Source organism: Parasphingomonas puruogangriensis (assembly GCF_036663635.1).
GTDB lineage: Bacteria > Pseudomonadota > Alphaproteobacteria > Sphingomonadales > Sphingomonadaceae > Sphingomonas.
Window position 1 is genome coordinate 400,452 of record NZ_JAXOJI010000002.1, and the last position, 56,220, is coordinate 456,671.

Genomic DNA, 56,220 nt, shown 5'->3' on the forward strand with positions numbered 1-56,220 from the left:
CGCGCCCTATCGCGATCGCCAGGAAGTGTCCTATTTCACCGGCAAGCGCATCGTCGAGATGGTCGCCGAGGATCTCAAGCCGTCCGACATCCTCACGCTCGACGCGTTCCACAACGCCATCGTGGTCAATTCGGCGATCGGCGGCTCGACCAACGCGCCGATCCATCTCGCCGCGCTCGCCCGCCATATCGGCGTCGAGCTGCCGCTCAAGGATTGGGAGACCGAAGGCCATAAGGTGCCGCTGTTGGTCAACCTGCAGCCGGCCGGCGAATATCTCGGCGAGGATTATTACCGCGCCGGTGGCGTCCCCGCCGTGGTCGCGCAGTTGATGGGCCAGGGCCTGATCCGCGAGCATGCGCTGACCGTCAACGGCAAGACGATGGGCGACAATTGCCGCGGCGCGACGATCGAGGATCCCAAGGTCATCCGCAGCTTCGATGCCCCATTGGTCGAGGATGCCGGCTTCATCGTGCTGTCGGGAAATCTGTTCGACGAGGCGATCATGAAGACCAGCGTGATCGACGCCGCATTCCGCGATCGCTACCTGTCCAATCCGGAGGATCCCGAGGCGTTCGAAGGCCCGATCGTGGTGTTCGATGGCCCCGAAGATTATCATCACCGCATCGACGATCCCGCGCTTGGCATCACCTCGCGCACCTTGCTGTTCATGCGCGGCGCCGGCCCGATCGGCTATCCCGGCGCGGCCGAAGTCGTCAACATGCGCCCGCCTGCTTACCTGATCACCGAAGGCATCAACGCGCTGCCGTGCATCGGCGACGGCCGCCAGTCCGGCACCAGCGGCAGCCCCTCGATCCTCAACGCCAGCCCCGAGGCGGCGGCCATGGGCGGTCTTGCTTTGCTGCGCACCGGCGATCGCGTGCGCATCGATCTCAACCAGCGCACCGCCAACGTGCTGATCCCGGCCGAGGAACTCGAGGAACGCCGCCGCGACTTGGTGGCACAGGGTGGCTATGCCTATCCCGCCTCGCAGACGCCGTGGCAGGAAATCCAGCGCGACGTGGTTGGCCAGCTCAACACCGGCGCGATCCTGGAAGGCGCGGAGAAATATCAGCGTATCGCCCAGACCATGGGTCTGCCGCGCGACAACCATTGAGGAAATGACGATGGCGCACTGGTCGATCGTGCCGCGCGACACGCGTGACTCGCTGGGCGAAGGCCTGTGCTGGTCGGCCCGCGACCAGGCGCTCTATTGGGTCGACATCCTCGGCCCCGCGCTCAATCGCCTCTCGTTTGCGGACGACGCGATCGAGCGTTGGGCGATGCCCGAGCCGCTCGGCTGGGTCGCCGGCCGCGCCAGCGGCGGGCTGATCGGCGGATTCCAGAGCGGGTTCGCCGAAATCGATGTCGAGCCACTGGCCATCCGCCATCTTGCCGATCCCGAACCGCATCATCCCGGCAACCGGATGAACGACGGCAAGGCCGATGCGCAGGGCCGCATCTGGTGCGGCACGATGGACATGGCCGAGAACGAGGATAATGGCGCGCTCTACCGTTTCGACGCCGACGGTAGCTGGACCCGCATGGATCATGGCTACCGCGTGCCCAACGGCCCGGCCTTTTCCAAGGACGGCTGCTGGTTCTACCATAGCGACACCGCCCGCCAGACGATCTACCGCTTCGCGCGAAACGACGACGGCACGATCACCGACCGCACGCCGTTCGTCCAGTTCGGGGAAGCCGACGGCTATCCCGACGGCATGACCGTCGATGCCGAAGGCGGCCTGTGGGTGGCGCATTGGGGCGGCAGCCGCATCAGCCGTTTCGATCCCGAGGGCAAGGTCGAGCGCAGCATCGCCCTGCCCGCGCACCAGATCACCAACATCACCTTCGCCGGCCCCGATCTCACGCGCATGTTCGTCACCTCGGCCGCAACCGGTCTGCCGGACAGCGATTATGACGGCGCCTTGTTCGAGGTCGACAGCGGCGTCCAGGGCCTGCCGACGCACGAATTCGCCGGCTAGCCTGTCCGATGCGGCGCGCGGCGTGGCACCCGCCGCGCCCACTGCCGTTCGCAACGACAAACCCATGTCGCCGGCGATCTCACGCAGACCGATCGGGTGATGAACGACACCTTCTGGGGCTCCATCCGGCGCTCGCCGCGACGCGTTGCGAGGGTCGGCAACAAGCGCGATGAGCTTTCGGCCGCACCTGCCAACCGATCACCTGCTCGGCCCCTTGTGAGCCGAGCAGGTGATCGTCACTTGGCGATGATCACCGAGCCGGCAAAGTCCGGCAGCGGCACACAGGCGGCACCCGACGTCTTCAGGAACTGATCCACCGCGCTGCGCACGCCCATGTAGCGGCGGTTGTTATAGTCGTGCACGAAGATGTAGCCGCCACGGCTTAGCCGCTCGTAAAACATTCCAGCCCCGCCAGTGTCGGCTCGTACAGATCGACATCGAGGCTGACAAAGGCGAAGCGCTCCTCGATCCCGCTTGCCGTCTCGGGGAAATAGCCCTGGAAGATCTTGATCTGGTCGGGGTACGGCATCTTGCCCATCACCAAGGCGACGCTAGTATTGGCGAAATCGCCCACCGACGCCGTGGAAAAGCTCTGCCCGGCCTCGGACCCCAGATCCTTTTCCGAAAAGCCCGAAAAGGTATCGAACAGATAGAGCGGGCGATCGGGGAACAGCGTGTTGAGCAGCATCGCCTGATCGCCCTGATAGACGCCCAGTTCCGCGATCGCCCCGTCGACGCCCAGATTGGTGATCTGCCGCGCGGCCAAACGAAACGCCTGGTTGCGCACGAAATCGCGCTGCGGCGCGTCGATCACTTCGTCGCTCGCCATCGGATCGAGATACATCGTCGCCAGCCCCATTGGCGGCAGCGTCAGCCCCAACGTCTCGGTCAGGATGCGCAGGTCGCGGTTGGCCGCCTGGTGCAGCTTCTGGCTGTAACTCGGATAGAAGGCGACGATCTTGTCTTCGGGAACGCCGTTGCCGATCAATCCCGCGGCGATCGCATCGACCGCGCGCGCGGCAATGACGACATAGTCGAAATCGAGATCGCGCAGCACGCTCGGCGCAAGCACCTGATGCCCGGAAACGACGCTGCCGTGCTTGGACGCATCATTGTCCATCAGCCCGACGATCTCGACTGTGTCGGGCACCATGCTCAGGAAATCCAGCGCAGCGCTACCGGTACCGAAAAGTATAATACGGCTCAAAAACTCTCTCCACGATAGGTCGCTGAGGACGACGGCAAGGCGCCTGCAAACATCGTCGTCTGGCGTAGATCAAAGATCGATATGTATCCCGGCTGCTGGATCGTCGGCGGCCAGAAGACAGCGTAACGCTAGTGCCTTCCCCTGCCCCGTGTCGAGCAATAGCCTCAGCAAATGAAGTAATATTTGCGCGTTGCTGCAACAACGCTCCGGCCAGCTTCGCTAATCCACGGGCCGCCCCCGCCGCCAATCGCCAGACGCAAAAAAGCCCCGGCACTCGAGGAGTGGCCAGGGCCTTTAATGGTGGGCGTGGCAAGGATTGAACTTGCGACCCCTGCGATGTCAACACAGTGCTCTACCACTGAGCTACACGCCCACGTGCTGCGGCGAACCGTAGCGAGCGGCGGCTTTAGCGAAGGCTTTGCCCCTGCGCAAGCGCCGCCATGCGTTATTCAGACATTGCCGCTGACATGCTCCAGCTCGAACATCCGATCGACCTCCAGCACGAGATCGCGCAGGTGGAACGGCTTGGACAGGACCCGCGCCTGCGGCACCGTTTTGCCCGCCTTCAGCGTCACTGCGGCAAAGCCGGTGATGAACATCACGCGCAGCTGCGGCACCATCTCGCCGGCGCGCTGCGCCAGTTCGATGCCGTCCATTTCGGGCATCACGATATCGGTCAGCAGCAGGTCGAAATGTTCGGTTTCGAGCAACGGGATCGCCGCCGTGCCGCGGTCCACCGCGCTCACCGCATAGCCCGACCGTTCGAGCGCACGCGTGAGATATTCGCGCATCACCCGGTCGTCCTCGGCAAGCAATATTCTGATCATGCAATTGGTCATCCGTCCGTGCTGGGCGCCAGTCTATGCCCAAAGCACTTAAGAAATTCCAGCCGAGCCAGACGAATTGCCGCGGCGCACCGCGCGGCATAGGGTGGCCCCGATGCCCACCCCCCTGCCCTTCGATCTTTATGGCCCCGATCATCCGGTCAGCCCGGTCGTGCTGTCGGTGCCGCATGCCGGGCGCGACTATCCGCTGGCGCTGCGCGCCGCGCTGCGCGTGCCGGTCCAGGCGCTGGTGCCGCTGGAGGATCGCCATGTCGATACGCTGGCGATCGCCGCGCGCGCCAGCGAGACGATGCTGGTCCAGCGCATCGCCCGCGCCGCGATCGATCTCAACCGCGCCGAGAACGAACGCGATCCGCACATCGATAGCGGTGCCGACCGGCGCATGTTGGGCCTGCCCTCGGCCAAGCTGCGCGGCGGGCTGGGCCTGATCCCCAGGCGCATCGCCAGCGCCGGCGAACTGTGGCGCCGCAAGCTTGACGGCGAGGAAGTGATGGCGCGCATCGCCAGCGCGCACCGCCCCTATCATGCCGCGCTGCAGGCGGCGCTGGCGCGGGCGCAGGCGGTGTTCGGCGTGGCCGTGCTGCTCGATCTGCATTCCATGCCATCGCTGCCCGGCGGGGCGCAGATCGTGCTCGGCGATCGCTTCGGGCGGTCGTCGGCGGCATCGTTCGTCGCGCGGCTCGAGGCGGCGGTATGCGCCGCCGGTTTGTCCTGTGCGGTCAACACGCCGTATGCCGGCGGCCACATCCTCGATCGCCACGGCGCGCCGGCGCGCGGCGTCCATGCCGTCCAGGTGGAGTTCGATCGCGCGCTCTATCTCGATGCCACGCGCGACCTGCCCGGGCCAGGGCTGCCCGCGATGGCGCGCTTGCTGCGCCGTATGATCGACGCTTTGGCGGACGAGGCGCTGGCCGGATCGACCCCGCTCGCCGCCGAATAAAGCCTAAAAAAAACCACCCCGTGCTTTCGCACGAGGTGGCCAAGGTTCAGGGAGGAGCTCACCTGAAAGGTGAGCAGCAAGACCCGCGAAAGGGGGGGACACGAGCCCTGCCAAACGGATATAGGAAAGCCGCTTTCGGGCTTCAAGAGCTTTTTTGTGCGCTTGCGAGACGATCGCGATAATCTTTCCGACCGCCGCACAACCGGCCCAAACAGGGGCAAATGCCGCGTCGGACAGTGCCACTGCACGGCGCGGCCCGACCAGATATCGACGCCCCCCTTACCCGTCACCCCGGCCTTGAGCCGGGGCCCAGCTTCTCACTTCTGACGGATCACAAGAAGCGGGCCCCGGGTCAAGCCCGGGGTGACATGGTAAGCACCGTGCCTCGCTTTAAACGTGGATCGCCTTGCCGCGCACGGCCATTGCCGCTTCCTTGATCGCCTCGGAATGCGTCGGGTGCGCGTGGCAGGTATAGGCGATGTCTTCCGACGTTGCGCCGAACTCCATGCCCAAGCCCGCCTCGGCGATCATCGTGCCGGCGACGCTGGCGATCGCCCACACGCCGAGCACGCGGTCGCTCTTGGCGTCGGCGATGATCTTCACGAAGCCGTCGGGCTCGTGATTGGTCTTGGCGCGGCTGTTGCCGGCCATCGGGAACTTGCCGACCTTGATCTCGCCCTTCTCGCGCGCCGCTTCCTCGGTCAGGCCGACACCGGCGATTTCCGGCCAGGTATAGACCACGCTCGGGATCACGTCGTGATTGACGATGCCGGTCTGCCCGGCGATGTTCTCGGCCACGGCAATGCCCTCATCCTCGGCCTTATGCGCCAGCATCGGGCCGGGGACGACGTCGCCGATCGCCCACACGCCGGGGACCGCCGTCTGGAAGCGGTGATCGATCTCGATCTGCCCGCGCTGGTTGGCGGTAAGCCCGGCCTTATCCAGCGCCAAACCATCGGTGTTGGGGCGGCGGCCGATCGACACGAGCACGCAATCCGCCTCGATCGTGGTCGCTTCGCCACCCGCGGCGGGCTCCAGCGTCAGCGTCGCCGTCTCGCCCGACACGGCCACGTTGGTCACCTTGGTCGACAGCACGAACTCGATGCCCTGCTTCTTGAAGATCTTGTTCGATTCTTTGCGGATCTCGCCATCGAAGCCGGGCAGGATCTGGTCGAGGAACTCGACACAGGTCACCTTGGCGCCGAGCCGGCGCCACACGCTGCCCAGTTCCAGCCCGATCACGCCGCCGCCGATGACCACCATGTGCGTCGGCACCTTCTCCAGCTCCAGTGCGCCGGTCGAATCGACCACGATCTTCTGGTCGATCGTCACGCCGGGCAGCGGGGTGACCGACGAGCCGGTAGCGATGATGATGTCCTTGCCGGTCACCGAACGCTCGCCGACCTGCACCGTATGCGCATCGACGAACGCGCCGCGCCCCTTGATCCACTCGACCTTGTTCTTCTTGAACAGGAAGGCGATGCCGTTGGTCAGCTGCTTGACCGCATCGAGCCGCTGCGCATGCATCTGCGGCAGATCGAGCTCGGGCGTGACCTTGATGCCCATTTTGGCCATCGTGCCGTTGGCTGCGGCATCGAAATATTCGCTGGCATGCAGCAATGCCTTGGAGGGGATGCAGCCAACGTTGAGGCAGGTCCCGCCCAACGTCTCGCGGCTCTCGATGCACGCGGTGCGCAAGCCCAGCTGCGCTGCGCGGATCGCCGCGACATAGCCGCCGGGGCCGGAGCCGATTACCAGAACGTCGAAATCATAGTCAGCCATGTTCAATTCCCAAAGGCAAGCTGCGGACGTCGCCGCTCGGTTCGATGACGATGAAGCGGCCGCGTGGTTCGAGTGCCCCCTTCCCAAACATCGCAATGAATGTCTGGGAAACAAGAAGGGCTTGGTCGGGACGGCCGCGCATATAGACGACGCCGGGTGGCGGCGGCTGAAGTTCGTGAAAGATCATTCGACTGAAGTCCGCATCGAACGTTACGAGAATCCGATCTTCGTTGCGGGACCGGCCCATGATGTCATCGTCATGGGCCGCCGGGTCGGCTTCCGCGATGACGAGACAGTCATGGTCGAGCGCGCGAAGTGCCCTTGCCACTATCAACGGGACATTTTCGTCGATAGTGAATCGCACCCCTTACGCAGCCTTTGGCACGGTGGCGTAAAGCTGCTCCGCGATGATTTCGCGGGAAAAGGCAAACACCGCTTTCAGCGCATCGGGCGACAGACGGGGATAGTTTTCGAAGATTTCCGCTTCGCTCCACCCCGCCGCCAACCAATCCAGAATGATCTCGACCGATATCCGCGTGCCCTTCACCACCGGCTTGCCGCCGAGAATGCCTGGGTCCGAGTGGATATGGTCGCGCCAATTCATCGCTGCATCCCTTACAGGTCGATCAAGATACGGGTCGGATCCTCGATAGCATTTTTCAGCGCCACGAGGAACGTCACCGCTTCACGCCCGTCGATCAGCCGGTGATCATAGCTCAGCGCCAGATACATCATCGGCCGGATCACGATCTGCCCGTTCACCACCACCGCGCGGTCCTCGATGCGGTGCAGGCCGAGCACGGCCGACTGCGGCGGGTTGATGATCGGGGTCGACATCAGCGAGCCGAACACGCCGCCATTGGAGATGGTGAAGGTACCGCCCTTCATCTCGTCCATCTTCAGGCTGCCATCCTTGGCGCGGCGGCCGAAATCGCCGATCGTCTTCTCGACCTGCGCCACCGACATCTGATCGGCATCGCGCACCACCGGCACCACGAGCCCGCCCGGCGACGACACCGCGACCGAGATATCGGCATAATCGTGATAGACGATCTCATCGCCCTCGATCGAGGCGTTGACGCTCGGAATGTCCTTCAGCGCCATGCACGCGGCCTTCACGAAGAAGCCCATGAAGCCCAGCCGCACGCCATGCTTCTTCTCGAACAGATCCTTGTACTTGGCCCGCGCCTCGATGACGGCGGTCATGTCCACGTCGTTGAACGTGGTCAGCAAGGCGGCGGTGTTCTGCGCTTCCTTCAGGCGCTTGGCGATCGTCTGGCGCAGCCGCGTCATGCGCACGCGCTCTTCCTTGCGGCCGGTCGATGCAGCGATCGACGGCGCGACGGCGGCCTCGGCGGCAGGCGCCGGCACTGGCTTGCTGCTGGCGGCGGTGGCGACGTCGTCCTTGGTGATGCGGCCGTCCTTGCCGGTGCCCTTGACGGTCGAAGGATCGACGCCGTGTTCGAGCACCGCGCGGCGCACCGACGGGGACAAAGCAGCCGGGCCATCGCTCGGCGCGGCCGGCGCCTGCTGCCCGGCCGTGTCGGCCGGCGATGCTCGCGCGGCCGGCGACGACAGGACCGCCGGCTGCGGCGCGGCGGCCGTGGCGGGCGCCGCGTCCCCCGCATCGATCGTCGCGATCATCGCGCCGACCAGCACGGTCTCACCAACCTGCACGGCATGCTGGCCCATCACGCCGGCCACCGGGCTCGGCACTTCGACCGACACCTTGTCGGTTTCCAGGCTGGCGATCGGCTCATCGACGGCGACCTTGTCGCCGGGCTGCTTGAGCCATTCGCCGAGCGTCGCTTCGGTGATCGATTCGCCCAGGACGGGGACTGTTACTTCGGTTGCCATCTTGCTCACTTCCTATTGTGCTCCTGCGAACGCAGGAGCCTAGGGTTACTCTGTCGGACCCTGGGTTCCTGCGTTCGCAGGAACACAAGGATGCCGGCCCTTAATTCTTCTGCGTGCGGCGAATTTCACCGCGCACATTATGGCCCAGCGCATCGGCGACGAGCGCCGCCTGCTCCAGCTGGTGACGCCGCATCAAACCGGTGGCCGGCGATGCCGAAGCCGAGCGCCCGGCATAACGCGGCCGCTTCACCGCGCCATCCGCCTCGATCAGCGCCTGTTCGATGAACGGCTCGATAAAGCTCCACGCGCCGTTATTCTTGGGTTCTTCCTGCGCCCACACCACTTCTTCGAGGTTGGTCAGCGCCTTCAAGCGCTTGACCAGTGGCTCGCCTGGGAAGGGATAGAGCTGCTCGAGCCGCACGATCGCGGTGTTCTGGTCGCCCGCCGCGTCGCGCGCTTCCATCAGATCGTAGGCGACCTTGCCGGTGCACAAGACGAGCCGCTTGACGTTCTCCGCCGCCGGGGCCGAGGGGTCGCTGAGGATACGCCGGAAATGACTGTCGCCGGTGAAATCCGCCGCTTGTGACACGGCCAGCTTGTGGCGCAGCAGCGATTTGGGCGTGAACACGACCAAAGGCTTGCGGAACGAGCGATGCATCTGCCGGCGCAGCAGGTGGAAATAATTGGCCGGCGTGGTGCAATTGGCGACCTGCATATTGTCCTGCGCGCACAATTGCAGGAAACGTTCGACCCGCGCCGAGCTATGCTCCGGCCCCTGCCCTTCATAGCCGTGCGGCAGCAGCATCACCAGGCCGTTGGCGCGCAGCCACTTGGCCTCGCCGCTGGCGATGAACTGATCGATCATGATCTGAGCGCCGTTCATGAAGTCGCCGAACTGCGCTTCCCACAGCACCAGCGTCTTCGGATCGGCCAGCGCATAGCCATATTCGAAGCCGAGCACGCCATATTCGCTCAAGGGGCTGTCGAGCACTTCGAAGCTGCCATGCTCCATCGTCTGCAGTGGCACATATTTGTGCTCGTCGGTCTGATCGACCCACACCGCATGACGCTGGCTGAACGTGCCACGGCCCGAATCCTGGCCTGACAAACGCACGCCATAGCCTTCCGACAGCAACGCGCCGAAGGCCAAGGCCTCGCCCGTCGCCCAATCGAAATTGGTGCCCGACTTGAACATCTCGCGCTTGGCATCGAGCACGCGGTTGAGCGTCTTGTGGACGGTCAGCCCCTCGGGAACCGTGGTCAGCGTGCGGCCGAGCGAGTCGAACAATTTCTGCTCAATCCCCGTCTCGACGCTGCGCCGCGCGGTCTCGGCATCGGCCGGCGCGTGCAGCCCGGACCAGCGCCCGGCGAACCAGTCGGCCTTGTTCGGCTTATAGTTCGCCCCCGCCTCGAACTCGCCTTCCAGCAAGGTCGTGAACTGCTTGATATTGTCGTCGACCCAGGCGCGATCGATCACCTTCTGCTCGATCAGCTTGGCGGCATAGACTTCGCTGACCGGCGGATGCGCGCGGATGCGATCATACATCAGCGGCTGGGTGAAGCTCGGCTCGTCGCCCTCGTTATGACCGAAGCGGCGATAGCACCACATGTCGATCACCACGTCGCGGTGGAATTTCTGGCGGAATTCGATCGCCATCTTGGTGGCGAAGGTCACCGCCTCGGGATCGTCGCCATTGACGTGGAAGATCGGTGCCTGGACGCCCTTGGCGACGTCCGACGGGTAAGGCGACGAGCGCGCAAACTGTGGCGACGTCGTGAAGCCGATCTGGTTGTTGATCACGAAATGCACGCAACCGCCGGTATTGTAGCCGCGGATGCCGGAGAAGCCGAGGCACTCCCACACGATGCCCTGGCCGGCGAACGCCGCGTCGCCGTGGATCAGCACCGGCAATGCCGCGGTATGCTCGGTATCGCCGGCAATTGTCTGGATCGCGCGGACCTTGCCCAAAACGACCGGATCTTCGGCCTCGAGATGCGAGGGATTGGCAACCAGCGACATATGCACGCTGATGCCGTCGAACTCGCGGTCCGTGCTGGTGCCGAGGTGATATTTCACGTCGCCCGAACCGGCCACGTCGTCGGGGTTATCCGATCCGCCGCCAAATTCGTGGAAGATGATGCGGAACGGCTTGGCCATCACGTTGGTCAACACGTTCAGGCGGCCGCGATGCGCCATGCCGAAGACGATCTCGTTGACGCCCATCTGGCCGCCATATTTGATCAGGCTTTCGAGCGCCGGGATCATGCTCTCGCCGCCGTCGAGGCCGAAACGCTTGGTGCCAACATACTTCCGGCCGCAGAATTTCTCCCACTGCTCGGCTTCGATCACCTTGTTGAGGATCGCCTTCTGGCCAAGCGCCGAAAATTCGATCGCCTTGTCCTTGCCTTCCATCCGCTCCTGCAGGAAGCGGCGCTCCTCGACATCGGAGATGTGCATGAATTCGAGGCCGACATTGCCGCAATAATTGGCGCGCAGCGTGTCGACGAGTTCGCGCACCGTGGCCCATTGCAGCCCCATCGTGCCGCCGAGATAGACCGGGCGATCGATGTCCGCTTCGGAGAAGCCGTGATATTCGGTCTTGAGATCGGCCGGCAGCTCGCGCGTCGGCTTGAGCCCCAGCGGATCGAGATTGGCGGCCAGATGCCCGCGCACGCGGTAGGTGCGGATCAGCAGCATGGCACGGATCGAATCCGCGGCGGCCTTGGCGATCGCATCCTGGCTGGGGGCAGCGGCCGGTGCCGCCGCAGCGGCCGGCTTGGCGCCGCCGCGGGCGGGCTTTGGCGCCGGCTCCATCTGCGTCGGATCGAGCGCCGAGGTCAGGTCGTCGGTGCTGCTGAGCGGCCAATTGGCCTGCTCCCAGCTCGGCCCCTGTGCGGAGCCTTCCAGCCCCTCGAACCAGGTGCGCCACGATGGCTCGACGCTGTCGGGCGATTCCTTGAACCGCGCATACAGCGTCTCGATGAAGGCGGGGCTTACGCCACCGGCAAAATCCGCGAAATCCTGGCCTTCATAGCCCATAACACTTACCTCTACTTCCCCTCTCCCATGGGGAGAGGGAGGGGCCCGCCCGCGAAGCGGGTGGGAGGGTGAGGGCGACGACTAGGCATTGTGCCCATCACCCTCATCCGGCCCTAACGGGCCACCTTCTCCCACAGGGAGAAGGGTTTAGGTTTAACCGTTCAACACCGCCAGCAAGGTCGTGCCGAGTTCGCTGGGCGAATCCGCCACGCGAATACCGGCCGCTTCCATCGCCGCGATCTTGTCTTCAGCACCACCCTGGCCGCCCGACACGATTGCCCCGGCATGGCCCATGCGGCGGCCCGGAGGCGCCGTGCGGCCGGCGATGAACCCTGCCATCGGCTTGCTGCGGCCGCGCTTGGCTTCGTCGCGCAGGAACTGCGCGGCTTCTTCCTCGGCCGAGCCACCGATCTCGCCGATCATGATGATCGACTTGGTCGCATCGTCGGCCAGGAACAGCTCGAGCACGTCGATGAAGTTGGTGCCGTTGACCGGATCGCCACCGATGCCTACCGCAGTGGTCTGGCCGAGCCCGGCGTTCGAGGTCTGGAACACCGCCTCGTAGGTCAGCGTACCGGAGCGCGACACGACGCCGACCGAGCCTTCCTTGAAGATCGAGCCCGGCATGATGCCGATCTTGCACTGGTTGGGGGTCAGCACGCCCGGGCAGTTCGGGCCGATCAGGCGCGACTTGGAGCCCGACAGCGAGCGCTTGACATTGACCATGTCGAGCACCGGAACGCCCTCGGTGATGCACACGATTAGCGGGATCTCGGCATCGATCGCCTCGAGGATCGAATCCGCCGCGAAGGGCGGCGGCACGTAGATCACGCTGGCCGTCGCGCCGGTGGCATGAACCGCTTCGGCCACCGTGTTGAAGTTCGGCAGGCCGAGATGCGTCGTGCCGCCCTTGCCCGGCGTCACGCCGCCGACCATCTGCGTGCCATAGGCCAGCGCCGCCTCGGTATGGAAGCTGCCGGTCTTGCCGGTCATCCCCTGTGTGATGACCTTGGTATTCTTGTCGACGAGGATGCTCATGCCAGCTCCAAACTTTTGTTCCCCCGCGAAGGCGGGGGTCAGACCTAAAACAAAGACTCGAACAGATCGTCCCAGTCCGGATTCATCTTTTCAATTTCCGTCAGCTTCCAAAGCCGCTTCCATTTCTTCATCTGCAATTCGCGAAGCCGGGCGCCATCGATCGTGTCATGTGCCTCGTACCAAACCAGCGTCTTGCAGCCGTATTTCTTCGTAAACCCTTCAACCAGACCAGTACGATGCTGATAGGCTCGGGCGGGAAGGTTCGACGTTACTCCGATATAGATCGTGCCGTTTTTGGCACTCGCCATAATGTAAACGTACCCTGCCCGTTCCTCGCGCATCGCCCAGCCCCTTGTTCCCCCGCGAAGGCGGGGGCCCAGACTGGGCTCCCGCCTTCGCGGGAGCACAATGGCGCTCAGTTCAGCGAGCTATCAATCCCCTTGCAAGCGACCAGCAGCTCCTTGACCGCATCAACGCTCACGGCAAGGTTGCCCTTGGCTTCCTCGTCCAGCGCGATCTCGACGATCTGCTCGACACCGCCGGCGCCGATCACCACAGGCACGCCGACATACAGGTCATCGATACCGTACTGGCCGGTGAGGTGCGCCGCCGCCGGCAGCACGCGCTTCTGGTCGTACAGATAGGCTTCGGCCATCGCGATGCCGCTGGTCGCCGGCGCGTAATAAGCCGAGCCGGTCTTGAGCAACGCGACGATCTCGCCGCCGCCGGCGCGGGTGCGCGCGACGATCGCGTCGATCTTCTCCTGGGTCGAACGGCCCATGGCGATCAGATCGGGGATTGGGATACCCGAGACGGTCGAATATTGGATCACCGGCACCATCGTGTCGCCGTGGCCGCCGAGCACGAAGCTGGTGACGTCCTTGACCGACACCTGGAACTCTTCCGCCAGGAAATGGCTGAAGCGCGAGCTATCCAGCACGCCGGCCATGCCGACGACCTTGTGATGCGGCAGGCCGGAAAATTCGCGCAGCGCCCAAACCATTGCGTCCAATGGGTTGGTGATGCAGATCACGAATGCGTCCGGCGCGTTGGCGGCGATGCCCTCGCCGACCGCCTTCATCACCTTGAGGTTGATGCCGAGCAGATCGTCGCGGCTCATGCCCGGCTTGCGCGCCACGCCGGCGGTGACGATGATCACGTCGGCGCCGGCGATATCGGCATAATCGTTGGTGCCGGTAATCTTGCCCGAGAAACCTTCGACCGGGCCGCACTGCGAGAGATCGAGCGCCTTGCCCTGGGGAATGCCCTCGACCACGTCGAACAGCACGACATCACCGAGATTCTTGAGCGCCGCGAGATGCGCGAGCGTCCCGCCGATGTTCCCCGCGCCGATAAGCGCGATCTTCTTGCGGGCCATCCATCGTCCTTCGAAGTTGCTAAAGTTGCCGCGCTCTAGGCCTGTTTGGCCTGTGGGGCAACCGCTAAAGCATTGCTGGACCAGCAATATTGCAAATCGTTCGCAATATCAATAAGAGCTCACTCCACGCCATGGCCCGCGGCGAGATAGTCTTCCGAGCGCATTTCCTCGAGCCGGCTGACCGTGCGGTCGAACTCGAACCGCCCATCCCCGGTCTCGTACAGGCAATCCGGCTCGGCATCGGCGGCGGCGAGCAGCTTGACCTTATATTCGTACAGCGCATCGATCAGCCCGACGAAGCGCGCCGCCTCGTTGCGACTGTCCGGCCCTAGCTTGGGGATGCCGACCAGGATCACCGTATGGTATTTGCGCGCGATGGCGAGGTAATCGGCGGTACCGCGATTGTCGCCGCACAGCTTCTTGAAGCTGAACACCGCGACGCCCTTGATGCTCTTGGGCACGTGCAATGTGCGCCCGCCCTGCACCGCAATCTCCTCGCTCGGCACATGCTCGCGATCCTCGACCGGAAAGTCGGTCAGGCGGAAGAATGCGTCCGACAATTGGCGCGTGGCCTCGGGACCGTTGGGCACCAGCCAGGTCTGCTGGCTGCCCAGGCGATCGCGGCGGTAATCGACCGGCCCGTTCAGGGTCAGCACGTCGAGCTTGGCCTGGATCAGCGCGATGAAGGGCAGGAAATGCTCGCGGTTGAGCCCGCCGAGATACAGATCCGACGGCGGCCGGTTGGAGGTGGTGACGATCACCACGCCTTGCGCGAGCAATTCGGTGAACAGCCGCGACAGGATCATCGCATCGGGGCTGTTGGTCACCATCATCTCGTCGAACGCCAGGCAGAGCGCCTCCGCGGCGATGGCATGCGCCACCGGGACGATCGGATCGCCCAATTCCTTGGCGCGCTCGGCCGCGATGCGCTGATGCACTTCGAGCATGAACTCGCCGAAATGGACGCGGCGCTTGGCGGTGATCTTCAGGCAATCGAAGAACAGGTCCATCAGCATCGATTTGCCGCGCCCGACCCCGCCCCACAGATACACGCCGCGCGGCGCCTCGGGTTTCTTGGCAAACAGGCGGGAGAACATGCCGCCGCTGGCGGTGGGGGCCTCCAATTCGGTCGCCAGCGTGGCCAGCCGCGCCGCCGCGGCGGCCTGTTCGGCATCGGGCCGGAGCTCGCCCGAGGCGATCAGCGCATTGTAGGCGGAGAGGACGTTGGTCGGCATCGAGGGTATCTTTCCGGTTAAGCGGCGATCCCCTCTTTCCCTTCTCCCATCGGGAGAAGGTGGCGCGAAGCGCCGGATGAGGGTGACTTAGCTTACGGGGCTATCGTCGCCCTCACCCTTCCCACGCCTGCGGCGCGGGGCCCTTCCCTCTCCCGTCGGGAGAGGGAAATAATCATCAAACGATGCGCTCGACTTCCAGCTTCTTGATCTCGGCGATCGCCTTGGCCGGGTTGAGCCCCTTGGGGCAGACATTGGCGCAGTTCATGATCGTGTGGCAGCGATACAGGCGGAACGGATCCTCCAGCTCGTCGAGCCGCTCGCCGGTCATCTCGTCGCGGCTGTCGGCCAGCCAGCGATAGGCCTGCAACAGGATCGCGGGCCCTAGGAACTTGTCCGAATTCCACCAGTAAGACGGGCACGAGGTCGAGCAGCAGGCGCACAGGATACACTCGTACAGCCCGTCGAGCTTCTCGCGATCCTCCGGCGACTGCAGCCGCTCCTTGCCCGAGGGCGGCGGCGTCACCGTCTGCAGCCACGGCTTGATCGAGCTGTACTGCGCGTAGAAATGCGTGAAATCGGGCACCAGGTCCTTGATCACTTCCATGTGCGGCAAGGGCGTGATCGTGATGTCGCCCTTCACGTCGTCCATCGCGGTGGTGCAGGCGAGCCCGTTCTTGCCGTCGATGTTCATCGAGCACGATCCGCAAATGCCCTCGCGGCACGAGCGGCGGAAGGTCAGCGAGCTGTCCTGCTCCGACTTCATCTTGATCAGCGCATCGAGCACCATCGGCCCGCACGAATCCTGATCGATCTCGAACGTGTCGTAGCGCGGGTTTTCAGCCGTATCGGGATCGTAGCGATAGACTTTGAAATTCTTGATCCGCTTGGCGTCGGCAGCGGCCTTGTGGACCTTGCCCTTCTTCGTAACGATGCTGTTTTTCGGCAGCGAGAATTCGGCCATGCTCTACGGTCCCTAAGGCGGATAGCTATTGCAGGTTCGGCTATGCCTTTCGCACTCGCAGCGCAACCCCTTCCCGCAGCCTTAGGCGGGGCGATTGGCCAGCACGCTATCGAGCAGACCGGGGAAGCGCGCATCGAATTGCTCGCGACGCAGCGTGTTGATCATCTGGCGACCCTCGGCCCGGGTTTCAACCAGTCCGGCGCTGCGCAAGATCCTCAAATGGTTGGAAATCGTGCTCTTGGGAATGGCGGCGGCGGGCGTCGCCGCGCCGCAATTGAGATTGCCGGTACAGGCCAGCAAGCCGACCATCTGCAGCCGCACGGGATCGGACAGCGCATGCAACGCAGCCGACAGGCTGACATCGGCAAGATTGGGATGGACAAGCTGTTGCATCGCCACACGATATGGGGATTTCAGGCGTGGAGAGCAAACCGGGCGTGGTTGTGGCCCGCCGACATGCTCCGTGATTCCCCGTCACCCCGTTCCGTCACCCCGGACTAGTTCGGTGCTTATCCCCTCTGAGCAAGTACCCCCTGTTCCCCCGCGAAAGCGGGGGCCCAGGGCCGCAAGCGCTGACGTTCGCTACCCTGGACTCCCGCTTTCGCGGGAGAACAGCAAAGTCCATGTCGCAAAGGTATGATTGCTAGCGTGCTCCGGAGTGACGGTTGGTTTGCGGGGCAACCAACGCCACCCCAACACTTTAATAGTTCGGTATCATTGAACTATCTCCCACTGCTTCCCAGATGGCGATCAGCCGACAGCGCACGGATGGCCGTGATCGCGGGTGTGGAGTGATCGAGCATGAGCGTTTCAGGAAAATTGGCCGGCAAGAAGGCGATCGTCACCGGCGGGTCGCGCGGCATCGGCGCGGCGATCGCCGCGCGGCTGGCGGCCGACGGCGCCGACGTCGTGATCACCTATGCCAGCAACAAGGACGCGGCCGACCAGGTCGTCGCGACGATCGAAGCGAGCGGCCGCCAGGGCCGCGCGATCCACGCCGACGGCGCCGATCCCGCCGCGCAGGCCGCCGCCTTCGAGCAGGCCGCCGCAACGCTTGGCGGCATCGACATCGTGGTGCACAATGCCGGCTTCGGCATTTTCGCGCCGCTCGCGGAAGACACGCCGGACAATTTGCGCCGCCAGCTCGCCTTGAACGTCGAAGGCGTACACGCCGGTACGATCGCCGCGCTGCCGCATATCCCGGATGGCGGGCGCATCATCATCATCGGCAGCGTCAGCGGGCACAGCGCGCGCTTCCCCGGATCGGCAACCTATAGCGCCACCAAGGCCGCGGTCACGGGTCTTGCCCGCGGCTGGGCGCAGGATCTGGCCAAGCGCAACATCCTGGTCAACGTCGTCCAGCCAGGGCCGATCGCCACCGATATGAACCCGATCGACGGCGATTTCGCGCCCATCATCCTGCCGATGATCCCGCTTGGCCGGTACGGCACGGCCGAGGAAGTGGCTGCGCTGACGGCGTTTCTGGCTAGCGACGATTCGAGCTTCATCACCGGCGCACTGATCGACGTCGACGGCGGCTTCTCGCTGTAACCAATTCCTCCCCGAGCTTTGCTCGGGGAGGGGGACCGCCGGCGCAGCCGGTGGTGGAGGGGTACGCCGCAAAAGATAGCGCCTGCATCATACCCCTCCACCATCCTTCGGATGGTCCCCCTCCCCCAGCTTCGCTGGGGGAGGAATTATTACGCCTTCCCCACCTGGCCCCAATCCAGCTTGCGCGTGAGATACATCACCGCCGCCAGCGCCGCGAACAGCAGCACCGAGCCGATCAGCAGAGAATAGGCCTCCAGGCTGAGCAGGATATACAGCACGCCGTACAACGCGATGAGCAACCCGGCGATATACGCGCCGCGCCGCCAACTGCGCAGCACCGCCGCCGAATAGGCCGTGAGCAGCCCGATGATCGCCGCCGCCGCCAGCAGATAGGCCGGGGTGAAACCGATCACTTCAGCAAAGGCCAGCAGCAGCACGAAGAACAGCACGAGCCCGGCGCCGACCAGCAGATATTCCACCGCCGCGACGCGCACGCCGCCGATCACGTCGAACATCAGAAAGGCGATGAACGTGAAGCCGATGAACAGGAAGCCGTATTTCACGCTGCGATTGACCTGGCTGTAGAGGTCGACCGGGGTGACCAGATCGACCCGCGCCTCGTAATCCCCGGCCGGCGCCCGCAGCGAATCGACCCCGCGCGCGCTATACGCATTCTGCGCCTCCGGCTTGGCCTGTTCGCCCGAGACCAGCGCCCGGCCGAGCGCGAGATTGCCGACGCGCCACGTGGCGATAAAGCCGTTATCGTTGACCACGCGGTTGATCGGCAGGAAGCCCCCGGTGAAGCTCGGATGCGGCCATTTCGAGCTGACCGTCCAGCGCGTGTCGCCGGCCTGCGGCAGCAGCGACAGCCAGCCATTGCCGCGAAAGGCGTAATCGAAGCGCACCGCGATGGCGCGCTCGCGGATCGGCGCGGCGTCCAGCCAGGTGAAGAAGCCCGAGCCATTGGTCTCGCTCGGACCCTTGCCCGGCTGCAGCACGAGTTTCCTGCCGTCGACGGTCACCGACGGCGGCGGCCCGAACAGCCCACGCGCATCGCGCAGCCCAAAGCGCAATTCGGCGCGATCGAACGCCAGCCGGTCGAGCGTCACGCCGAAGCGCTGCAGATCGGCCGGCAGCGCGAACTTCGCCGTCCCCGTGGTGCGCGCCTCATAGACCACCGCATCATAGATCGAGCGATGGCGGCGTTCCGGCTTGAGCTCGGAGCGGATGTCGGCGACGCCAGGCGCCAGCGTCAGTTCGCGCCACACCATATTGGTCTTGGTCACCTGCTTGCCCGCCTCGGTCACCGTCTCGCTAACCTGTTCGGTATAGGGAATGACCAGCACCGGCCCGGCGATGCTCTGCGGCCCGCCCCACCCCTCGGCGATCGACGAGCGCGCCGTCTCCGACTGGCTCTGGCGATCATAGACCAGCAGGTAGACGGTGAAGAGCGGGATCGCGAGCAGCGCGCCGATCAGGATCGCAAACAGCAATTTGCGGCCCGGCGTGCGGTCTATGGTGTCCGGCAATATCGCTCTCCCTCGGTTACGAGAGGGTATGAGACAAATTCAGCGGGGCCACCATCCCCCGTCGATCGACTGGCGCCCACTCAAATCACGTCCAGCACCAGCCCCAGATCGCGCGCTTCCTCCGCTTCGATATACCAGTTGGACGGCGCCTTCTCGCGCAGATCCTCGAAATCCACGTTGCTGCCCCGCACGATATCGCGAAAGCCCTCTTCCTCGATCTGGATCGAATGCTCCACTTCGTGCAGCGCCGCCTTGATCGAGGCGACGACCATGCGCAGCGGGCCATCGAGGTTGATCTGCTTGGAAATCTTGCGCTCGTGGATCATCAGCCGCGTGTGCCGCGTCAGGAAGCGGCGATCGACCGGGAACGCGGCCATGAACGTGGCGCCGGCCGAATAGACCGCGACCTTGCCCAGGAACAGGATCTCGCGCCCGTCATGCTCCTCGAGCAGCCGGATATCGTCCGCCATGGTCCGCGCGACCTCGGGATCGCCGCCCAGGGTGGTCATGGCGATGACCAACGTGCCGTCCTCCGGGCACGCTTCCAGTTGCTGGCGGAAGCTCTGGTACATGAACTGGTCGACCGGCCCCGACAGGCGGATGTTGGGACGGGCGAGGAGCGGATATTTGGGTTGCGTGGCCATGCGCGCAGCAACGACGTTTCGCCCGCCGGGTTCCGTCGCAACGCGATTCCTTCCCCTCGCGCAAGAACCGAGCGCCTATTCCCCTTCCAGCATCGATACCGCCGGCCGCCCCACCGGCGCGCTCGCCACCTTCGGTGCGCGGGCGTCCAGCGCCGCCAACCACGCGCCCGTCTTGGCCCCGATCGACACTTGCGGCTGCGACGGGGTCAGTTTGCCCTCCGCTTCCCACGCCCCGATCAACCCGACCGCTTCGCGCCCCGCCGCGGCGATCGGCTGCGGCTTGCGCAAGGCATGGTTGATCAGCGCGTCGCCGAAGAACGTCCATTCGCTGTCCGCCTGGCACCCGAACGACGTGCGATCGGCCGACGAGGCGGTGATCACCACGCTGTCGTCGCTCGCCAGCAACGGCACGAACACGCCCGAATAGCACGCGCTGACCAGCACCATGCGGCGCTCGATGCCGAGCTTGCCGAGCATCGTCCAGAGGCGCTGCGGCGAGATCATCCCGAAGCCCTGGTCGGCATCGTTATAGACGATGCCGATCGGCGCGCCGTGGCTCGTCGTGTAGAGGATCAGCACGTCCTCGCGGCGGTCCATCAGCTCGGCGATCCGCGCCAGCGCCAGCGCCAGGGTCGCGGGCGAGCCGCGCGGCAGGGTACTCGCCGCGGTGCCGTCGCTGCCCGCCAGCACGATCGTCCGCCCCGCCGCATCGTAGCGCTGCGCCAGCACCGTGCCCGCCGCACGCGCCTCGCGCCCGAACACCGCATCGCTGTCCAGCGCGATTACCACGACATAGGCGTCGACCACGCCCTTGCGCTGCGGCTGCAGCCCGGCCAGCGCGGTATCGATGCGGCGATGCTCGGCCAGTTCCCCGGCCGCGTCGCGGTCGCGCTCCGAGGTCAGGCCGAGATCGGCGAGATAGGCCGACAGTTCGGGCGTCATCGCGGCCATGAACGGCGCCGGCTGGGTATGCTGCGGCGGCTGATATTGCGCCGGCGCGCCGACGGTCAGCGCCAGCGCCACCACGGACAGCCATTTGACGATTCCGACGGTCCAGCTGACGCGATTGTCCATGGCCGTCAGCGTGTCACCCGCCCTGGCTTACTGTCAACGCCGTGGCGCGATCACCGTATGAAAAAGGCCGCGTTGGTTGCCCGGCACGGCCTGTTCGATCGATCAGCGGGTCGCTCAGATATCGTCGCCGAGCGCGCCCTTGATCTTGCCCTTGACCTGCTCGCCTTTGCCTTCCAGTTCCTGCGCCGCGCCTTCATCCCGCGTCGCGGGATCGTCGCTATGCTGCTTCACCTTGCCGATGGCTTCGTTGACATTGCCTTTGATCTTGTCGGTGAGTTCACCCATGATCCATCTCCTGCGTCGCGCCGGAGGGCGCGATCGTTCTGGTGGTGAAAACGGTCGGGCGGCAGCGCGGTTCCGTGGGCCATTTCGCGCCACCGCACCCAAGCACCACCCCGGCGAACGCCGGGGCCCAGTAGCGACGGCAGAGATAGCGACGCGCAGCAGCAGTTGCCTTCTGTTCCACAACTGGGCCCCGGCGTCCGCCGGGGTGGTGCTGTGGGGGGCTAAATCAACCCACTCAAAGGGCTCGACGGATCGGCATACATGCGCTTGCCCATCCGCCCCGCCAGATACGCCATCCGCCCGCTCTCCACGCCGGCCTTCATCGCCGCCGCCATCAGCACCGGATCCTTGGCCTCGGCGATTGCCGTGTTCATCAGCACGCCGTCGCAGCCCAGTTCCATCGCCGCCGCCGCATCGGACGCCGTGCCGACGCCGGCATCGACCAGCACCGGCACGCTCGCGCCCTCCACGATCAACCGGATCGTCACCTTGTTCTGGATGCCCAGCCCCGATCCGATCGGCGCGCCCAGCGGCATGATCGCCACCGCGCCGACATTCTCCAGCCGCTTCGCCGCGATCGGATCGTCGACGCAATACACCATCGGCTTGAACCCCTCATTGGCGAGGATCTCGCACGCGCGCAGCGTCTCGACCATGTCCGGGTACAGCGTCTTGGCCTCGCCCAGCACCTCGAGCTTGACCAGCTCCCAGCCGCCCGCCTCGCGCGCCAGGCGCAGCGTGCGGATCGCCGATTCGGCATCGAAACAGCCCGCCGTGTTGGGCAGGTAGGTGATCTTCTTGGGATCGATGAAATCGGTCAGCATCGGCGCGTTGCGATCGCTGATGTTCACCCGCCGCACCGCCACGGTGACGATCTCCGCGCCGGACGCCGCCACCGCCGCCGCATTCTGCGCGAAATCCTTATATTTGCCCGTGCCGACGATCAGCCGCGACGTGAACGTCTTGCCCGCCACGCTCCAACTGTCCGGCTTCAGCGCGCCGAGATGATCGCCGCCGCCGACAAAATGCACGATCTCCAGCTCGTCGGCATCCTCGACCATCACGTCGGCCAGCGTCGAGCGCGGCACGATCTCGGCATTGCGCTCGACCGCCACTTTCTCCGGCACCAGCCCGAGCTCCGCGGCGAGTTGCGCGATGGTGAGGCCGCTGCGCACGCGCTTGTGCTCGCCATTGACCGTGATCGATACCGTTCCGTCGCTATGCATGGCTACTCCCAGGAATTCAGTCAGGCGGCCGCTTTGTCCGCCGATGCCGACAAAGTCACGTTCAGCGCCTTCGCCACCTGCAATATAGTGGCGAGTTCCGGATTCCCATCCGCGCTCAGCGCTTTGTACAGGCTTTCGCGCGACAGGCCGGCATCCTTGGCAACCTGCGTCATGCCCCGCGCCCGCGCCACGATGCCCAGCGCGTGCGCCACATAGCCGGCATTGCCGGTTGCCAGTGCATCCGCAATCAGCTCGGCTTGCGACTGCGCATCCTCGAGAAATTCCGATCCGTCGAAGGGATAGGTCTTCACTGCCACGATCCGTCCTCCATGCCGTTGCGCTCGATCTCGTCCGCGATCGCCTTGGCACGATCGATCTCGCGCTGCTGGCTTTGCTTGTCGCCACCACACAGCAACACGATCATCACGTCGCCACGGCGCACCAGATACCCGGTAGCTCAGACCATAGTCGATCCGCAGCTCGATCACACCGTCGCCAACCGACTTCGCGTCCCCCAGCAGACCATAATATAGTCGCGAGATGCGCTTCGAAATTCGCTCCTGCGCCCGCCGATCGCGCAGCGCCCGAAACCATCGTACGAAAATCTCGCTGCGTCGTACGTCGATCATCATTGTATCCCACGGGCTACAATTTCTCAAGCGCGTTGGCGCTCCAGCGTTTCGACGCTTATAGCGGCGGCAACCGCTACGGAAACCACGCCATGCCCGACACCATCTACGTCCTCAACGGCCCCAACCTAAACCTGCTCGGTCTGCGCGAGCCAGCCATCTATGGCCATGACACGCTCGACGATATCGCCGGCCTGCTCGAGGATCGCGCGCGCGAACTCGATCTCAGGATCGACATGCGCCAGTCGAATCACGAAGGCCATCTGGTCGATTGGCTACACGAGGCGCAGGCCGAGGGCGCCCGCGCCGTGATCCTCAACGCCGGCGCCTATACCCACACCTCGACCGCGATTCTCGATGCCATCAAGGCCATCGTCACGCCGGTGATCGAAGTGCACCTGTCCAACCCGCACGCGCGCGAAAGCTTCCGTCATCACAGCCATATCAGCAAGGCCGCCAAGGGAACCATCGCCGGGTTCGGCGCGCTTTCCTACGTCCTTGCGCTTGAAGCCGCCGCGCGTCTCTGACAGGACGCGGCCCGATAAAGGGAATGGGGTTCCCGTATAATGGAGTTCAGGGTCGCATGACCGATATTACCGAAAACGATGCCATGCGGATCGACGTCGATCTGGTGCGCCAACTCGCGCAATTGCTCGACGATACGTCGCTGACCGAGATCGAGGTCGAGGATGGCGGGCGCAAGATCCGCATCGCGCGCAAGGCCGCCGCCGCCGCGCCTGTCGCCGCGCCCGTTCACTATGCGCCCGCGCCGACGCCGCTGGCCAGCGCCAGCACGCCCGTCGCCAGCGATCCGTCGCCCGCCGCGATCCCGACCGATGCGGTCAAGTCGCCGATGGTCGGCACCGCCTATCTCTCGTCCGATCCCAGCGCCAAGCCGTTCGTCTCGATCGGCGACAAGGTCGCCGCCGGCGATACGTTGCTGATCGTCGAAGCGATGAAGGTGATGAACCCGATCCTCGCGCCCAGCGCCGGCACCGTCACGGCGATCCTGGTGCAGGATAAGCAGCCGGTCGAGTTCGACCAGCCGCTCGTGGTGGTGTCGTAACCCCGATGCCCAAGATCAAGAAACTGCTGATCGCCAATCGCGGCGAGATTGCGCTGCGCATCCACCGCGCGTGCCATGAAATGGGCATCGAGACGGTCGCGGTGCACAGCACGGCGGACGCCGACGCGATGCATGTGCGGCTCGCCGACCAGGCGATCTGCATCGGCCCGCCGGCCGCGGCAGAGAGCTATCTCAACATCGCCAACATCATTTCGGCAGCCGAGATCAGCGGTGCCGACGCGATCCACCCCGGTTATGGTTTCTTGAGCGAAAACGCCAAGTTCGCGCAGATCGTCGAAGCGCACGGCATCATCTTCGTCGGGCCGAAGCCCGAACATATCGTCACCATGGGCGACAAGGTCGAGGCCAAGCGCACCGCCGGCCGGCTCGGCCTGCCATTGGTCCCCGGCTCGGACGGCGCGATCAGCGACATTACCGAAGCCAAGGAAATCGCCAGCCGCATCGGCTATCCGGTGATCATCAAGGCCGCCTCGGGCGGCGGCGGGCGCGGCATGAAGGTGTGCACGTCCGAGGACCAGCTCGAGACGCTGATGAGCCAGGCGGGCAGCGAGGCCAAGGCCGCGTTCGGCGACGCCACCGTGTATATGGAAAAGTATCTCGGCAATCCGCGGCACATCGAATTCCAGATCTTCGGCGACGGCGAAGGCAATGCGATTCACCTGGGCGAACGCGATTGCTCGCTCCAGCGGCGCCACCAGAAAGTACTCGAGGAGGCCCCCTCGCCCGTGCTCGGCGAGGAAGATCGCAACCGCATGGGCGCGATCTGCAGCAAGGCGATGGCCGATATGGGCTATCGCGGCGCCGGCACGATCGAATTCCTGTGGGAAGACGGCGAATTCTACTTCATCGAGATGAACACGCGTTTGCAGGTCGAACATCCGGTGACCGAGGCGATCACCGGGCTCGATCTGGTGCGCGAGCAGATCCAGATCGCCGAGGGCCGCCCGCTGACCTTGCGCCAGCAGGATGTGGTGTTCCGCGGCCACGCCATCGAATGCCGCATCAATGCCGAGGATCCGCGCACCTTCGCCCCATCGCCCGGCCTGGTGAAGATGTTCCACGCCCCCGGCGGCATGCACGTCCGCGTCGATAGCGGGCTTTACACCGGCTACCGCGTACCGCCTTATTATGATTCGATGATCGCCAAGCTGATCGTTTACGGCACCACCCGCAACGGCGCGCTCCGCCGCCTGCGCCGCGCGCTGGAGGAATTCGTCATCGAGGGGCCCACGACGACGATCCCGCTGCACCAGGCGTTGCTCGACGATCCGGATTTCCAGGCCGGGGACTATACGATTAAATGGCTGGAGGAATGGCTGGCGAAACAGGGGTGAGGCGCGTTCGCCTCCCGTCAACCAATACCCGTCATGCTGAACGTGTTTCAGCATCCAGGCGCGGTCATCCGCCTCACTGACACCGTCGCTGAGCTGACTGACCGCGCCTAGATCCTGAAACAAGTTCAGGATGACGAAAACAAGGGAAATACCGAGTGACAGTGACGACCCGGCCGACCCCGCGCTGCTCACCGTCACACGAAGCGCGCGCCGCATGAGCATCCTCGAACCCGGCCGCAATTGCTGGCGCATCGAACCCGCCACCCGCGCGACGGTGATCGTTGACGCCGAACGCTATTTCAAAATGGCGCGCGCCGCGATGCTCAAGGCGCGCTCGCAGATCTTCCTGGTCGGGTGGGATTTCGACGCACGCATCGATCTCGCCCCCGATGGCGATGTCAGCGACGGCGCCCCGCGCACCATCGGCGATTTCATCCTGTGGCTGGTCGAGCATAATCCCGAACTGCACGTTCATACGCTGCGCTGGGATACCGGCGCGATCAAGACGCTGGGCCGCGGCTCGACCATCGTCACCATCGCCAAATGGATGATGCACAAGCGCATCCACACCAAGCTCGACGGCTATCACCCGCTCGGCGCGTCGCATCACCAAAAGATCATCGTGATCGACGATTGCCTGGCCTTTGCCGGCGGCATCGACATGACCAGCGAGCGCTGGGATACGCGCGAGCATCTCGACGATCAGCCGCACCGCACGCTGCCGCGGAGCAAGAAACAATATAAGCCGTGGCACGACGCCACCACCGCGCTGGCCGGCCCGGTCGCCAAGGCGCTGGGCGAGCTGTGCCGCGATCGCTGGGAACTGGCCGGCGGCGGGCGCGTGCCCGTGCCCAGCCAGGTGCACGATTGCTGGCCCGACGCGCTCGACGTGGATTTCAGCGATGTCGAAGTGGCGATCTCGCGCTCCGAGCCGGAAATGCCCGATCGCCAGCCCGTGCTGGAGATCGAAAACCTGTATCTCGATCTGATCGCCAGCGCCAAGCGCACCATCTATGCCGAGAGCCAATATTTCGCCTCGCGCAAGATCGCCGAGGCCATTGCACGACGCCTCGACGAGCCCGACGGTCCCGAGATCGTCATCATCAATCCCGTCACCGCGCAAGGCTGGCTCGAACCGATCGCCATGGACAGCGCGCGCGCCCGATTGATCGAGGCGCTGCGGCACCGCGACGTGCATCAGCGGCTGCGCATGTATCACCCGGTCACCGTCGGCGGCGAACCGATCTATGTCCACGCCAAGATCCTGGTCGTCGATGACGAGGTGCTGCGCGTCGGCTCGTCCAATTTCAACAATCGCTCGATGCGGCTCGATACCGAATGCGACGTGACGATCGACGCCGATCACGGTGCGGATCGCCACTGCATCACGACGATCCGCGACGGGCTGATCGCCGAGCATCTCGGCGTCGCGCGCGACGTGGTGACGGCGCGCATCGCCGAGACCGGGTCGTTGATCGAGACGATCGAAAGCCTGCGGGGCGCGGGACGCAGCCTGGTCAGCTATGAAGTACCGGACATCACGGCGGTCGAAAAATGGCTCGCCGACAATGAAGTGCTCGATCCCGAAGGCCCGGCCGAGATGTTCGAAACCTTCAGCAATCGCGGCCTGTTTCGCCGGTTGTGGCACCGGCGACGGAAATAGCCGCCAGCCCCGCCCCCACCGTCACCCTGGCCTCCCCCCACCGTCACCCCGGCCTCCCCCAACCGTCACCCCGGGCTTGACCCGGGGCCCAGCTTCTTCTGCCGCGCCGCGAACTGAAAGCTGCGCCCCGGGTCAAGCCCGGGATGACCAACAAGGTGGCCTACCCCCCACCCCCCGTCATCCCAGCGAAAGCTGGGATCTCAGCCGCTCTGTCCCGCGCCATCCGCATGAGACCCCAGCTTTCGCTGGGGTGACGATAGCGGTGGGGTGACGAGCGCCCCCCGCCCCGCTAATGCAGCCCGCATGACCGCCATCACTCCGCAAATCGTGGCCGACCACGGCCTGTCTCCCGAAGAATATGAGCGCGTGCTCGTCGCCATGGGGCGCGAGCCCAACATCACCGAGCTCGGCATCTTCTCGGTCATGTGGTCGGAGCATTGCAGCTACAAATCCAGCCGCATCCACCTCAAGAAGCTCCCGACCACCGGCCCGCAGGTGATTTGCGGCCCGGGCGAAAATGCCGGCGTGGTCGATATCGGCGACGGCCCCAATGGCACCAAGCTCGCGGCGATCTTCAAGATGGAGAGCCACAACCACCCGTCGTACATCGAGCCCTATCAGGGCGCGGCGACCGGGGTCGGCGGCATCCTGCGCGACGTGTTCACGATGGGCGCGCGGCCGATCGCCAATCTCAACGCGCTGCGCTTCGGCCGCCCCGATCATCCCAAGATGCGCCACCTGATCGCCGGCGTGGTCCACGGCATCGGCGGCTACGGCAATTGCGTCGGCGTGCCCACGGTCGGCGGCGAGGTCAATTTCCACCCGGCCTATGACGGCAACATCCTGGTCAACGCGATGACCGTCGGCGTCGCCGAGCAGGACAAGATCTTCTATTCCGCCGCCTCCGGCATCGGCAATTCGATCGTCTATGTCGGCAGCAAGACCGGCCGCGACGGCATCCACGGCGCGACCATGGCCTCGGCCGATTTCGGCGAGGATGCCGAGGCCAAGCGCCCCACCGTCCAGGTCGGCGATCCCTTCACCGAGAAATTGCTCATCGAAGCCTGCCTCGAACTCATGGAATCGGACGCCATCGTCGCCATCCAGGACATGGGCGCCGCCGGCCTCACCTCCTCCGCGGTCGAGATGGCCAGCAAGGGCGGCGTCGGCATCGAATTGATCATGGAGGACGTGCCGCAGCGCGAAACCGGCATGACCCCGTATGAGATGATGCTCAGCGAAAGCCAGGAGCGCATGCTCATGGTCTTGAAGCCCGGCCGCGAGGATTTCGCCGAGGCGATCTTCCGGAAATGGGAGCTCGATTTCGCGGTGATCGGCAAGGTCACCGATACCGGCCGCATGGTGCTCAACTGGCACGGCGAAGTGGTCGCCGACATTCCCCTCGCCCCGCTGGCCGACGAGGCTCCGCTTTACGATCGCCCGCACGTCCCCACGCCCAAGCGCGCGGAATTGACCGACGCGCCCGAAAGCACCGATCCGGTGGCCGATCTGATCGCCCTGATGGGCTCGCCCGACATTGCCAGCCGGCGCTGGATCTGGGAGCAATATGACCACATGGTCGGCGCCGACACGGTGCAGCGCCCCGGCGGCGACGCCGCCGTGGTGCGCGTCCACGGCACGCAAAAGGGCCTGGCCATGACCACCGATTGCACGCCGCGCTACTGTTTCGCCGATCCGGTCGAGGGCGGCAAGCAGGCCATTGCCGAAGCGTGGCGCAACCTCACCGCGGTCGGCGCGACCCCACTCGCGGTGACCAACTGCCTCAACTTCGCCAACCCGCAGCGCCCCGAGATCATGGGCCAGATCGTCGGCTGCCTCGACGGCATGAGCCAGGCGTGCATCGCGCTCGACTTCCCCATCGTCAGCGGCAACGTCTCGCTCTACAATGAGAGCAAGGCCACGGGCGGCGGCAGCGCCATCCTGCCGACCCCGGCGATCGGCGGGCTCGGCCTGCTCGCCGATTGGTCGAAAAGCTGCACGATCGGCTTCAAGGGCGCCGGCGACACCGTGCTGGTGATCGGCGAGCGCGGCGGCGATCTCGGCCAGTCCTTGTGGCTGCGCGAATTGCACGGCCGTGAGGACGGCCCCCCGCCCCCGGTCGATCTCACCGCCGAACGCCGCACCGGCGATTTCATCCGCGCCCAGATCCTGAACGGCGCGATCACCGCGTGTCACGATGTGTCTGATGGCGGCCTCGCCGTCACGCTCGCCGAAATGGCCTTGGCCTCGGATCTGGGCGTGCTCGTCACCGAGCCGCAGCCATTCGGCATCGCCGGCTCGTTGTTCGGCGAGGACCAGGGCGTCTATGTCGTCACCGTCTGCGACACCTGCCTGGCCGATTTCATGGTTGCCGCGCACAAGGCCGATGTCCCCGCCGATCCCTTGGGCCGGGTGATCCACGATCGCCTGATCTTCGAACTCGACGAAGGCGACTGGACCGTCACCATCGCCGATCTGCGCGCGGTGCACGAAGGCTTCTTCCCCAAATTGATGGGCGCCGAAGACAAGCTCGCCTGAGCCGAATCACCTACTCGTACACCCCACCGTCATCCCGGCCTTGAGCCGGGACCCAGCTTCTTCTTCCACCGGCCAAAGAAGCTGGGCCCCGGATCAAGTCCGGGGTGACACCGGCGGTAAATGCGAATCACCCGCAATATCCCTTGCGAACGTGTCGCATTAGCTCCATACCCTCCCCACGCGGAGGGAATGCCAACATGGTCGTGTGCGTGTGTAATGCCATTCGAGAAACCCAGCTCAGGGAAGCCGCGCGCAATGGCGCGACCAGCGCCTGCCAGGCCTATCGCAGCCTCGGCCGCCAGCCGAAATGCGGTCAATGCGTCCCGTTCGCGCGATCCATTATCGATTCGGAACGTGCTGCTGCGTAACAGTCGCAACCCCTGAAAACCGCAGAAATCAGCCGTTTAAGCCTGTCGTTACGCCCCCGTTTGCGCTATAGAATGCGCAACAACGGAGCGAAAACATGCGTGGCGATCCCCAAGTAATCGAATATCTCAACGAGGTGCTCAAGAACGAGCTGACCGCGATCAACCAATATTGGCTGCATTACCGGCTCTACGATCACTGGGGCGTGCGCAAGCTCGCCGAGTTCGAGAAGCACGAATCGATCGACGAGATGAAGCATGCCGATTGGGTGGCGGAGCGCATCCTGTTCCTCGATGGCCTGCCCAATTTCCAGCTGCTCGGCCGCCTGCGCATCGGTGAATCGGTGCAGGAAGTGCTGCAGGCCGATCTCGATCTCGAAATGGAGGCGCTGCCGCCGTTGCGCGACGCGATCGAGCATTGCGAAAAGGTCCGTGACTATGTCAGCCGCGATCTGTTCCGCAAAATCCTCGACAGCGAGGAAGAGCATGTCGACACGCTCGAACGGCAGTTCGAAATGATCAGCCGCATGGGCATCGAAAACTACGTCCAGCTGCAGAGCAAGCCGGCCAACGAAGAGATCGCCTGAGCGACGTCACCGCAGGCGCCAAGGGGTTGGTCTGACCCCTCCCGTCACCGTCGCCCCGGACCCGTTCCGGGGTCCACTGCTCCGCACAAGCAACGGCTTGAGAGAATGTGGCACGGTGGACCCCGGAACAAGTGCGGGGTGACAAATAGAAGGCCCCGCGAACGACGGGGACCGATAGCGGTGATAGTGCGAGCCTAGCGCCTCAAACCGTCCGCCGGCCAAACCCCATGGTCGGCCGCCGCTCCACCAGCGGGTTGGCCTCTCGCTCCAGCAGCACCAAGGTCTGCTCGAACAGCGGGCGCAGCGCCACCACCGGCTCCAGCGCCTCTTCCGGCGTGTCCTGGGCCTCGACACAGTCGCGCGCGATCATTTCGATCCGCTCGGCCAAAGCCGCAAGCGGCTCCGCGCCGAACTGGATCGCTTCGCCTTTCAGCGTGTGCGCCGGTATGACCATCGCCGCCGCGTTCAGCGCGCGCATCGCCGCCTCAATCGCGTCCAGCGACTTGACGCCGTCCTCGCGAAAATAGCCCAGAATGCGCACGAACCCCGCCCCCAGCTCGCTTCGCGCGCGCTGATAAGCGGGCCAATTGACCAATGTGCTGCCTTCGAACGACACGGCAATCTCCGCATCGGGCCGCTGCCCCGATGTTGCAGCACGAGTCTTAATCTCGCGAGGTAAACGATCGGTTCACAGACATTACGATTTAGTATTGATCCATGTCATATTGGTCGCATCGCGAAACTATACTGCAACATTAGTAGGGCCGGATCGGTATCAACTGTCGAACGGATTTTTCGGCGCGCGCAGCGTCAGCCGTACCGGCACCGCACCGAAGCCCAGATCGCGGCGGATGCCGTTAATCAGATAGCGCTGATAGCTCATCGGCAACTGGTCGACGCGCGTGCCGAACAAGATGAAGCCCGGCGGGCGCGTCTTGGCCTGGGTCAGATAGCGCAGCTTGATGCGCTTGCCGCCCGGCGCCGGCGGTGGATTGGCGTCGACGGCCTTTTCGAACCAGCGGTTGAGCTCGCCCGTGCCGATCCGCTTCGACCAGATCTCGCGGGTCTCGAACGCCACCTTGAGCAGCATGTCGAGCCCCTTGCCGGTCGCCGCCGACACGGTCAGCACGGGAATGCCGCGCGCCTGGCTCAGCCCCTCTTCCAGCGCCGCCTTGACGCCGTTGAACAGCGAGCTGGCATGTTCCGCGACATCCCATTTGTTGAGCGCGACGATCACCGCCCGGCCTTCCTGCAACGCCGCATCGGCAATGCGCAGGTCCTGCGATTCAAGGCCCCGCGTGGCATCCAGCAACAGCACGACGACTTCGGCGAAATCGATCGCGTGCAGCGCATCGGCGACCGACATCTTCTCGAGCTTGTCCTGCACGTTGGCGCGCTTGCGCATGCCGGCGGTATCGATCAGCCGCACCGCGCGGGGTTCGCCATGTTCGTCGGTCCAGGTCCAGTCGACCGCGATCGAATCGCGCGTAATGCCCGCTTCGGGCCCGGTGATCAGCCGCTCTTCGCCCAGGATGCGGTTGATCAGCGTCGATTTGCCCGCATTCGGCCGCCCGACGATGGCGAGCTTCAGCGGCGCGCTGAGATCGTCCTCGTCATAGTCGGGCTCGTCTTCGATCGGCTCGATATCGATGAACGGCTGCAGCGCCTCGAACAGGTCGCCCATGCCCTCGCCATGTTCGGCCGAGAGCTGCACCGGATCGCCATAGCCAAGCGACAGCGATTCGAGGATCCCGGCCTCGCCGGCTTTGCCTTCCGCCTTGTTGGCGACGAGGATGATCGGCGTGTCCGAACCGCGCAGCCAGCGCGAAATCTCTTCCTCCAGCGGCACGATGCCGACGCGCGCATCGAACATGAACAGAGCGACGTCCGCTTGTGCAACGGCGGCTTCGGTCTGCTGGCGCATGCGGCCGGGCAAGGTCGCCGCATCCTGATCCTCATAGCCGGCGGTATCGATGATGCGGAATTCGACCCCGACCAAAGTGGCGTCGCCCTCGCGCCGATCGCGCGTCACGCCGGGGCGATCGTCGACCAGCGCCAGCTTCTTGCCGACGAGGCGGTTGAACAGAGTCGATTTGCCGACATTCGGCCGGCCGATAATCGCGACCACAGGGAGTTTGGACATGGGGGGCCCTTAGCCCGGTTGGCGGCAAAGGTCACGTGGCGTGAAGCGCACTCCGGCTACCCACCCCATTACCAGCTACTACCACCCCGGCGGACGCCGGGGCCCAGTCGGGAAACAGCAGTTGGCGGGCGCTGCGCGCCGTGACGTCGGCCATCGCACCTGGGCCCCGGCGTCCGCCGGGGTGGTACGTTTCTCGGTACCACCCGAAGCGCCGGAATCACCGATACGCCGTAATCCGCCCCTTCATATCCAGCACGTACAGCGTGCCATTGACCACGATCGGCGCCAGGTTGAACGGCGCGCCGCCGTCGATCACCGTGCCGACCTCGCCGCTCGCCACCGAGGCGGAGACGATCTCGCCGTCCGAATTGGTCACGATCAGCCGGTTGCCCGCCACGATCGGCCCGAACCAGGTGATCGCGCCCGAGCGCTTCTTCTCATTGTCGAACGCCTTCAACTGGCTGATCCACCGCACCATGCCGGTGGCGCGCGACAGGCACACCAATTTGGCGTCGTCGGTCACCAGGAACAGCCATTCGCCGGCGATCGACGGTGTCGAAATGCCGGCAAAGTTCTGCGACCAGATACGCCGCCCGGTGCCGACATCGATCGCCACCGTGCGCCCGCCCTGCCCGACGGCATAGACGCGGCCCTGATCGATCACCGGCGCGGCGTCGATATCGGCGAGCGACGAGACCGAGGTCGAGATGGCCGAGCGCGACAGCGCGTCCTGCCACAAAGCACGACCATTTTCCGAACGATAGGCGTTGAGTTCGCCCGAGGAGAAGCCGGCGACGATCGTGCTCGAGCTTGCCGCCGGCGCCGCGACGCCGAACACGCCCTGCGATTCGAGGCTGCCCGAGGCGGCCCAGGCGACCTTGCCGTCCTCTTGCGCCAGCGCGAACAATTGGTTGTCCTGGCTCAGCACATAGACGTTGCCATAGGCGATGGTCGGCGCGCCGCGCAGCGGCCCGCCCGGCTTGACGCGCCACAATTCCTTGCCGTCGCTGGCATCCAGCGCGACGACGTCGCCGAGCCCGTCGGTGGCATAGAGTTTGCCGTCGTCGAAGCTGACGCCGCCGCCGAACCGCGCCGATTTATTATCGTCATTCTTGACCAGGCTGGCCGACCACAGCTTGGCGCCGGTATCGGCGGCAAAGGCATGGACCGTGGCATCCACGTCGATCGCGTACAGGCGGTTGCCCGAGACGACCGGCGCCGCACCGAGCCGCTGGCGGTTGCTGCCGCCATTGATCTGCGCGGTCCAAACGCGGTTGATCGTCTCGGGCAGCGCGAGCTGGCCCATCGATTTGGCCGCATTGCCGCCCGGCTGGGTCCAGTCGCTATTGGTTTCGGCCGGCGGCAACAGTACCTGCACGCTGGCCAGCGACTTGTCCGCCTCGACCGCGGATTCGGACAGCAGGATCGGCACGCGATCGCCGAGCACCGGGGTCTTGGTCTTGCCGCCCTTGAAGATGCCGCAGGCGCTGAGCGCGATCAGCGCCGCGATCGCCGCCGAGGTCCGGAGGCTGTGCGCGCGAGTCCTGGTCATCATAGAGCCTTCTTTTGTTCAGTCTGTACGGTCGCGTCCACGCCCATCGCCCCGGCCATCTGAATGGCGCGTTGACGGATACTATCGGGCACCTTCTCGTCGCGGGCGATGGCGGCGAACGTCTGCGCCGCAAGATCTTTGCGATTCTGCCGCACATAGGCGGCGGCAACGAGTTCGCCGGCGCTGCCGAACCAGGGATTGCCGGCCACGGCCAGCGGCTTGAGCCGCGCCACGACGACGTCGGGCTTAAGCGTATCGAATTCCGCCGTGGTCTGCCGCACCAGCGCGAGATCGCGGAACGGCTGTTCCAGCGAGGTATCGGCCGCCACTTCGGCGAACTTGGCGGCGGCGCCCTTCAGGTCGCCCTTGAGCAGCAACTGATCGGCCAGCAGGAAGCGCGCCGTGACGCGGTAACCCTCGACCTTGGACTCGCCCAGCGCCTGCAATTGCTTCGGCACGACGGTCGGCTTGGCCGCCAGTTCGTCGAACCCGGCCTGCAATTGCTCGCCTTCAACCCCGGCTTGCTCGGTCTGGTGATGGCGCCAATAGAGGAAGCCCGCAAACAGCGCGAGCGCCAGCACGATGGCGCCGATGATCCCCCAGCCATAGCGCGTCCACACGCTGGTCAGTTGATCGCGGCGGAGTTCTTCGTCGACCTCGCGCAGGAATGCTTCGTCGGTTTTCGGCGGGACGGCCAAGGCAGGCTCCAGATACAGGCAAGGAAGGCGCGGACCTTAGCGGCGCGCACGGCCAAGGGGAAGAGAATCAATCGGCGGCGTCGAGGCACCGATGCACCACCTCCCGTCACCCCTGCGCAGGCAGGGGCCTATTGCTCTCTCCCCCAGCTTCACCGCTTGAGGAAGCAGCGATAGGCCCCTGCCTGCGCCGGGGTGACGGAAGAGAGAATGGAACCCCTCACTCCTTCGGCTGATACGTCTGCTCCGGCCCCGGAAAGGCGCGCGATCGCACATCCGTCGCATAGGTCTCCACAGCAGCGGAAATCCGCCCGCCCAGATCGTCGAACTTCTTCACGAACCGCGCCGTGCGCTCGAACATGCCCAGCATGTCCTCGGTCACCAGCACCTGCCCGTCGCACTCCGCCGACGCGCCGATGCCGATCACCGGGCACGACACTTCCGCCACGATCGCGCGCGCCAGCGGTTCGACCACGCCTTCCGCGACGATCGCAAACGCCCCCGCCTCGGCGATCGCCCGCGCATCGCCGATGATCTTGGCATGTTCGGCATTGCTGCGCCCGCGCGCGCCATAGCCGCCCAGCGCGTTCACTGCCTGCGGGGTCAGCCCGATATGCCCCATCACGGGTATGCCGCGTGCGGTGAGAAACGCGACGGTCGGCGCCATCGCTTCGCCGCCCTCCATCTTCACCGCCGCCGCGCCGGTCTCGGCCATGATCCGCGCGGCCGAGGCAAAGGCCTGTTCCGGGCTCGCCTCATACGTCCCGAACGGCATGTCGATCACCACCACCGCATGATAGGATCCGCGCACCACCGCGGCGCCATGCGCGCACATCATGTCGAGCGTGACCTGCAGCGTCGAGGGAAAGCCGTAGATCACCTGCCCCAGGCTATCGCCGACCAGCAGCAGGTCGCAATGCGGATCCAGCAATTGCGCCATCCGCACGGTATAGGCGGTGAGCATGACCAGCGGCTCCTGCCCCTTGCGGCGCTGGATCGCCGGCACGGTCAGGCGCTTCATCGGCGCCGGCATGGGATTGGCGCGGCTGGTCGCGGTGTCGATCGTGAAGGTCGTGGACATGGCTCTTGGCTAGCCGAACAGCGCCGCGGTGGCCAGTGCTCAGACGATCCAGCCGCGCTGCCGCGCGCGCGCCGCGCACCAGACCTGCACCACGGCGATGGCCGCAATCACGATCGGGAAGCCCGCCGCCCCGACAACGCCCTTCACCGCGATCAGATCGGTCACCGCGAAGATATAGCCGAACATCGCGATGACCAGCACCAGCGAGGCAAGCAGCACCGGCTGGGCAAGGGCCGATCGCGCCAGCAGCAGCACGCCCCCAATCAGCCCGGTCCACACCGCCGCGCCGTACAGCCACATGAACCAGCCCGGGCGGCTGGCGCGCAGCGCGCGATCATAGTCCGACATCGCGGCCACCGCGGCGGGCGACATGGTCAGGTCCATATAGAAAGCCGCCACGCCGACCACGCCCCAGAGAGTTATCAGCCCGGCAACCAGCCAGAACCAGCGCGGTGCTTTGCTACGTACGGCCATGATGCGCTCCCCTATTGCCAGGGAAACTGCCCGTTCCGGTACGGAAAGGCAACAGCCGCACCTCCGGTGACAGCCAGCGGCAATGATCTAGCTGCGACATTGCCGTTCTTGTTCTCCCGCGAAAGCGGGAGCCCAGGGTTACAAGCACCACCGCTCGTGGCCCTGGGCCCCCGCTTTCGCGGGGGAACGGTAAGGCGGGCACAGAGGCAACCCCGCCAACCAATATCGGTCACCGATAGCGAAGCTGCCCCCCCTTACTCGACCGTCACGCCCTTCCAGAACGCAAACCGCCCGGCAATCTCGGCCGCCGCCGCCTTGGGCGCCGGATAATACCACACGGCATCGGCATTGCGCGCGCCGTCCACCACCAAGGTCTTGTAGCTGGCATCGCCCTTCCACGGGCAATGGCTGTGCGTCGCGCTCTCCTCGAGCAGCGCCGCATTCACGCTGTCGGCAGGGAAATAATGATTGCCCTCGACCACGACCGTGTCGTCCGATTGGGCGATGATCGCCCCGTTCCAGCGTGCCGTCGGCATGTGTGCGCTCCTATGCGGTGATCACGCCCAGATAGGTATCCGGCTTGAACCCTGCCAGCAGCACCTCGCCTTGCACGATCACCGGCCGCTTGATCATCGATGGCTGCGCCAGCATCAGCGCCACCGCTTTGTCCTCGTCCAGCCCGGCGCGATCCGCCTCGGGCAATTTGCGGAACGTCGTCCCCGCGCGGTTGAGCAACGTCTCCCACCCCAGCCGCGCGGTCCAGCCGCGCAACGTCGCTTCGTCGATCCCGGCCTTCTTATAATCGTGAAACGTGTACGCCACGCCCTCAGCGTCGAGCCAGGTCCGCGCCTTCTTCACCGTGTCGCAATTGGGAATACCGTATAAAACCGTCATCCATCGTCCTTCAAGAACCGCCCGAGCGTGACGACCGACTGCCGCTCCAGCCCGAGACTTTCATAAAACCCCAGCGCCGCGTCATTATCGTCGCGCACCATCAGCTGCACCTTGGGCGCGCCCTGCCCGCGCAGCCAATCCTCCGCCGCCGCCATCAGCGCCCGCCCGTGGCCACCACGCCGCGCCGCCGCCGCCACGGCGAGATAATAGACCCAGCCGCGATGCCCATCGAACCCGACCATCACGCTGCCGACGATCGCGCCGTCCTCGCGCAACACCAGGATCGTGCTGCTCGGCGTGGCCAGCGCCAGCGCGAAATCGGCCTGCGGGTCGTTCCACGGCCGGGTCAGCCCGGCCGCCTGCCACAACGCGACCACCGCGGCGCGGTCGTCCGCCGTCGCCGCGCCGATCATCGCCGCTGCTTGGCCAGCTCGCCGTCGAACGCCACCCGCGCCTCGCGCACCAGCGTCGGCAGGGCCGCGCGATCGACCAGCGCCCCCCGCGCCGCCCGCGCGCGCAGCTCGTCCAGCTCGGGATGGAACGGCAAAACGATATCCGCCGACCGCGCGCCAAGCTTGGCAAAGCTGCGCCGGAAATCGCCGACGATCCCCGGATAGCGCCGATTGCCCACCAGCTTGTTGCCCGCCACCGTCACCGAACAGGCGAACAGCACGTCCACCGGCTTGCCCGCCTGCCGCAACCGCAGCGACCAGCTCGTGCAGCCCGGCGTATGCCCCGGCGTCGCCACCGCGGTCAGCGTCACCCCGCCCAAGGTCACGCGTTCGCCGTCGCGGATCGCGCGGTCCACTGTCACCGCCGGGAAGCGGAGCACGCCGTAATTCGTCTCCCCCGGCGGCACGCCCGTCTCCAGCGCCGCCCGGTCGCCTGCGCCGGCCACCAGCCTGGCCCCGCTGGCCCGCTTCAGCGCCGCCAGCCCGCCGGCATGATCGGCATGCGCATGGCTCAGCAGCAGGATCTTCACGTCGCGCATCTTCACGCCCCGCGCCACCACCGAGCGCTCGATCGCCGCGGCATTCTCCGCCATCGTCCCGTCGATCAGGATCGCCCCGGCAGAGGTATGGATCAGATACGCCGCCAGCCCTTCCGTGCCGACATAGTCGATCGGCCCGATCAGCTGGAACGGCGCGGTCGGCTGCGTCCAGTCCGGCGGATCGGCCGCCACGGCGGGCGTCGCAAGCAGTGCCAACGGTAGCGCAAGCAACCCCCGGGCGATCACGTCGATCGTCGGCACGCGATCATTCCATACTCGCTGCGTCATTGGTCCAACCTGTGCAAAATGAATGTCGCGTTATCTGCCGGCATCGGCCTCGTCGCGCAATCGCCCGTAGCATGGCAGCATATCAGCCGAACGCCGGGACCGTCAGGCGCCGCCGGCGTTGCCGATCTATGTCGCCAGCCCGATCAGCGGCAGCATCGCTGCGCGCAGCCCGTCGCCGGTCGCGGTCAGGCGGATCGGGCCGCCACGGTCGCCGGCCTGGACGATCGCCATACACAGGCCGTTAAAGGCCGAGCGCGCGCTGGCATGGTCGGGTTCGAGGCAGCGCGGGTCGCCATTGCCGACGCCGAGCAGCTTGGCGTCACCCTCCAGCTTGAACGAGACGCGATTGCGCGCCGTCGGCACCTCGCGGCCCTGCGCATCCAGGATCGCCGCGCGCACCACCGCGACCGCGCCGGGGGCGAGGCTGCGGCGCTCGCTGGTCAGCCCGATCCGCGCCGCCGTGCCGGTCGTCTCGCGCGCGTCGGTGAGGATATGGCGGCCGCCTGCGAAACCGCGCGCCTCGATCCGCCCCGCCGCATAGGGCACCTGCCATTCCAAATGGCGGTTGCGCGTTACCGTCTTGCGGCCAAGGCTACGGCCATTGACGATCAGTTCGACCGCGTCGCAATTGCTATGCACCCACACCGCGACATCCTGCCCCTCGCGCCCCGCCCAGTTCCAGTGCGGGAACAGGTGCAACACCGGCTTCGAGCCCCACCAGGCGCGGTAATAATGGTAATTGTCCTTGGGGAAGCCGCAACTGTCCATCTGGCCGAAATTGGAGCCGTTTTCCGGCCAGCGCTCGAACGGCGTCGGTTCGCCGCGATAGTCGAACCCGGTCCACACGAACCCGCCGGCCAGAAACGGCCGCGCATCATAGAAGCTCCACCAGGTCTCCGCCGTGGTCGCCCATTTGGGAAAATCGGTGTCGTAAGCCGGCACGATCCCGGCGGCGTCGTCGCGCTTATATTCGCCGCGCGTCATCACCGTGCTGCCCGTCTCGGTGCCGATCATCGGCATCGTCGGATGCGCGGCATGATAGGGGTCGATCGCATCGAGATAATAATTGCAGCCCATCACATCGAGCACCGGCGAGGCGCCTTCGCCGAACTTGCCGTTGAACGCCTCGGTCACGGGCCGCGTGCCATCGAGTTCGTAGATGCGGCGCTTCATCGTCGCGGCGATGCGCGCGCCGGTCGCGGTGCCGCGGTGGATCTCCTCGTTGCCGATGCTCCACAGGATGACGCTGGGATGGTTGCGGCCCTGGCGGACCATGCGGTCGAGCTGGCTCATCCCTTCCGCGTTGCTCGACATCTGGCGGGTCTCGTCCATCACCAATATGCCCATCCGGTCGCACGCGTCGAGGATCGCGGGCGACGGCGTATGGTGGGTCGAGCGATAGGCGTTGGCGCCCATCTCCTTCAATCGCTCGAGCCGCCAGACGTGCAGGCTGTCGGGCACCGCAAAGCCGACGCCGGCATGATCCTGATGGTTGCACGTGCCCTTGATCTTCACCGGGGCGCCGTTGAGGAAAAAGCCGTGATCGGGATCGAAGCGGATCGTGCGAATGCCGAACCGGCTGACGTCGCGATCGACCGCCGCGCCGGCGATGACGATCTCGCTGGCCAAGGTATAAAGCTGCGGCGTCTCCAGCGACCATAAGGCCGGATCGGACAGACGCGTTTGCTGCGCGACGGTGCTCCGGCCCCAGGCGGGCAGCGTAACCGGATCGGACAGCAGGTCGGCAACGATGCGCCCGTCGGGCGCGCTCACGCGTGAGCGCAGGCGCGCGGTGATCGCGGGGCCGTCATTGTCGATCTCGGTCGCCAGGCGCACGATCGCGCCCGCCGCGCTCAGCTCGGTGCGGGCAGTGGCGCCCCATTGCCGGATATGCGCCGGCGCGGTCTTGACCAGCCGGACCTGGCGGTACAGCCCGGCACCCTCATAGGACCATGCCTCGCCCAGGCTGACGTCGCAGCGCACGACCAGGATATTCTCTTCGCCCGGCCTGGCGAAATCGGTGATGTCGATGCGGAACGGCGCATAAGCGCTCTCGTTCGATCCCACGACGAAGCCGTTGAGGATGACCAGGCAGTTGCGCGAGACGCCGTCGAATTCGAGCGACAGGCGTTTGCCGGCGTCCTGCGCGGCAATCGGCAAGCTGCGGCGATACCAGCCCACGCTGGTCGCAGGCCATAGCCGGCCAAGCGGCTTGAAGCCCTGATAGGCGCCGGTGCGGTCGGCATCCGATCCGGCCGGGCCGAAGCGCTCGAACGGCAGGTCGACCGCCCAATCGTGCGGCAAGTCGATCGCCTGCCAGCCGCTGGCGTCGAACCTGGCCTCGGCCACCGGCGTGCCGACATCGCCCGATTTGCCATAAGTGTCGTGGCTCGCGCCGAAGCCGAAATCCTTCGCCGGATCGGCGGCATGGCCGAGCGCGAAGCGCCAGCCGCGATCGAGCGGCACGGTGGCGCGCGGATCGTCGGCGCCGCGGCGCGCGGCAGCGGTTCGCAGCGGCAGGGCAAGCGCGAGTCCGCCCGCCGCGCCGGCGGTCTTGAGCAGCGCGCGGCGGGACGGGCGGGACATGGGCGATCCTTGCGACGAGAGACGTGCCGGCGGCCCCGGGGGCAGGCGCGCCGGCACGCGGACGATCAGAACGCGACGGTGGCGCCGATAAAGATCGTCCGGCCGAGCGCATCATAGACGCCCGGATAGGTGTTGCCATTGCCGAAGCTCGCCAGGATGCCCTGCGCGATCGCCGGGGGATCCTTGTCGAGCATGTTGTTCACCCCGGCCCGCAGCGTCAGCCCGTCAGTGAAGTTGATCGTCGTGGCGAGATCGAAATAGCTATAGGCGTCGATCTTGCGGTTGATCACGCTGCCCTGCCCGGCGAGGAAGGCATTGTCCGACAGGCTCGAGAGCTTGACCTTGTCGAGATAGCGCCACGCCAGCGACAGCGTCGCCTGGTCTTTGCCCGGGACGACCCAGGTGGTGCGCAGCAGGTGGCGCCAGGTCGGCGACGGCTGGCCACAGGTATAACCGAACAGCCCCTTGCAATTATAGGTGCCGAGATCGGGCAGCGGCTCGGTGGTCAGGTCGAGCAGGTAGGTGCCGACCAGGTCGAAGTTGAGCTTGCCGAGGCGGTTGAGATCGAACGTGTAGCTGCTCGCCACGTCGAGGCCGGACGTCCGGAGCGAGCCGGTGTTGATGGTCGTGCCGACCACATAACCGTCGGTGCCGAACAATACGCCGCTGCGCGGATCGCGGTGGAACAGGCTGCAATAATAAGGATCGCCGGTCGATGCGCACTGGCTGATCACCAGGGATGGCGAGATCGTGCTGATATAGTCGTTCACCTTGATGTGGAAATAATCCAGCGACAGCGTGAAGTTGCCCAGCATCTTGGGCGTCAGCACCAGCCCGATCGTATAGGTATCGGCCTTTTCCGGCTTCACGTCGCGATTGCCGCCATATTGCTGCACGCACGTGCCCGCGGGGCATTCCGGGATCGAGCCATATTGGCCGGCGGTCACGCCGGTACGCTGGCAGACTTCGAGCGATGCGCTGGGATTGGCGCCGGCACACGGGTCGGTCGCGGTCACGTTGCCCAGCGCGACCGCGCCGAACAATTCGCCGATATTGGGTGCGCGGAAGGCGTGGTTATAGCTTGCGCGCAGCCGCAGGTCGCTGCTCGGCGCCCACGACACTTCGCCCTTGTAGGTGAAGGCTTTGAATTTTGACTCGAACCCGGTCGATTGCTGCTCGTTGTGATAGGACGAGTAACGCGCGCCGCCATTGATGGTCAGCGCCTTGGCAAAGCGCATGCCGGACAGGATCGGGATTTCGATCTCGCCATAGCCTTCGTTGACCGTGATCGATCCGTCCGAATCGACCGTGCCGTTCTGATGCGCGATGGCGTCGCCGGTGAAGTTCAGCGTCTCGCGGCGATGCTCGGCGCCAAGCGCGATGCCGACGCCGTTGCTGGCCCAGGGGGTCTGGATGCCATAATCGCCCAAATCGCCGTTGATCGTCGCCGAGAACACCGTCTGAGTGTTGCGGCTCTGCGTCGAGCTGTTGGAGAAGATATAGGGCAAAGATGCCGCGCTGATCGCGCCGGCGGCGAACACGTCGATCGGCCGGCAGTCCGGATCGCTGCCGTCGATCACCGACTGGCAGGTCGGCGTGCCGTTGACATTGACGACGTTGAGCGCGCGCTGCGCCTTCACGTTGTCGACATTGTTCATGTAGGTTTCGTTGTAGCGCACCAGCGAGCGCAAATAGTTGACGTCGTAGCTGAAGCCCTTGGCAAACGAGCCGCGCACACCCGCGGTATAGCGGAAATCCTCATGCCGCAGATCGTCGCGGCGCGGCGTGGTCAGGCGCAGGCCGATGAACGTGTCTTCGGTCTGCGCCGTGCCGGCCGCCGCGCCGCACAAGGTGGTCGCCTGGCTCGCCGAAAGATAGGGATTGTCGCAGTTGATCGTGAAGGTCGTGCCCTGGAACAGCGCCGACGGCGCCGCCTGCGACGTCGTATAGTCGTTCATGTACATGAAGCTGCCATAGATTTCGGCGAGCGGGCTGAACTTGAACTTGGCGAACGCGCCCGCCGTGTAGCGGCGATCCGAGCGCTGGAAATAGTTGGTCGGGGAATAGTTGTAGGCGAAGCTCGAATCGTACGGCACCCAGCTGTGCTGGCCATCCTTGGTATTGTTGAGCGTCTGCCCCTTATTCGGTCCGGTCAGCAAGGTGAACAGGCCGTACGTGTTGTTGCTCGATCCGCCGCAGGTCAGATCGGTCCCGGCATCGTTCGCTGGATCCAGCGCGCAGGCCGAAACGTCACGCGAATCCTGCGTCACCGCCTGCGCGGTGCGATAGCCGCCATAGACCGTGATATTGCCCCGCCCATCGGCGAAGTTCTTGCCATAAGCGGCGTTGATGTCGGTCTTGCCGCCGTCGAACACGGTGTCGGGCGCCTGTGTATAGCCCTTGGCCGCGGTCAGGCCGTGCAGATAGCTGTTATTATTGTCATGCTGGTTGATGCTGCTCTGCGCATCGAGCCGAAACCCGTCGAGATTGTCGCGCATCACGAAATTGACCACGCCCGATATGGCGTCCGACCCATAGACCGCGGACGCGCCGCCGGTCACCACGTCGATCCGCTGGACCAGCGACGACGGCACGAAGTTCACGTCGATCGCTTGCTGCGGCAGCATGCGCTGGCCGTTGAGCAGGATCAGCACACGGTTCGAGCCGAGGTTGCGCAGGTTGATGTTGGAGGTGCCGTCCGATCCGTTCGAGACGTTCTCGTTCGCATCGGCGGTGAACTGGGGCAGCTTGTTGAGCACGCTCTCGATGCTGGTCGCGCCCTGATATTTGATCTCGGCCTCGCCGACGATGGTCAGCGGGCTGTTGCTGCTCAGATCGGGGCGTCTGATACGCGTGCCGGTAACGACGATCTCGTCGCCCGGCTGGGGCGCCTCGGCGGCCTGTTCCGGCGCGGCGGGCGCGGTCGCGACCTGCGCGTGTGCGCTGGTCGACAGCAATCCCGTGAGCAGCGCGGCGAGTGCTGCGCTGCGTCGTGTGGCGCGTACCGTATGTCCCATATCTCGTCCCCAATCTGGCTTTAGCCTTGGGACGAATGCACCACGTTCGAATCACAGAGTCAAATATAATATACGATATCCAGTCTACTAAATAACATTTGTGGCAGGCCGGCGACACATTGGCCCCTGCGTATCTGGATATTTCTCGCTGGAATGTTGCGATAAGGTGCGGGTCTCGGACCAACACGCTCGCGGTGAGCACCGATTATTACCCGGGCGCACTCGATCCGCTGCGGCTCGGCTTTGCCATAACCCTGCCGCGCGGCGTCATGGCGCGGTGTAGCCCGGTCCGTGTCACCGCGGGCTGCCGGCTGCGGCCGTGAGCGGCGGCGGCGTGGCCGCGGCTACCGGTTAAAACGATACACGACGGCTTCCCGCAAGGCGCCGCTTGCCGCGGTGCCTTGCGGGAGTCAGCTCATTCCCACTCGATCGTGCCGGGCGGCTTGCTGGTATAATCATAGGTCACCCGGTTGATGCCCTTGACCTCGTTGACGATGCGCGTCGCCACGCGCGGCAGGAAGTCGCCCGGGAACTGGAACGCCTGCGCCGTCATGCCATCGGTCGAGGTCACCGCGCGCAACGCCAGCACATTGTCATAGGTCCGCCCGTCGCCCATCACGCCCACGCTGCGCACCGGCAGCAGCACCGCAAAGGCCTGCCAGATCGTGTCGTACAGCCCGGCCTTGCGGATCTCCTCGAGATAGATCGCATCGGCCTTGCGCAGGATATCGCAGCGTTCCTTGGTCACTTCGCCGGGAATGCGGATCGCCAGCCCCGGCCCGGGGAACGGATGCCGCCCGACGAACGCCGGCGGCAGGCCGAGCTCGACGCCAAGCGCACGCACCTCGTCCTTGAACAATTCGCGTAGCGGCTCGACCAATTGCATGTTCATGCGCTCGGGCAGGCCGCCGACATTGTGGTGGCTCTTGATCGTCACCGATGGCCCGCCGGTAAAGCTGACGCTCTCGATCACATCGGGATACAGCGTGCCCTGGGCGAGGAATTCCGCGCCGCCGACCTTCTTGGCCTCGGCCTCGAAGATATCGATGAACGCGCCGCCGATGAACTTGCGCTTGGCCTCGGGATCGGTGACCCCGGCCAGCCCGGCGAGGAACGTCTCTTCCGCATTCACGTGCACCAGCGGGATATTATAGGCGTTGCGGAACAGCGTCACGACCTGCTCGCTCTCGCCCGCGCGCATCAGCCCGTGATCGACATACACGCAGGTCAGCTGCTCGCCGATCGCCTCATGGATCAGCACCGCGCAGACCGACGAATCGACCCCGCCCGACAGCCCGCAAATCACTCGCCCCGTGCCGACCTGGGCGCGGATCTCGGCGATCTTGGCGGCGCGGAATTCGGCCATCGTCCAGTCGCCGGTCAGCCCGCACACGTGCCGGGCGAAATTGGCGATCAGCTTGGCGCCGTCTGGCGTGTGCGCCACTTCCATGTGGAATTGCGTGGCATAATAGCGCCGCGCATCATCGGCCACCACCGCGATCGGCGATCCCGGGCTCACCGCCACCGGCCGGAAGCCCGGCGCCAGCGCGGTGACCTTGTCGCCATGGCTCATCCACACCGTATGGCTCTCGCCCGTCTGCCACACGCCGTCGAACAGCACGCAGTCGTCGGTCACGTCGATCACGGCATGGCCGAACTCGCCACTCTCGCCGAGCGTCACGTTGCCGCCCAATTGATGCATCAGCACCTGCTGGCCATAACAGATGCCCAGGATCGGCACGCCGCTGTCGAGGATCGCCTGCGGAATGCGCGGGGATCCCGCGTCGAGCACCGATGCCGGGCTGCCCGACAGAATCACGCCCTTGGGCGCCATCCGCTCGAACGCCGCCGCGGCGGTGGTGAACGGCGCAATCTCGCTATACACCCCGGCCTCGCGCACCCGGCGCGCGATCAACTGCGTCACCTGGCTGCCGAAATCGACGATGAGAATGGAATCGGGATGCTGGGTCATGGCGCCAGATAGCGAGGGTCTGCCGGAGACGCCAGCCCATCGTCAAAACGGTCGCCCCGGGGGACGGCGAGACGCCCTATTCGTCACCCCGGGCTTGACCCGGGGCCCCGCTTCTTCTTCCTTATGCTAATGGATCGCGAACCGGGCGGCTGGGTCTATATCATGGCGAACCGCGACCGCGGCACGATGTATACGGGCGTCACCGCCCACCTCGCGTCGCGCGTGGCCCAGCATCGCACCGGCCTCGGCTCCGATTTCTGCGCCCGGCATGGTCTCGTCCGGCTCGTCTGGGCAGAACCTGGCGACGATATCACCGCCTGTATCGCCCAAGAAAAGCGGTTGAAGCGCTGGCGCCGCGACTGGAAGTTCCCCCTGATCGAACGCGCCAATCCCGAATGGCGCGACCTCTACGACCAACTGGCATGACGAAAGAAGCTGGGCCCCGGCTCAAGGCCGGGGTGACGATAGTGGTTTAGCCCCACCCCGCCGTCACCCCGGGCTCGACCCGGGGCCCAGCTTCTTCCCACCGCACGATTGCTAGACTCCCCCCACCGCCCGGCCTATATTTCCGCGCATCATCAAGGGAGCCTGCCGATGTTTCCGCTATGGATCTACGCCGCCGTCGCGCTGGTCATCGCGCTGCTCGCCTTTGCCATCGCCCAGGTCGCGCCGGGCGCCGGTGCGGTGTTCGTGGCAGGCGCATCGACGCTGTGGACTGCCTATGCCGTAAGCCGGCAGCGCCGGCTCACACCCCGCAGGTAATCGCCCCCCAAGAGAAACGCTGGGCCCCAGGTCAAGCCTGGGGTGACATTTGGCGACTACACCGCGCCGCGCACGCAAGACGGCTAGGCGCACAACGTCACGGCAATACCGTAATGCCCCCATCCGCCGCGATCCGCACCGTAAAGCTGGCATATAAGCCATGCAGCGTGACCTCGCCGCCATCCGCCGACCGGGTGATCAAGGGGTCGGCTGCCTGCACCCGATCAACGAGGCAAGAATCGACCAGCCGCGCGAACAATTGCTTGCGCGCCACCGTATCCAATACGCGAAAATAGGTCTCGCTCCCGCTGTGGCACCGGGCCAGGCCCTGCGGCGTCGACGGATAGGTATCGAGCACCTCCACGATCGTATCGCTACGCTGCCCGACGACCGTGATCGAGCGCGGATTGGCGGTGCCCTTGGTGTCGATATTGGCGCGATCGACCGTCACGGGAATGTCGACCATGCCCTGCTCGCCCGCAGGAATGACGATGGTCGTTGGTGCCTGCCCCTGCGGTCGGCCGTCGAGGCGATCCGCGGCGTCGGCGGCGGCCGCGGCGGCGCACGCCATCGCGCCCACCAGGCCAGTGCCCAGCGCGATGATGCGCGGCTTACGCGGTGGCGATATCGACCCGTTCCCTGGCCAGCGCGCGAACCTGCGCGACCAATGCCTGGTCGCTCTGCCCTTCCGACCGCGCCTTGGCGATGCGCGCCATGAGTTTGCTGCGCTCGCTATCGAGCGAGGCCAAACGTGCTTGGTTTGTCATACCGCTCATATAGCCATTCCTCCGCCCATGTCAGTACCACGACGCGTGTTCTGCGTCATTCGCCATCGTCGGTGCCATCGCTCGTCAGCCCTTCCGCCACGGCGATCAGCGCCATCATCCCGGCAACATCGCGCACCATGTCGACCGCCTGCACTTCGCTGCCCGGCGCTTCGTCCTTGAACCGGCCAACCATATCGCTGGTCGCCGTGACCAAACCCCAGATCTGCTGCCCGGATCCCATGCGAATGGGCACGCAAACGACCGATCGATACCGCACCGCGTCGTAGGATTTGGCCTTGCCCGGCGCGACCGTGTAGCGCCGCAGCGCGGCGGGCGTCGCGGTGTCCGCTTCGATAATCTCGGCGCCGTCGCGCCACGCCATCCCGGTATAGCCTTCGCCGGCTACCCATGATCGACCTTGGCTTTCCTCGCCGGCCCGGTCGGCCCATCCCGCCGCGATGCGAAACGCCGTGTCCTCGGATGCATCGATCTCGAACACGGATAGCGTCCAATATTCGCCAGGCTCGAAGCCGATCGCCCCGACGATATCGAACAGCGCCACGCTAAGCGCCGCCTCCGCCGCCGCAGCCGACCCTAGATCGTTCGCCATGGCCTGCTCGATCATTTCGCGCATGCTGGCGAGCGCAGTCAGCCGATGCACCCGGCGCCGATCGCGGGCACGCCACTCGCTACGCGCGGCGTCGAGATCGTGGACCGCGGCCCGCCCTGCCGCGATCGCGCGCTCGGCAACATCCTCTGCCTTGCCCAGGCTGGTCGTCAGCTCCAGCTTTTTGAAGTCGAACGCCGCCACCGCCATCCCGCCGAGCACCGCGACCAACCCGCCGACGATCGCCATCACCAGGCTCGTCGTCTCGTTGGAAACGGCACGACTAAGCGACCCCACAAAGGCGCCCACGACGCCAATCCCGATCATCCAGGGGCGCCGCCCTTCGAGCCAGCGCACCCTGTCGGTCAACTTTTGCCACACACCGCGGTGCTCGACGGTTAGTTCCCGCCGAAGCGCGTCGAAATCGGGACCGGTCATATTGGCTTGTCGCTCCTACCAGAACGCCAAGTGGCGGACGGCGATAGGGTTTACCGAACCGGCTTCACGGTCAACCCGGTCCACTTCGCCGCAAACGCCCAATTATCCGCCGCTTCCTCGATCACCTTGTCGGTCGGCTTGCCGCTGCCATGCCCGGCGCGCGTCTCGATCCGTGCCAGATGCGGCCGGTCGCCAATGTCTGCCGCCTGCAGCGCCGCGGTATATTTGAACGAATGGCCCGGCACCACGCGGTCGTCGGTATCCGCGGTCGCGACCAGGATCGCCGGATAGGCCGTGCCGCTCTTCACATTATGATACGGCGAGTACTTATACAGCGTGCGGAAATCGGCCTCCTTCGAGGGATAGCCATAATCGTCGACCCAATAGCGCCCGGCGGTAAAGCGATCGAAGCGCAGCATGTCCATCACGCCCACCGCCGGCAGCGCCGCCGCGAACAGATCCGGCCGCTGGTTGGTCACCGCGCCGACCAATAGCCCGCCGTTCGAGCCGCCCTGGATCGCCAGCCCATCCTTCGAGGTGATCCCCTCGCGCTTCAGATATTCCCCCGCGGCGATGAAATCGTCGAACACGTTCTGCTTGTTGGCCAGCCGGCCGCCGTCATGCCACGCCTTGCCATATTCGCCGCCGCCGCGAATATTGGCCACCGCCAGCACGCCGCCCTGCTCCAGCCAGGCCAGCCGCGTCGCCGAGAAGCTTGGCGTGACCGAGATGTTGAACCCGCCATAGGCGTACAGCAGGGTCGGTGCCGGCCCGGTCACGTCCTTGCGCTTGACCACGAACATCGGGATCTTGGTGCCGTCCTTCGAGGCATAGAAACGCTGCGCCACGTCATATTGCGCCGGATCGAACGCCACTTTCGGCGCCGCCCACACGGTGCTTTTCCCCGTCGCGACATCGTAGCGATAGATCGTCGCCGGCGTGGCGAAGCTGGTAAAGCTGTAGAACGTCTCGTTGCTGTCGATATCGCCGCCAAAGCCCCCGACGCTGCCGATCCCCGGCAGCGCCACTGTGCCGTCAGCCTTGCCGTCCAGCGTATACCGCCGCACCTCGCTCTTCACGTCCGCCAGATATTCCGTGATCAGCTTGCCGCCGACGATCCGCGCGCCTTCCAGCACCGCGCCCTTGCTGTCTTCCGGCACGATCTCGGTCACCGGCGGCTCGGCCGAGCGCGCATACAGGTTCATCGCCACGATCTTCAGCCGCGGCGCATCCTTGTTGGTCGCCCAGTAGAAATTGCCGCCGACATTGCCCGCCAGCGACCATTCATTCTCCAGCCCCTTCATGATCGTGCGCGGTGCCGACTTGGTCTTGAGATCGATCACGGTGATCTCGTAGCGATTGTCGGTGCCCTCGGTCGAGGTGATGACCAGCCAATTGCCGTCATCGGTCACCTCGACCAGATGGCCGCGCTTGGGCGTCTCGGGCGTGGCGTAGATCAGCGTGTCCGCCGCCTGCTGCGTGCCGAGCTTATGGAAATAGACCTGCTGGTTCTCGTTCAGCGCCTGGAACTTCGCCCCCTCCGCCGGCGCGGCGAACCGCGAATAATAGAAGCCGCTGCCATCCTTGGCCCAGGCCAGGTTGCTGAACTTGACCCATTCGATCGTGTCCGCGGTCGCTTGCCCGGTCGCCACGTCGAGCACCTTTACCGTGCGCCAGTCGGTCCCGCCATCCTGCATCGTGTACAGCACTTTGCTGCCGTCTTCGGAGGGCACCCATTCGGCCAGCGCCGTCGCGCCATCCTTCGACCAGCCATTGGGATCGATCAGCACGCGCCCCTCGCCCTCCAGCGTATCGCGCACATACAGCACCGCCTGGTTCTGCAGCCCGCTATTGCGGCTGTAGAAATAGTGCGCGCCCTTATGCACCGGCAGCCCGAAGCGCTCGTAATCCATCAATTGCTTCAACCGCGCCTTGAACACGTCGCGCCCCGGCAGCGTCGCCAGATAGGCGTTGGTCACGGCGTTTTCCGCGGCCACCCAGGCGGCCACGTCCTTGTCCGTGCGCACGTCATTCTCGAGCCAGCGATACGGATCGGCGACCTTCACGCCGAACTGCGCGTCGACCTGGGGCACCTTGCGGGTTTCCGGGTATTTCATGGGGACAGCCTTGGTCTGGGAGAATGCAGGCGCCGCGACGGACATCAAGGCGATCAACGGGAAAGCACGGCGCATCCAACACTCCAGACATGCAAAAGGAGCCGCACTCTTAGCGAGTACGACTCCTTTTGAAACCCATTCCGGGGAGGCGTTAAATCTTACGCGTCCTCATACTCGTCTTCGTTCATCAGCGGGCCCGAATCCTGGCCCTTGGCGCTGACGTCGCGATCGACGAATTCGATGATCGCCATCGGCGAGGCGTCCGACAGGCGGATGCCGGCCTTGATCACGCGGGTATAGCCGCCGTTGCGCGTGGCATAGCGATCGGCCAGTACGTCGAACAGCTTGATCAGCTGCGCATCGTCGAGCAGCCGCGCATGCGCCAGGCGGCGGTTGCTGAGACCACCCTTCTTGGCCAGCGTGATCAGCTTCTCGACATACGGGCGCAGTTCCTTCGCCTTGGCGACGGTGGTGGTGATCTGCTCGTGCTTGATGAGGGCGGCGGACATGTTGCGGAACAACGCGATGCGATGTGCCGAAGTACGCTGCAGTTTACGACCGCCTACGCGATGCCGCATGGGGAATTCCTATCGTTCGTTAGGGGGCCGTATCAGGTACCCCAGACCAGGCGATGTTCACGCACACCGCCAAAAAGCGCACCGCTTACGCTGCGCCCCTGCGAAGGCAGGGACCCAGTCCGAAACGGAAGGCGCCTCCAACCCGATTCCGGCGCCCAAGTCAAGTCGCGCGCACGCTCGGCGCCCCGCCCGCGCGGATCAGCAGCGCCCATAACGCCCACACCATGGCATCCGCCCGGTCGGGCGAGCGCGTATCCCCGACATAGCCAAAGTAGTAGTCGATACGTCGCCATAAATTTACCAGGGCTCCCCGCGGTCGCTGCCGGGCTGTAGGATCAGGCGATCGTCATGCAACCGCGCCCGGCACTCCTCGGCGAATGCGGTCGCTGCGGCAGTGTCGGCGGCAAACCGCCGCTGCTCGTCAGGCGACAGGCGATAATATTCCTCATAGTCGATCAACCTATTCTTGACCGGGATCGACAGATAGGGATCGCCGGCACGTGTATCGATGCCGATCGAGAAGCGCCCGTCGCGCGATACCTGTTCATGCTGGAACCTCAGCACGCTGCCGCCCGCATCACTATCTCCTGCGCCCGCCAGGGCGGAAGCTCGTTTTAGCTCGAAAGTGATCTGCTCGAGGCCGGAGCGCGGATCGCGCGCCAGATCGACGCGGATCGCCTGGTCCTCGAACCGGATGGCACCGAACAGCGCCTGCATAAGGCGTTCATGCTCGGCGCGGCGCTGCTGCTCGGCCCGTTCGTCATCCTCCCATCCCCCGCTCGGCACATACGCCCAGAAATAGCCGCTATGCACCTTATCGTCGCGAAACGTGACGAACGCTGACCGGTCGGGCATCCACCTGGAGAAAGCTCCAGTGGGGATCATCGCGCTTCGCTCGAACCAGCGTCGTAAACGCCCCGGCTAGGTCTGCGGCGCAAACCCCGGGACCAATGGCAACGCCACGCAACAGAAAGCCGGAACGGGCACGATCGAACTCTAACATTCCCATGCCCGCGGTCATGCGCAACCCGCCGAACCGCGGCGACCGTCAGGCGTCGAGCCAGGCAAGCGCGCGCCGGTATTTAGCCACCCGGTCACGGTCCCGCTCGCCGACGATGGAAGGGCGCGACAGGTCCATATTGTCCGCGATGTCGGCCCGCTTCACATCGCGCGCGACCGGATTCTCGGCACATCGCGCGACAAAGGCGGCGTAATCCTCATCGTCGCGCCGGGTCAGCGCCACCACCGCGTCTGCTACCACATCGCCGAAGCGCGCGCGGATCGCATCCGGCGTGACATCGCAATCCTCCACCACGTCGTGCAGCACCGCGGCGATCCGGCGCACGTCGTCGCTCTGCGCCAGCATCACGCGCAGCGGATGAAGGATATAGGCCGCCCCGGCCTTGTCCACCTGCCCGCGATGCGCGTCCGTCGCCAGTACGATCGCCTCGTCCAGTAGGCTGCGAGAAAGGTCAGTAGCGCTCATATTCCTCCCGCGTGGCAAGCCGCCCGCCCATTCGGGCATCCCTGTATTGAACCGCGCCGGGTCTGCCGGAGGGCTTGGGTTGTGAGTCACGCCGCCATATCGATGTTGTCCGCGGCAGCATAATATTGATCTTCGGCTTCGGCAGGCGGGATGTTGCCGATGGGCTCAAGCAGCCGTCGATGGTTGAACCAATCGACCCATTCGAGCGTGGCGTATTCGACGGACTCGAAACTGCGCCATGGCCCGCGCCGATGGATTACCTCAGCCTTGTAAAGACCGTTGATCGTCTCGGCCAAAGCGTTGTCGTAGCTGTCGCCGACGCTGCCGACCGACGGCTCGATCCCGGCCTCGGCGAGCCGCTCGGTGTATTTGATGGACACGTATTGTGACCCGCGGTCGCTATGGTGGACCAGGCCGCCACGATGTACTGGCCGGCGATCATGCAGCGCCTGCTCGAGCGCATCCAGCACGAAGCTGGCATGGGCCGTTCTGCTGGCCCGCCAACCGACGATCCGCCGAGCATAGGTATCGATGACGAAGGCGACGTAGACGAACCCTGCCCAGGTCGCGACATAGGTGAAGTCCGACACCCACAGAATGTTCGGCGCTGGCGCGTAGAACTGGCGGTTGACGTGATCGAGTGGGCACGGCGCCGCCTTGTCACTGATGGTCGTGCGCACCGGCTTGCCCCGGATCACGCCTGCCAAGCCCATATCCCGCATCAGCCGCGCGACGGTACAGCGTGCGATCGGGACCCCCTCGCGCATCATCTGCCGCCAGACCTTGCGCACGCCGTAGACCGCGAAGTTCTCGGCGAACACGCGCGCGATCTCAGGCTTGAGAGCAACATCGTGCCGTGCCCGCGCCGACAGACGTGTCGGATCCTGTCGCTGCGCGACGCGCTCGTGGTAGGTAGATGGGGCGATCGGCAGGACACGGCAGATCGGCTCGACCCCATAGGCATCGCGGTGATCATCGATAAACGCGATCATCGCCGGAACGGGCGGTCGAGCTCCGCCTGCGCAAAATATGCCGATGCCTTGCGCAAAATCTCGTTGGCCTGCCGCAGCTCACGGACCTCGCGATCGAGCGCCTTCATCTTGTCGGCAACCTCGGTCGGGACACCGGCACGCTTACCGCTGTTGACCTCAGCCTTCTTCACCCACTCATGCAGCGTCTGCGGAACGCAGCCGATCTTTTCCGCGATCGACACCACAGCCGCCCATCGCGAGGGGTGATCCCGCTCGTGGTCGAAAACCATCCGTACCGCGCGTTCGCGAACTTCCGGCGCAAACTTGTTCGTTGTCTTGCTCATAAAGGCTCCACCTTCTCAGGAGTTGGAGCCTCCGACAAACCCGGCGCGGTTCATATCCCGTCATCGCCCAGGGCCATCACTTGGCGCGGCGAAAAGCCGTCCAGCGCATCGTTCGCCCGCTCCATCCACGCCAAAGCCGCCGCCTGCCCCAACACCCCGACCAGCGTCTCCGCCAGCCCCTCATCCTCCGGCACCCGCCGCCGGACCAGGCGCGCATTGTCCGGCGTCATTGCCGGGCGCAGGACGGCCGCGTAGCGTTCCCACGCTGCATCGCGCGGATAGTCCGCCCGCAGCGTCGCCAGCCTATCCCCGATCATGCCCCGCCACCGTCAAGGAGGCCACCGCCGCCGCCAGCAAGGCGCGACGCCGCCCGGGCGCCGCATCGCTCACCCGGCGGATGAGATCGAGGTGCTTTTGAAAACACATGATGTCGCAAACGGCGCGCTGGTGCATTGCAATCCACGCTTGCAGAAGCGGCAGAACAGCCGCCTCGTGTCCGCCATCGCCGATACGATCGAGCAGGAACGGCTCGGCATCTGTTGGAAGAACGTACCACGTGAAGGCGCTGGCGGCGCGCTCCTGCGCCTCGGGGTTGCGTCCGTCGAGGTAGGTCGCAAGATCGGTAAGGTATGCCCCCTGCCCTGTCAGCTCGAACAGCACCTCGTGCCGGATGATGTCGTCCCGCCAGCCGAGCCGCGCGACGGCATCCGCCGCCGCTTCCAGCGCCGCCACGGTGCCGTCATCCCCGATATAACGCAATCCGCTAAGGTCGATCGTATCGCCTTGCAGTGCCCGATCCAGCATCATCGTTCGAGCGCGGGCGCGCTCATCGTCGGTCATCCCATCGAAGTCGCTTTGTGAATATCCATCACCCTTTTCGCGTCTTTGCGCTTGGTACTGGCGCTGAAAGTCACCCCACGTCATGATCTATCCTCAGTTATGGCGTCTTCATGGCCGCGCTGATGGACACGAGCCGCGCGCAGCTGGCGCGGATCCTCGATCCGGAGGAGTATAATGTGTCGCTGGAGACGCTGACACGCGCGGCGAATGCCGTGGGGCGGCAGTTGCGGGTGGAGCTGGCTTGAGGGGCCAAATTATCTCACTGCCAAAAGCTAAAAACCTAGTGCACCACTGAAGCGCTGACAGTTTGACGATCGGCGCCGATACACCGACATCGACGGCTGTCCTACTTGAACCTGCCAAAGGCATAACCGCCATAGATGCGACCGATCGTTTGGCCTAATTTCGCACCATGAATGGGATAATGTTCGTCGCCCCAGCTCGCCACCTGCAAATTCGTATCCCAATCCTTCAAGTGATATCCCTCGAGCCCCTCGGCGATCCGGTCGGGAGAAACTTTCCATACCTCCCCGGCAGCATCGCCCATCGGCATCCAGGGCTCGCCGGTTCCTTTGCGCACCATCGGCGGCTTGTGCGGATCGACCACGACCCAGTGGCGTTTTTCAAAAGTACTTGTGTTGCCCCCCTGCAGGAGGCTGGAGTCGATTTGCAGCACGATCCAGCTGTTCCCCCAATTTCGCATCAGGTGCAAAGTCGCTGCCATGCTGCTCTTGAGAAGGCCTTCTCCCATCGTGTTGGCGCGAACGGCAGCGCCTGTCGCCACAAACCACTTACGCAAAACGCGCGGATACGTGACCGACCCGAGTTTATCATCGGGAG

General features: G+C 65.1%; 59 protein-coding genes, 1 tRNA gene and 1 other annotated feature (2 of these 61 running past the window's edge). Of the genes, 14 read left to right on the forward strand and 46 right to left on the reverse strand.

Features of this window, described 5'->3' with window-relative positions:
• Positions 1-1,114 carry the 3' portion of an IlvD/Edd family dehydratase gene (locus U1739_RS07330; protein WP_332705855.1) on the forward strand. 683 nt of this gene lie to the left of the window's left edge, so only the last 1,114 of its 1,797 coding nucleotides appear in the window; the start codon falls outside the window, past its left edge; it ends in the stop codon at positions 1,112-1,114.
• 10 nt (positions 1,115-1,124) lie between these two features.
• Complete coding sequence (locus tag U1739_RS07335) at positions 1,125-1,982, forward strand: SMP-30/gluconolactonase/LRE family protein (protein WP_332705858.1); 858 nt, start codon at positions 1,125-1,127, stop codon at positions 1,980-1,982.
• 236 nt (positions 1,983-2,218) lie between these two features.
• On the opposite strand, the gene U1739_RS07340 is transcribed toward U1739_RS07335, so the two are convergent.
• The 4 genes from U1739_RS07340 to cpdR all read right to left on the reverse strand — a co-directional run bounded on the left by U1739_RS07340 (position 2,219) and on the right by cpdR (position 4,016).
• Complete coding sequence (locus tag U1739_RS07340) at positions 2,219-2,383, reverse strand: hypothetical protein (RefSeq protein ID WP_332705861.1); 165 nt, start codon at positions 2,381-2,383, stop codon at positions 2,219-2,221.
• Positions 2,365-3,189 carry a TylF/MycF/NovP-related O-methyltransferase gene (locus tag U1739_RS07345; RefSeq protein ID WP_332705864.1) on the reverse strand — a complete coding sequence of 275 codons (825 nt, stop codon included), beginning with the start codon at positions 3,187-3,189 and terminating at the stop codon, positions 2,365-2,367. The genes U1739_RS07340 and U1739_RS07345 overlap by 19 nt, the downstream gene beginning before the upstream one ends.
• 298 nt (positions 3,190-3,487) lie before the next feature.
• A tRNA-Val gene (locus U1739_RS07350) sits at positions 3,488-3,562 on the reverse strand.
• 76 nt (positions 3,563-3,638) lie between these two features.
• Positions 3,639-4,016 carry a cell cycle two-component system response regulator CpdR gene (gene cpdR / locus U1739_RS07355; RefSeq protein ID WP_332705867.1) on the reverse strand — a complete coding sequence of 126 codons (378 nt, stop codon included), beginning with the start codon at positions 4,014-4,016 and terminating at the stop codon, positions 3,639-3,641.
• A 112-nt stretch (positions 4,017-4,128) separates the two neighbouring features.
• Here cpdR and U1739_RS07360 point away from each other — a divergent pair, with 112 nt between their 5' ends.
• Positions 4,129-4,974, forward strand: a complete 846-nt coding sequence (locus tag U1739_RS07360) for an N-formylglutamate amidohydrolase (RefSeq protein WP_332705870.1) — start codon at positions 4,129-4,131, stop codon at positions 4,972-4,974.
• Positions 4,975-5,364: 390 nt separating this feature from the next.
• On the opposite strand, the gene lpdA is transcribed toward U1739_RS07360, so the two are convergent.
• The 11 genes from lpdA to U1739_RS07415 all read right to left on the reverse strand — a co-directional run bounded on the left by lpdA (position 5,365) and on the right by U1739_RS07415 (position 16,658).
• Entirely contained in the window at positions 5,365-6,756 is a 1,392-nt protein-coding gene (gene lpdA / locus U1739_RS07365; RefSeq protein WP_332705873.1) for a dihydrolipoyl dehydrogenase, read from the reverse strand.
• Positions 6,749-7,120, reverse strand: a complete 372-nt coding sequence (locus U1739_RS07370; protein WP_332705876.1) for a DUF5615 family PIN-like protein — start codon at positions 7,118-7,120, stop codon at positions 6,749-6,751. The genes lpdA and U1739_RS07370 overlap by 8 nt, the downstream gene beginning before the upstream one ends.
• A gap of 3 nt (positions 7,121-7,123) precedes the next feature.
• The gene (locus U1739_RS07375) at positions 7,124-7,360 is read right to left on the reverse strand and encodes a DUF433 domain-containing protein (RefSeq protein ID WP_332705879.1); all 237 of its coding nucleotides are present in this window, start codon (positions 7,358-7,360) and stop codon (positions 7,124-7,126) included.
• An 11-nt stretch (positions 7,361-7,371) separates the two neighbouring features.
• On the reverse strand, positions 7,372-8,613 hold the full coding sequence (gene odhB / locus U1739_RS07380) for a 2-oxoglutarate dehydrogenase complex dihydrolipoyllysine-residue succinyltransferase (protein ID WP_332705882.1): 1,242 nt from the start codon (positions 8,611-8,613) through the stop codon (positions 7,372-7,374).
• Between the two features lie 100 nt (positions 8,614-8,713).
• The gene (locus tag U1739_RS07385) at positions 8,714-11,653 is read right to left on the reverse strand and encodes a 2-oxoglutarate dehydrogenase E1 component (RefSeq protein WP_332705885.1); all 2,940 of its coding nucleotides are present in this window, start codon (positions 11,651-11,653) and stop codon (positions 8,714-8,716) included.
• 153 nt (positions 11,654-11,806) lie between these two features.
• Positions 11,807-12,691, reverse strand: coding sequence for a succinate--CoA ligase subunit alpha (gene sucD, locus U1739_RS07390; protein WP_332705887.1), 885 nt, complete (start codon positions 12,689-12,691; stop codon positions 11,807-11,809).
• 44 nt (positions 12,692-12,735) lie between these two features.
• Positions 12,736-13,032: a GIY-YIG nuclease family protein gene (locus U1739_RS07395; protein WP_332705890.1), complete on the reverse strand. Its 297-nt coding sequence runs from the start codon at positions 13,030-13,032 to the stop codon at positions 12,736-12,738.
• 74 nt (positions 13,033-13,106) lie between these two features.
• A complete protein-coding gene (mdh, locus tag U1739_RS07400; protein WP_332705893.1) occupies positions 13,107-14,069 on the reverse strand; it encodes a malate dehydrogenase in 963 nt (320 codons plus the stop codon).
• Positions 14,070-14,188: 119 nt separating this feature from the next.
• Positions 14,189-15,304 (reverse strand): cell division protein ZapE, encoded by a 1,116-nt coding sequence (gene zapE, locus U1739_RS07405; RefSeq protein ID WP_332705896.1) that lies wholly within the window; start codon positions 15,302-15,304, stop codon positions 14,189-14,191.
• A gap of 175 nt (positions 15,305-15,479) precedes the next feature.
• Positions 15,480-16,265, reverse strand: coding sequence for a succinate dehydrogenase iron-sulfur subunit (locus U1739_RS07410; protein WP_332705899.1), 786 nt, complete (start codon positions 16,263-16,265; stop codon positions 15,480-15,482).
• Between the two features lie 81 nt (positions 16,266-16,346).
• Positions 16,347-16,658, reverse strand: a complete 312-nt coding sequence (locus U1739_RS07415) for an ArsR/SmtB family transcription factor (RefSeq protein WP_332705902.1) — start codon at positions 16,656-16,658, stop codon at positions 16,347-16,349.
• A 408-nt stretch (positions 16,659-17,066) separates the two neighbouring features.
• Between U1739_RS07415 and U1739_RS07420 the strand changes: the two genes are divergently transcribed.
• Entirely contained in the window at positions 17,067-17,816 is a 750-nt protein-coding gene (locus U1739_RS07420) for an SDR family NAD(P)-dependent oxidoreductase (RefSeq protein WP_332705905.1), read from the forward strand.
• Between the two features lie 149 nt (positions 17,817-17,965).
• Here U1739_RS07420 and creD read toward each other — a convergent pair whose 3' ends face one another.
• The 7 genes from creD to U1739_RS07455 all read right to left on the reverse strand — a co-directional run bounded on the left by creD (position 17,966) and on the right by U1739_RS07455 (position 23,016).
• Positions 17,966-19,345 carry a cell envelope integrity protein CreD gene (gene creD, locus U1739_RS07425; RefSeq protein ID WP_332705908.1) on the reverse strand — a complete coding sequence of 460 codons (1,380 nt, stop codon included), beginning with the start codon at positions 19,343-19,345 and terminating at the stop codon, positions 17,966-17,968.
• A gap of 80 nt (positions 19,346-19,425) precedes the next feature.
• Entirely contained in the window at positions 19,426-19,989 is a 564-nt protein-coding gene (locus tag U1739_RS07430) for a ClpP family protease (protein WP_332705911.1), read from the reverse strand.
• A 75-nt stretch (positions 19,990-20,064) separates the two neighbouring features.
• A complete protein-coding gene (locus U1739_RS07435; protein WP_332705914.1) occupies positions 20,065-21,063 on the reverse strand; it encodes a C13 family peptidase in 999 nt (332 codons plus the stop codon).
• Positions 21,064-21,177: 114 nt separating this feature from the next.
• On the reverse strand, positions 21,178-21,348 hold the full coding sequence (locus U1739_RS07440; RefSeq protein ID WP_332705917.1) for a CsbD family protein: 171 nt from the start codon (positions 21,346-21,348) through the stop codon (positions 21,178-21,180).
• A gap of 221 nt (positions 21,349-21,569) precedes the next feature.
• Positions 21,570-22,574, reverse strand: coding sequence for a sulfur carrier protein ThiS (gene thiS, locus U1739_RS07445; RefSeq protein WP_332705920.1), 1,005 nt, complete (start codon positions 22,572-22,574; stop codon positions 21,570-21,572).
• A 20-nt stretch (positions 22,575-22,594) separates the two neighbouring features.
• Complete coding sequence (locus U1739_RS07450; RefSeq protein WP_332705923.1) at positions 22,595-22,885, reverse strand: addiction module antidote protein; 291 nt, start codon at positions 22,883-22,885, stop codon at positions 22,595-22,597.
• Positions 22,882-23,016: a hypothetical protein gene (locus tag U1739_RS07455; protein ID WP_332705926.1), complete on the reverse strand. Its 135-nt coding sequence runs from the start codon at positions 23,014-23,016 to the stop codon at positions 22,882-22,884. The genes U1739_RS07450 and U1739_RS07455 overlap by 4 nt, the downstream gene beginning before the upstream one ends.
• 279 nt (positions 23,017-23,295) lie before the next feature.
• Between U1739_RS07455 and aroQ the strand changes: the two genes are divergently transcribed.
• The 7 genes from aroQ (at position 23,296) to bfr (ending at position 30,777) form a co-directional block, all read left to right on the forward strand.
• Positions 23,296-23,730 (forward strand): type II 3-dehydroquinate dehydratase, encoded by a 435-nt coding sequence (aroQ, locus tag U1739_RS07460; RefSeq protein WP_332705928.1) that lies wholly within the window; start codon positions 23,296-23,298, stop codon positions 23,728-23,730.
• Between the two features lie 56 nt (positions 23,731-23,786).
• Entirely contained in the window at positions 23,787-24,269 is a 483-nt protein-coding gene (gene accB / locus U1739_RS07465; protein WP_332705931.1) for an acetyl-CoA carboxylase biotin carboxyl carrier protein, read from the forward strand.
• 5 nt (positions 24,270-24,274) lie between these two features.
• The gene (accC, locus tag U1739_RS07470) at positions 24,275-25,624 is read left to right on the forward strand and encodes an acetyl-CoA carboxylase biotin carboxylase subunit (RefSeq protein ID WP_332705934.1); all 1,350 of its coding nucleotides are present in this window, start codon (positions 24,275-24,277) and stop codon (positions 25,622-25,624) included.
• A 214-nt stretch (positions 25,625-25,838) separates the two neighbouring features.
• Entirely contained in the window at positions 25,839-27,287 is a 1,449-nt protein-coding gene (locus U1739_RS07475; RefSeq protein ID WP_332705937.1) for a phospholipase D-like domain-containing protein, read from the forward strand.
• Between the two features lie 303 nt (positions 27,288-27,590).
• On the forward strand, positions 27,591-29,825 hold the full coding sequence (purL, locus tag U1739_RS07480; protein WP_332705940.1) for a phosphoribosylformylglycinamidine synthase subunit PurL: 2,235 nt from the start codon (positions 27,591-27,593) through the stop codon (positions 29,823-29,825).
• Positions 29,826-30,022: 197 nt separating this feature from the next.
• Complete coding sequence (locus U1739_RS07485) at positions 30,023-30,193, forward strand: (2Fe-2S)-binding protein (protein ID WP_332705943.1); 171 nt, start codon at positions 30,023-30,025, stop codon at positions 30,191-30,193.
• Positions 30,194-30,288: 95 nt separating this feature from the next.
• Entirely contained in the window at positions 30,289-30,777 is a 489-nt protein-coding gene (gene bfr / locus U1739_RS07490) for a bacterioferritin (RefSeq protein WP_332705946.1), read from the forward strand.
• Positions 30,778-30,979: 202 nt separating this feature from the next.
• Here bfr and U1739_RS07495 read toward each other — a convergent pair whose 3' ends face one another.
• The 13 genes from U1739_RS07495 to guaA form a co-directional block, all read right to left on the reverse strand.
• Positions 30,980-31,393 carry an Hpt domain-containing protein gene (locus U1739_RS07495; protein WP_332705949.1) on the reverse strand — a complete coding sequence of 138 codons (414 nt, stop codon included), beginning with the start codon at positions 31,391-31,393 and terminating at the stop codon, positions 30,980-30,982.
• Positions 31,394-31,552: 159 nt separating this feature from the next.
• Entirely contained in the window at positions 31,553-32,920 is a 1,368-nt protein-coding gene (der, locus tag U1739_RS07500) for a ribosome biogenesis GTPase Der (protein WP_332705952.1), read from the reverse strand.
• A gap of 217 nt (positions 32,921-33,137) precedes the next feature.
• On the reverse strand, positions 33,138-34,472 hold the full coding sequence (locus tag U1739_RS07505) for a PQQ-binding-like beta-propeller repeat protein (RefSeq protein ID WP_443025520.1): 1,335 nt from the start codon (positions 34,470-34,472) through the stop codon (positions 33,138-33,140).
• Positions 34,472-35,170, reverse strand: a complete 699-nt coding sequence (locus tag U1739_RS07510) for a tetratricopeptide repeat protein (protein WP_332705958.1) — start codon at positions 35,168-35,170, stop codon at positions 34,472-34,474. The genes U1739_RS07505 and U1739_RS07510 overlap by 1 nt, the downstream gene beginning before the upstream one ends.
• A 217-nt stretch (positions 35,171-35,387) precedes the next feature.
• Positions 35,388-36,248 (reverse strand): 3-methyl-2-oxobutanoate hydroxymethyltransferase, encoded by an 861-nt coding sequence (gene panB, locus U1739_RS07515; protein ID WP_332705961.1) that lies wholly within the window; start codon positions 36,246-36,248, stop codon positions 35,388-35,390.
• Positions 36,249-36,287: 39 nt separating this feature from the next.
• Positions 36,288-36,722, reverse strand: a complete 435-nt coding sequence (locus tag U1739_RS07520) for a hypothetical protein (RefSeq protein WP_332705964.1) — start codon at positions 36,720-36,722, stop codon at positions 36,288-36,290.
• A 254-nt stretch (positions 36,723-36,976) separates the two neighbouring features.
• Positions 36,977-37,258 carry a DUF427 domain-containing protein gene (locus U1739_RS07525; RefSeq protein WP_332705967.1) on the reverse strand — a complete coding sequence of 94 codons (282 nt, stop codon included), beginning with the start codon at positions 37,256-37,258 and terminating at the stop codon, positions 36,977-36,979.
• Positions 37,259-37,268: 10 nt separating this feature from the next.
• Positions 37,269-37,616, reverse strand: a complete 348-nt coding sequence (locus tag U1739_RS07530; protein ID WP_332705970.1) for an ArsC family reductase — start codon at positions 37,614-37,616, stop codon at positions 37,269-37,271.
• Positions 37,613-38,029 carry a GNAT family acetyltransferase gene (locus tag U1739_RS07535; protein ID WP_332705972.1) on the reverse strand — a complete coding sequence of 139 codons (417 nt, stop codon included), beginning with the start codon at positions 38,027-38,029 and terminating at the stop codon, positions 37,613-37,615. Before U1739_RS07535 ends, U1739_RS07530 begins: the two co-directional genes overlap by 4 nt.
• Entirely contained in the window at positions 38,026-38,895 is an 870-nt protein-coding gene (gene bla, locus U1739_RS07540; protein WP_332705975.1) for a subclass B3 metallo-beta-lactamase, read from the reverse strand. Before bla ends, U1739_RS07535 begins: the two co-directional genes overlap by 4 nt.
• A 126-nt stretch (positions 38,896-39,021) precedes the next feature.
• A complete protein-coding gene (galA, locus tag U1739_RS07545; protein ID WP_332705978.1) occupies positions 39,022-41,481 on the reverse strand; it encodes a beta-galactosidase GalA in 2,460 nt (819 codons plus the stop codon).
• A 65-nt stretch (positions 41,482-41,546) separates the two neighbouring features.
• Positions 41,547-44,498, reverse strand: coding sequence for a TonB-dependent receptor domain-containing protein (locus U1739_RS07550; protein WP_332705981.1), 2,952 nt, complete (start codon positions 44,496-44,498; stop codon positions 41,547-41,549).
• Between the two features lie 415 nt (positions 44,499-44,913).
• Entirely contained in the window at positions 44,914-46,470 is a 1,557-nt protein-coding gene (gene guaA / locus U1739_RS07555; protein WP_332705984.1) for a glutamine-hydrolyzing GMP synthase, read from the reverse strand.
• 129 nt (positions 46,471-46,599) lie between these two features.
• Between guaA and U1739_RS07560 the strand changes: the two genes are divergently transcribed.
• Both U1739_RS07560 and U1739_RS07565 read left to right on the forward strand, forming a co-directional pair.
• Positions 46,600-46,896 (forward strand): GIY-YIG nuclease family protein, encoded by a 297-nt coding sequence (locus U1739_RS07560; RefSeq protein WP_332705987.1) that lies wholly within the window; start codon positions 46,600-46,602, stop codon positions 46,894-46,896.
• A 168-nt stretch (positions 46,897-47,064) separates the two neighbouring features.
• Positions 47,065-47,232, forward strand: a complete 168-nt coding sequence (locus tag U1739_RS07565) for a hypothetical protein (RefSeq protein ID WP_332705990.1) — start codon at positions 47,065-47,067, stop codon at positions 47,230-47,232.
• A gap of 97 nt (positions 47,233-47,329) precedes the next feature.
• Here U1739_RS07565 and U1739_RS07570 read toward each other — a convergent pair whose 3' ends face one another.
• The 10 genes from U1739_RS07570 to U1739_RS07615 form a co-directional block, all read right to left on the reverse strand.
• Positions 47,330-47,803, reverse strand: a complete 474-nt coding sequence (locus U1739_RS07570) for a hypothetical protein (RefSeq protein WP_332705993.1) — start codon at positions 47,801-47,803, stop codon at positions 47,330-47,332.
• A 40-nt stretch (positions 47,804-47,843) separates the two neighbouring features.
• Entirely contained in the window at positions 47,844-48,008 is a 165-nt protein-coding gene (locus U1739_RS07575) for a hypothetical protein (protein WP_332705996.1), read from the reverse strand.
• 46 nt (positions 48,009-48,054) lie between these two features.
• Entirely contained in the window at positions 48,055-49,044 is a 990-nt protein-coding gene (locus U1739_RS07580; protein ID WP_332705999.1) for a hypothetical protein, read from the reverse strand.
• Positions 49,045-49,094: 50 nt separating this feature from the next.
• On the reverse strand, positions 49,095-51,236 hold the full coding sequence (locus U1739_RS07585; RefSeq protein WP_332706002.1) for a prolyl oligopeptidase family serine peptidase: 2,142 nt from the start codon (positions 51,234-51,236) through the stop codon (positions 49,095-49,097).
• Positions 51,237-51,319: 83 nt separating this feature from the next.
• Positions 51,320-51,739: a 50S ribosomal protein L17 gene (rplQ, locus tag U1739_RS07590; RefSeq protein ID WP_332706005.1), complete on the reverse strand. Its 420-nt coding sequence runs from the start codon at positions 51,737-51,739 to the stop codon at positions 51,320-51,322.
• A 297-nt stretch (positions 51,740-52,036) separates the two neighbouring features.
• A complete protein-coding gene (locus tag U1739_RS07595) occupies positions 52,037-52,594 on the reverse strand; it encodes a hypothetical protein (RefSeq protein WP_332706008.1) in 558 nt (185 codons plus the stop codon).
• Positions 52,595-52,787: 193 nt separating this feature from the next.
• Positions 52,788-53,225, reverse strand: coding sequence for an HD domain-containing protein (locus tag U1739_RS07600; protein WP_332706010.1), 438 nt, complete (start codon positions 53,223-53,225; stop codon positions 52,788-52,790).
• Between the two features lie 86 nt (positions 53,226-53,311).
• A protein-coding gene (locus U1739_RS07605; RefSeq protein WP_332706013.1) for an IS3 family transposase occupies positions 53,312-54,540 on the reverse strand; the annotation gives its coding sequence in 2 pieces (ribosomal slippage) (positions 53,312-54,252 and positions 54,252-54,540; 1,230 coding nt in all).
• Positions 54,143-54,259: a sequence feature (AL1L pseudoknot), on the reverse strand. It overlaps the preceding gene by 117 nt.
• 50 nt (positions 54,541-54,590) lie before the next feature.
• On the reverse strand, positions 54,591-54,857 hold the full coding sequence (locus U1739_RS07610) for a hypothetical protein (protein WP_332706016.1): 267 nt from the start codon (positions 54,855-54,857) through the stop codon (positions 54,591-54,593).
• A complete protein-coding gene (locus tag U1739_RS07615; RefSeq protein WP_332706019.1) occupies positions 54,844-55,464 on the reverse strand; it encodes a hypothetical protein in 621 nt (206 codons plus the stop codon). The genes U1739_RS07610 and U1739_RS07615 overlap by 14 nt, the downstream gene beginning before the upstream one ends.
• A 26-nt stretch (positions 55,465-55,490) precedes the next feature.
• Here U1739_RS07615 and U1739_RS07620 point away from each other — a divergent pair, with 26 nt between their 5' ends.
• Complete coding sequence (locus U1739_RS07620) at positions 55,491-55,625, forward strand: hypothetical protein (RefSeq protein ID WP_332706022.1); 135 nt, start codon at positions 55,491-55,493, stop codon at positions 55,623-55,625.
• Between the two features lie 101 nt (positions 55,626-55,726).
• Here U1739_RS07620 and U1739_RS07625 read toward each other — a convergent pair whose 3' ends face one another.
• Positions 55,727-56,220, reverse strand: partial view of a hypothetical protein gene (locus U1739_RS07625; protein WP_332706025.1) — the 3' portion only. 478 nt of this gene lie beyond the right edge of the window; 494 of the gene's 972 nt are visible here — the last part of the coding sequence; its start codon lies off the right edge, out of view — the gene reads right to left on this strand; the stop codon is at positions 55,727-55,729.

What these genes read in the sequence shown, in the direction of transcription:
- panB (WP_332705961.1), bottom strand. Translation starts at nt 36,248, where the DNA reads ATGTCCACGACCTTCACGATCGACACCGCGACCAGCCGCGCCAATCCC.
- U1739_RS07530 (WP_332705970.1), bottom strand. Translation starts at nt 37,616, where the DNA reads ATGACGGTTTTATACGGTATTCCCAATTGCGACACGGTGAAGAAGGCG.
- lpdA (WP_332705873.1), bottom strand. Translation starts at nt 6,756, where the DNA reads ATGGCTGACTATGATTTCGACGTTCTGGTAATCGGCTCCGGCCCCGGC.
- der (WP_332705952.1), bottom strand. Translation starts at nt 32,920, where the DNA reads ATGTCCAAACTCCCTGTGGTCGCGATTATCGGCCGGCCGAATGTCGGC.
- U1739_RS07550 (WP_332705981.1), bottom strand. Translation starts at nt 44,498, where the DNA reads ATGGGACATACGGTACGCGCCACACGACGCAGCGCAGCACTCGCCGCG.
- galA (WP_332705978.1), bottom strand. Translation starts at nt 41,481, where the DNA reads ATGTCCCGCCCGTCCCGCCGCGCGCTGCTCAAGACCGCCGGCGCGGCG.
- zapE (WP_332705896.1), bottom strand. Translation starts at nt 15,304, where the DNA reads ATGCCGACCAACGTCCTCTCCGCCTACAATGCGCTGATCGCCTCGGGC.
- U1739_RS07335 (WP_332705858.1), top strand. Translation starts at nt 1,125, where the DNA reads ATGGCGCACTGGTCGATCGTGCCGCGCGACACGCGTGACTCGCTGGGC.
- U1739_RS07620 (WP_332706022.1), top strand. Translation starts at nt 55,491, where the DNA reads ATGGCCGCGCTGATGGACACGAGCCGCGCGCAGCTGGCGCGGATCCTC.
- U1739_RS07420 (WP_332705905.1), top strand. Translation starts at nt 17,067, where the DNA reads ATGAGCGTTTCAGGAAAATTGGCCGGCAAGAAGGCGATCGTCACCGGC.
- U1739_RS07580 (WP_332705999.1), bottom strand. Translation starts at nt 49,044, where the DNA reads ATGACCGGTCCCGATTTCGACGCGCTTCGGCGGGAACTAACCGTCGAG.
- mdh (WP_332705893.1), bottom strand. Translation starts at nt 14,069, where the DNA reads ATGGCCCGCAAGAAGATCGCGCTTATCGGCGCGGGGAACATCGGCGGG.
- U1739_RS07395 (WP_332705890.1), bottom strand. Translation starts at nt 13,032, where the DNA reads ATGCGCGAGGAACGGGCAGGGTACGTTTACATTATGGCGAGTGCCAAA.
- thiS (WP_332705920.1), bottom strand. Translation starts at nt 22,574, where the DNA reads ATGCATAGCGACGGAACGGTATCGATCACGGTCAATGGCGAGCACAAG.
- U1739_RS07585 (WP_332706002.1), bottom strand. Translation starts at nt 51,236, where the DNA reads ATGCGCCGTGCTTTCCCGTTGATCGCCTTGATGTCCGTCGCGGCGCCT.
- U1739_RS07485 (WP_332705943.1), top strand. Translation starts at nt 30,023, where the DNA reads ATGGTCGTGTGCGTGTGTAATGCCATTCGAGAAACCCAGCTCAGGGAA.
- U1739_RS07520 (WP_332705964.1), bottom strand. Translation starts at nt 36,722, where the DNA reads ATGGCCGTACGTAGCAAAGCACCGCGCTGGTTCTGGCTGGTTGCCGGG.
- U1739_RS07385 (WP_332705885.1), bottom strand. Translation starts at nt 11,653, where the DNA reads ATGGGCTATGAAGGCCAGGATTTCGCGGATTTTGCCGGTGGCGTAAGC.
- sucD (WP_332705887.1), bottom strand. Translation starts at nt 12,691, where the DNA reads ATGAGCATCCTCGTCGACAAGAATACCAAGGTCATCACACAGGGGATG.
- U1739_RS07415 (WP_332705902.1), bottom strand. Translation starts at nt 16,658, where the DNA reads ATGCAACAGCTTGTCCATCCCAATCTTGCCGATGTCAGCCTGTCGGCT.
- U1739_RS07505 (WP_443025520.1), bottom strand. Translation starts at nt 34,472, where the DNA reads ATGACCAGGACTCGCGCGCACAGCCTCCGGACCTCGGCGGCGATCGCG.
- rplQ (WP_332706005.1), bottom strand. Translation starts at nt 51,739, where the DNA reads ATGCGGCATCGCGTAGGCGGTCGTAAACTGCAGCGTACTTCGGCACAT.
- purL (WP_332705940.1), top strand. Translation starts at nt 27,591, where the DNA reads ATGACCGCCATCACTCCGCAAATCGTGGCCGACCACGGCCTGTCTCCC.
- U1739_RS07360 (WP_332705870.1), top strand. Translation starts at nt 4,129, where the DNA reads ATGCCCACCCCCCTGCCCTTCGATCTTTATGGCCCCGATCATCCGGTC.
- guaA (WP_332705984.1), bottom strand. Translation starts at nt 46,470, where the DNA reads ATGACCCAGCATCCCGATTCCATTCTCATCGTCGATTTCGGCAGCCAG.
- U1739_RS07560 (WP_332705987.1), top strand. Translation starts at nt 46,600, where the DNA reads ATGGATCGCGAACCGGGCGGCTGGGTCTATATCATGGCGAACCGCGAC.
- accC (WP_332705934.1), top strand. Translation starts at nt 24,275, where the DNA reads ATGCCCAAGATCAAGAAACTGCTGATCGCCAATCGCGGCGAGATTGCG.
- U1739_RS07610 (WP_332706016.1), bottom strand. Translation starts at nt 54,857, where the DNA reads ATGATCGGGGATAGGCTGGCGACGCTGCGGGCGGACTATCCGCGCGAT.
- U1739_RS07615 (WP_332706019.1), bottom strand. Translation starts at nt 55,464, where the DNA reads ATGACGTGGGGTGACTTTCAGCGCCAGTACCAAGCGCAAAGACGCGAA.
- U1739_RS07570 (WP_332705993.1), bottom strand. Translation starts at nt 47,803, where the DNA reads ATGGCGTGCGCCGCCGCGGCCGCCGCCGACGCCGCGGATCGCCTCGAC.
- U1739_RS07600 (WP_332706010.1), bottom strand. Translation starts at nt 53,225, where the DNA reads ATGAGCGCTACTGACCTTTCTCGCAGCCTACTGGACGAGGCGATCGTA.
- accB (WP_332705931.1), top strand. Translation starts at nt 23,787, where the DNA reads ATGACCGATATTACCGAAAACGATGCCATGCGGATCGACGTCGATCTG.
- bfr (WP_332705946.1), top strand. Translation starts at nt 30,289, where the DNA reads ATGCGTGGCGATCCCCAAGTAATCGAATATCTCAACGAGGTGCTCAAG.
- U1739_RS07375 (WP_332705879.1), bottom strand. Translation starts at nt 7,360, where the DNA reads ATGAATTGGCGCGACCATATCCACTCGGACCCAGGCATTCTCGGCGGC.
- U1739_RS07430 (WP_332705911.1), bottom strand. Translation starts at nt 19,989, where the DNA reads ATGGCCACGCAACCCAAATATCCGCTCCTCGCCCGTCCCAACATCCGC.
- bla (WP_332705975.1), bottom strand. Translation starts at nt 38,895, where the DNA reads ATGACGCAGCGAGTATGGAATGATCGCGTGCCGACGATCGACGTGATC.
- U1739_RS07475 (WP_332705937.1), top strand. Translation starts at nt 25,839, where the DNA reads ATGAGCATCCTCGAACCCGGCCGCAATTGCTGGCGCATCGAACCCGCC.
- aroQ (WP_332705928.1), top strand. Translation starts at nt 23,296, where the DNA reads ATGCCCGACACCATCTACGTCCTCAACGGCCCCAACCTAAACCTGCTC.
- odhB (WP_332705882.1), bottom strand. Translation starts at nt 8,613, where the DNA reads ATGGCAACCGAAGTAACAGTCCCCGTCCTGGGCGAATCGATCACCGAA.
- U1739_RS07435 (WP_332705914.1), bottom strand. Translation starts at nt 21,063, where the DNA reads ATGGACAATCGCGTCAGCTGGACCGTCGGAATCGTCAAATGGCTGTCC.
- cpdR (WP_332705867.1), bottom strand. Translation starts at nt 4,016, where the DNA reads ATGATCAGAATATTGCTTGCCGAGGACGACCGGGTGATGCGCGAATAT.
- U1739_RS07440 (WP_332705917.1), bottom strand. Translation starts at nt 21,348, where the DNA reads ATGGGTGAACTCACCGACAAGATCAAAGGCAATGTCAACGAAGCCATC.
- U1739_RS07575 (WP_332705996.1), bottom strand. Translation starts at nt 48,008, where the DNA reads ATGAGCGGTATGACAAACCAAGCACGTTTGGCCTCGCTCGATAGCGAG.
- U1739_RS07565 (WP_332705990.1), top strand. Translation starts at nt 47,065, where the DNA reads ATGTTTCCGCTATGGATCTACGCCGCCGTCGCGCTGGTCATCGCGCTG.
- U1739_RS07535 (WP_332705972.1), bottom strand. Translation starts at nt 38,029, where the DNA reads ATGATCGGCGCGGCGACGGCGGACGACCGCGCCGCGGTGGTCGCGTTG.
- U1739_RS07595 (WP_332706008.1), bottom strand. Translation starts at nt 52,594, where the DNA reads ATGCCCGACCGGTCAGCGTTCGTCACGTTTCGCGACGATAAGGTGCAT.
- U1739_RS07525 (WP_332705967.1), bottom strand. Translation starts at nt 37,258, where the DNA reads ATGCCGACGGCACGCTGGAACGGGGCGATCATCGCCCAATCGGACGAC.
- U1739_RS07410 (WP_332705899.1), bottom strand. Translation starts at nt 16,265, where the DNA reads ATGGCCGAATTCTCGCTGCCGAAAAACAGCATCGTTACGAAGAAGGGC.
- U1739_RS07340 (WP_332705861.1), bottom strand. Translation starts at nt 2,383, where the DNA reads ATGTTTTACGAGCGGCTAAGCCGTGGCGGCTACATCTTCGTGCACGAC.